This window comes from Fictibacillus solisalsi, assembly GCF_900103485.1.
GTDB lineage: Bacteria > Bacillota > Bacilli > Bacillales > Fictibacillaceae > Fictibacillus_C > Fictibacillus_C solisalsi.
In genome coordinates this window covers 1-57,338 of the sequence record NZ_FNHW01000005.1, presented here as the reverse complement: position 1 = coordinate 57,338, position 57,338 = coordinate 1, and the positions used below count along the sequence as shown (strand labels likewise).

At 35.9% G+C, this 57,338-nt stretch carries 65 protein-coding genes and 4 pseudogenes (1 of these 69 running past the window's edge); 24 read left to right on the top strand and 45 right to left on the bottom strand.

Annotated elements, in window-relative coordinates:
• The 4 genes and pseudogenes from BLT53_RS21670 to BLT53_RS25545 form a co-directional block, all read right to left on the bottom strand.
• Positions 1-755, bottom strand: the 5' portion of a protein-coding gene (locus tag BLT53_RS21670; protein WP_090238665.1) for a Fic family protein. Its footprint begins 19 nt before the window's first position; only the first 755 of its 774 coding nucleotides appear in the window; its start codon is at positions 753-755; its stop codon lies beyond the left edge, outside the window.
• Between the two features lie 19 nt (positions 756-774).
• Positions 775-1,119, bottom strand: a complete 345-nt coding sequence (locus BLT53_RS21665) for a hypothetical protein (protein ID WP_090238662.1) — start codon at positions 1,117-1,119, stop codon at positions 775-777.
• A 9-nt stretch (positions 1,120-1,128) separates the two neighbouring features.
• A complete protein-coding gene (locus BLT53_RS21660) occupies positions 1,129-2,346 on the bottom strand; it encodes an Alp7A family actin-like protein (protein WP_090238660.1) in 1,218 nt (405 codons plus the stop codon).
• A gap of 575 nt (positions 2,347-2,921) precedes the next feature.
• A pseudogene (locus BLT53_RS25545) lies at positions 2,922-3,175 on the bottom strand (IS1595 family transposase); the annotation flags it as partial.
• A gap of 1,735 nt (positions 3,176-4,910) precedes the next feature.
• Between BLT53_RS25545 and BLT53_RS21655 the strand changes: the two are divergent.
• From BLT53_RS21655 to BLT53_RS21635, 5 genes are all read left to right on the top strand, one after another.
• Positions 4,911-6,236: a replication initiation protein gene (locus BLT53_RS21655; protein WP_090238657.1), complete on the top strand. Its 1,326-nt coding sequence runs from the start codon at positions 4,911-4,913 to the stop codon at positions 6,234-6,236.
• Positions 6,237-7,166: 930 nt separating this feature from the next.
• Positions 7,167-7,964, top strand: a complete 798-nt coding sequence (locus tag BLT53_RS21650; protein WP_090238654.1) for a ParA family protein — start codon at positions 7,167-7,169, stop codon at positions 7,962-7,964.
• Complete coding sequence (locus BLT53_RS21645) at positions 7,930-8,316, top strand: hypothetical protein (protein WP_090238651.1); 387 nt, start codon at positions 7,930-7,932, stop codon at positions 8,314-8,316. Before BLT53_RS21650 ends, BLT53_RS21645 begins: the two co-directional genes overlap by 35 nt.
• A 2,081-nt stretch (positions 8,317-10,397) precedes the next feature.
• A complete protein-coding gene (locus BLT53_RS21640; protein WP_090238648.1) occupies positions 10,398-10,616 on the top strand; it encodes a hypothetical protein in 219 nt (72 codons plus the stop codon).
• Positions 10,617-10,898: 282 nt separating this feature from the next.
• A complete protein-coding gene (locus BLT53_RS21635; protein WP_090238645.1) occupies positions 10,899-11,063 on the top strand; it encodes an anti-repressor SinI family protein in 165 nt (54 codons plus the stop codon).
• Between the two features lie 253 nt (positions 11,064-11,316).
• Here the strand turns inward: BLT53_RS21635 and BLT53_RS21630 are convergent, their stop codons facing one another.
• Both BLT53_RS21630 and BLT53_RS25540 read right to left on the bottom strand, forming a co-directional pair.
• Positions 11,317-11,619: a hypothetical protein gene (locus BLT53_RS21630; protein WP_090238642.1), complete on the bottom strand. Its 303-nt coding sequence runs from the start codon at positions 11,617-11,619 to the stop codon at positions 11,317-11,319.
• 141 nt (positions 11,620-11,760) lie between these two features.
• On the bottom strand, positions 11,761-11,904 hold the full coding sequence (locus tag BLT53_RS25540) for a YolD-like family protein (RefSeq protein ID WP_244520542.1): 144 nt from the start codon (positions 11,902-11,904) through the stop codon (positions 11,761-11,763).
• A gap of 501 nt (positions 11,905-12,405) precedes the next feature.
• On the opposite strand from BLT53_RS25540, the gene BLT53_RS21615 reads away from it, so the two are divergent.
• The 3 genes from BLT53_RS21615 to BLT53_RS21605 all read left to right on the top strand — a co-directional run bounded on the left by BLT53_RS21615 (position 12,406) and on the right by BLT53_RS21605 (position 14,344).
• Positions 12,406-12,624, top strand: a complete 219-nt coding sequence (locus BLT53_RS21615; protein ID WP_170834465.1) for a LexA family protein — start codon at positions 12,406-12,408, stop codon at positions 12,622-12,624.
• A gap of 680 nt (positions 12,625-13,304) precedes the next feature.
• A complete protein-coding gene (locus tag BLT53_RS21610) occupies positions 13,305-13,679 on the top strand; it encodes a helix-turn-helix transcriptional regulator (protein ID WP_090238634.1) in 375 nt (124 codons plus the stop codon).
• Positions 13,680-13,810: 131 nt separating this feature from the next.
• On the top strand, positions 13,811-14,344 hold the full coding sequence (locus BLT53_RS21605) for a Rok-like winged helix domain-containing protein (protein ID WP_090238632.1): 534 nt from the start codon (positions 13,811-13,813) through the stop codon (positions 14,342-14,344).
• Between the two features lie 507 nt (positions 14,345-14,851).
• Here BLT53_RS21605 and BLT53_RS21600 read toward each other — a convergent pair.
• Positions 14,852-15,496, bottom strand: coding sequence for a GntR family transcriptional regulator (locus BLT53_RS21600; protein WP_090238630.1), 645 nt, complete (start codon positions 15,494-15,496; stop codon positions 14,852-14,854).
• 312 nt (positions 15,497-15,808) lie between these two features.
• Here BLT53_RS21600 and BLT53_RS21595 point away from each other — a divergent pair, with 312 nt between their 5' ends.
• From BLT53_RS21595 to BLT53_RS21565, 8 genes and pseudogenes are all read left to right on the top strand, one after another.
• The gene (locus tag BLT53_RS21595; protein WP_090238627.1) at positions 15,809-16,636 is read left to right on the top strand and encodes an SDR family NAD(P)-dependent oxidoreductase; all 828 of its coding nucleotides are present in this window, start codon (positions 15,809-15,811) and stop codon (positions 16,634-16,636) included.
• Complete coding sequence (locus BLT53_RS21590; RefSeq protein ID WP_061971325.1) at positions 16,620-17,099, top strand: 2,4'-dihydroxyacetophenone dioxygenase family protein; 480 nt, start codon at positions 16,620-16,622, stop codon at positions 17,097-17,099. The genes BLT53_RS21595 and BLT53_RS21590 overlap by 17 nt, the downstream gene beginning before the upstream one ends.
• A 92-nt stretch (positions 17,100-17,191) precedes the next feature.
• Entirely contained in the window at positions 17,192-18,526 is a 1,335-nt protein-coding gene (locus BLT53_RS21585; protein WP_090238624.1) for an MFS transporter, read from the top strand.
• A 62-nt stretch (positions 18,527-18,588) separates the two neighbouring features.
• Positions 18,589-19,695 (top strand): amidohydrolase family protein, encoded by a 1,107-nt coding sequence (locus BLT53_RS21580; RefSeq protein WP_090238621.1) that lies wholly within the window; start codon positions 18,589-18,591, stop codon positions 19,693-19,695.
• Positions 19,692-20,045 (top strand): Rieske (2Fe-2S) protein, encoded by a 354-nt coding sequence (locus tag BLT53_RS21575; RefSeq protein ID WP_090238618.1) that lies wholly within the window; start codon positions 19,692-19,694, stop codon positions 20,043-20,045. The genes BLT53_RS21580 and BLT53_RS21575 overlap by 4 nt, the downstream gene beginning before the upstream one ends.
• 84 nt (positions 20,046-20,129) lie before the next feature.
• On the top strand, positions 20,130-20,564 hold the full coding sequence (locus BLT53_RS25680) for an iron-containing alcohol dehydrogenase (RefSeq protein ID WP_211516931.1): 435 nt from the start codon (positions 20,130-20,132) through the stop codon (positions 20,562-20,564).
• Positions 20,565-20,701: 137 nt separating this feature from the next.
• On the top strand, positions 20,702-21,331 hold the full coding sequence (locus tag BLT53_RS21570; RefSeq protein ID WP_425284732.1) for an iron-containing alcohol dehydrogenase: 630 nt from the start codon (positions 20,702-20,704) through the stop codon (positions 21,329-21,331).
• A 108-nt stretch (positions 21,332-21,439) separates the two neighbouring features.
• A pseudogene (locus tag BLT53_RS21565) lies at positions 21,440-21,782 on the top strand (arsenate reductase/protein-tyrosine-phosphatase family protein); the annotation flags it as partial.
• Positions 21,783-21,824: 42 nt separating this feature from the next.
• Here BLT53_RS21565 and BLT53_RS25860 read toward each other — a convergent pair.
• From BLT53_RS25860 to BLT53_RS24820, 3 genes and pseudogenes are all read right to left on the bottom strand, one after another.
• The gene (locus BLT53_RS25860) at positions 21,825-21,968 is read right to left on the bottom strand and encodes a GIY-YIG nuclease family protein (RefSeq protein WP_139168452.1); all 144 of its coding nucleotides are present in this window, start codon (positions 21,966-21,968) and stop codon (positions 21,825-21,827) included.
• A gap of 59 nt (positions 21,969-22,027) precedes the next feature.
• Positions 22,028-22,603 (bottom strand): dihydrofolate reductase family protein, encoded by a 576-nt coding sequence (locus BLT53_RS21560; RefSeq protein ID WP_090238615.1) that lies wholly within the window; start codon positions 22,601-22,603, stop codon positions 22,028-22,030.
• A 110-nt stretch (positions 22,604-22,713) separates the two neighbouring features.
• Positions 22,714-23,002 (bottom strand): annotated as a pseudogene (locus BLT53_RS24820) (IS1595 family transposase); the annotation flags it as partial.
• Positions 23,003-23,514: 512 nt separating this feature from the next.
• Here BLT53_RS24820 and BLT53_RS21555 point away from each other — a divergent pair.
• The 3 genes from BLT53_RS21555 to BLT53_RS21550 all read left to right on the top strand — a co-directional run bounded on the left by BLT53_RS21555 (position 23,515) and on the right by BLT53_RS21550 (position 24,714).
• Positions 23,515-23,955, top strand: a complete 441-nt coding sequence (locus tag BLT53_RS21555) for a hypothetical protein (RefSeq protein ID WP_090238612.1) — start codon at positions 23,515-23,517, stop codon at positions 23,953-23,955.
• A 297-nt stretch (positions 23,956-24,252) separates the two neighbouring features.
• On the top strand, positions 24,253-24,378 hold the full coding sequence (locus BLT53_RS25675) for a hypothetical protein (RefSeq protein ID WP_280138831.1): 126 nt from the start codon (positions 24,253-24,255) through the stop codon (positions 24,376-24,378).
• An 81-nt stretch (positions 24,379-24,459) separates the two neighbouring features.
• Positions 24,460-24,714, top strand: coding sequence for a hypothetical protein (locus BLT53_RS21550; RefSeq protein WP_090238931.1), 255 nt, complete (start codon positions 24,460-24,462; stop codon positions 24,712-24,714).
• 515 nt (positions 24,715-25,229) lie between these two features.
• Here the strand turns inward: BLT53_RS21550 and xerS are convergent.
• From xerS to mntA, 4 genes are all read right to left on the bottom strand, one after another.
• Positions 25,230-26,342 carry a tyrosine recombinase XerS gene (gene xerS, locus BLT53_RS21545; RefSeq protein ID WP_090238608.1) on the bottom strand — a complete coding sequence of 371 codons (1,113 nt, stop codon included), beginning with the start codon at positions 26,340-26,342 and terminating at the stop codon, positions 25,230-25,232.
• 90 nt (positions 26,343-26,432) lie between these two features.
• Positions 26,433-26,600 carry a hypothetical protein gene (locus tag BLT53_RS25230; protein WP_170834464.1) on the bottom strand — a complete coding sequence of 56 codons (168 nt, stop codon included), beginning with the start codon at positions 26,598-26,600 and terminating at the stop codon, positions 26,433-26,435.
• Between the two features lie 19 nt (positions 26,601-26,619).
• On the bottom strand, positions 26,620-27,024 hold the full coding sequence (hepT, locus tag BLT53_RS21540) for a type VII toxin-antitoxin system HepT family RNase toxin (protein WP_090238605.1): 405 nt from the start codon (positions 27,022-27,024) through the stop codon (positions 26,620-26,622).
• Positions 27,014-27,418 (bottom strand): type VII toxin-antitoxin system MntA family adenylyltransferase antitoxin, encoded by a 405-nt coding sequence (gene mntA / locus BLT53_RS21535; RefSeq protein WP_090238602.1) that lies wholly within the window; start codon positions 27,416-27,418, stop codon positions 27,014-27,016. Before mntA ends, hepT begins: the two co-directional genes overlap by 11 nt.
• A 580-nt stretch (positions 27,419-27,998) precedes the next feature.
• On the opposite strand from mntA, the gene BLT53_RS21530 reads away from it, so the two are divergent.
• Positions 27,999-28,199, top strand: coding sequence for a hypothetical protein (locus BLT53_RS21530; RefSeq protein WP_090238599.1), 201 nt, complete (start codon positions 27,999-28,001; stop codon positions 28,197-28,199).
• A gap of 161 nt (positions 28,200-28,360) precedes the next feature.
• Here BLT53_RS21530 and BLT53_RS21525 read toward each other — a convergent pair whose 3' ends face one another.
• The gene (locus tag BLT53_RS21525) at positions 28,361-28,897 is read right to left on the bottom strand and encodes a DUF4309 domain-containing protein (protein ID WP_090238596.1); all 537 of its coding nucleotides are present in this window, start codon (positions 28,895-28,897) and stop codon (positions 28,361-28,363) included.
• 440 nt (positions 28,898-29,337) lie between these two features.
• Between BLT53_RS21525 and BLT53_RS21520 the strand changes: the two genes are divergently transcribed.
• Positions 29,338-29,676, top strand: coding sequence for an Hsp20/alpha crystallin family protein (locus BLT53_RS21520; protein ID WP_342027885.1), 339 nt, complete (start codon positions 29,338-29,340; stop codon positions 29,674-29,676).
• A gap of 221 nt (positions 29,677-29,897) precedes the next feature.
• Here the strand turns inward: BLT53_RS21520 and BLT53_RS21515 are convergent, their stop codons facing one another.
• The 18 genes and pseudogenes from BLT53_RS21515 to BLT53_RS25855 form a co-directional block, all read right to left on the bottom strand.
• Positions 29,898-30,359, bottom strand: coding sequence for a hypothetical protein (locus tag BLT53_RS21515; RefSeq protein ID WP_090238590.1), 462 nt, complete (start codon positions 30,357-30,359; stop codon positions 29,898-29,900).
• 193 nt (positions 30,360-30,552) lie between these two features.
• Positions 30,553-30,801, bottom strand: a complete 249-nt coding sequence (locus tag BLT53_RS21510; protein WP_244520534.1) for a hypothetical protein — start codon at positions 30,799-30,801, stop codon at positions 30,553-30,555.
• Positions 30,786-31,313: a hypothetical protein gene (locus BLT53_RS21505; RefSeq protein ID WP_090238587.1), complete on the bottom strand. Its 528-nt coding sequence runs from the start codon at positions 31,311-31,313 to the stop codon at positions 30,786-30,788. The genes BLT53_RS21510 and BLT53_RS21505 overlap by 16 nt, the downstream gene beginning before the upstream one ends.
• Before the next feature lie 982 nt (positions 31,314-32,295).
• Positions 32,296-33,351 (bottom strand): SIS domain-containing protein, encoded by a 1,056-nt coding sequence (locus BLT53_RS21500; protein ID WP_090238584.1) that lies wholly within the window; start codon positions 33,349-33,351, stop codon positions 32,296-32,298.
• Between the two features lie 24 nt (positions 33,352-33,375).
• Positions 33,376-34,182, bottom strand: coding sequence for a PTS system mannose/fructose/sorbose family transporter subunit IID (locus BLT53_RS21495; RefSeq protein WP_090238581.1), 807 nt, complete (start codon positions 34,180-34,182; stop codon positions 33,376-33,378).
• Positions 34,175-34,963 (bottom strand): PTS mannose/fructose/sorbose/N-acetylgalactosamine transporter subunit IIC, encoded by a 789-nt coding sequence (locus BLT53_RS21490; RefSeq protein WP_090238578.1) that lies wholly within the window; start codon positions 34,961-34,963, stop codon positions 34,175-34,177. The genes BLT53_RS21495 and BLT53_RS21490 overlap by 8 nt, the downstream gene beginning before the upstream one ends.
• A 17-nt stretch (positions 34,964-34,980) precedes the next feature.
• The gene (locus BLT53_RS21485; protein ID WP_090238575.1) at positions 34,981-35,466 is read right to left on the bottom strand and encodes a PTS sugar transporter subunit IIB; all 486 of its coding nucleotides are present in this window, start codon (positions 35,464-35,466) and stop codon (positions 34,981-34,983) included.
• The gene (locus BLT53_RS21480) at positions 35,444-35,884 is read right to left on the bottom strand and encodes a PTS sugar transporter subunit IIA (RefSeq protein ID WP_090238572.1); all 441 of its coding nucleotides are present in this window, start codon (positions 35,882-35,884) and stop codon (positions 35,444-35,446) included. The genes BLT53_RS21485 and BLT53_RS21480 overlap by 23 nt, the downstream gene beginning before the upstream one ends.
• Before the next feature lie 209 nt (positions 35,885-36,093).
• Positions 36,094-36,744, bottom strand: a complete 651-nt coding sequence (locus BLT53_RS21475; RefSeq protein ID WP_170834474.1) for an HAD family hydrolase — start codon at positions 36,742-36,744, stop codon at positions 36,094-36,096.
• Between the two features lies 1 nt (position 36,745).
• Positions 36,746-37,024: an HPr family phosphocarrier protein gene (locus BLT53_RS21470; RefSeq protein WP_090238566.1), complete on the bottom strand. Its 279-nt coding sequence runs from the start codon at positions 37,022-37,024 to the stop codon at positions 36,746-36,748.
• The gene (locus BLT53_RS21465) at positions 37,017-39,872 is read right to left on the bottom strand and encodes a sigma-54-dependent transcriptional regulator (protein WP_090238563.1); all 2,856 of its coding nucleotides are present in this window, start codon (positions 39,870-39,872) and stop codon (positions 37,017-37,019) included. Before BLT53_RS21465 ends, BLT53_RS21470 begins: the two co-directional genes overlap by 8 nt.
• Before the next feature lie 78 nt (positions 39,873-39,950).
• A complete protein-coding gene (locus tag BLT53_RS21460; protein ID WP_244520540.1) occupies positions 39,951-40,955 on the bottom strand; it encodes an SIS domain-containing protein in 1,005 nt (334 codons plus the stop codon).
• Positions 40,956-41,022: 67 nt separating this feature from the next.
• Complete coding sequence (locus tag BLT53_RS21455) at positions 41,023-41,841, bottom strand: PTS system mannose/fructose/sorbose family transporter subunit IID (RefSeq protein ID WP_090238557.1); 819 nt, start codon at positions 41,839-41,841, stop codon at positions 41,023-41,025.
• Positions 41,825-42,577, bottom strand: a complete 753-nt coding sequence (locus BLT53_RS21450) for a PTS mannose/fructose/sorbose/N-acetylgalactosamine transporter subunit IIC (protein WP_090238554.1) — start codon at positions 42,575-42,577, stop codon at positions 41,825-41,827. The genes BLT53_RS21455 and BLT53_RS21450 overlap by 17 nt, the downstream gene beginning before the upstream one ends.
• Positions 42,578-42,595: 18 nt before the next feature.
• Positions 42,596-43,063, bottom strand: coding sequence for a PTS sugar transporter subunit IIB (locus BLT53_RS21445; protein ID WP_090238551.1), 468 nt, complete (start codon positions 43,061-43,063; stop codon positions 42,596-42,598).
• On the bottom strand, positions 43,064-43,471 hold the full coding sequence (locus BLT53_RS21440) for a PTS sugar transporter subunit IIA (RefSeq protein WP_090238548.1): 408 nt from the start codon (positions 43,469-43,471) through the stop codon (positions 43,064-43,066).
• 390 nt (positions 43,472-43,861) lie between these two features.
• Positions 43,862-44,803: an HNH endonuclease gene (locus BLT53_RS21435; RefSeq protein ID WP_090238546.1), complete on the bottom strand. Its 942-nt coding sequence runs from the start codon at positions 44,801-44,803 to the stop codon at positions 43,862-43,864.
• A 141-nt stretch (positions 44,804-44,944) separates the two neighbouring features.
• A pseudogene (locus BLT53_RS25855) lies at positions 44,945-45,082 on the bottom strand (sunset domain-containing protein); the annotation flags it as partial.
• A 940-nt stretch (positions 45,083-46,022) separates the two neighbouring features.
• Between BLT53_RS25855 and BLT53_RS25850 the strand changes: the two are divergent.
• The gene (locus tag BLT53_RS25850; RefSeq protein ID WP_425284733.1) at positions 46,023-46,328 is read left to right on the top strand and encodes a DUF1963 domain-containing protein; all 306 of its coding nucleotides are present in this window, start codon (positions 46,023-46,025) and stop codon (positions 46,326-46,328) included.
• Positions 46,329-46,342: 14 nt separating this feature from the next.
• Here the strand turns inward: BLT53_RS25850 and BLT53_RS25845 are convergent, their stop codons facing one another.
• Both BLT53_RS25845 and BLT53_RS25225 read right to left on the bottom strand, forming a co-directional pair.
• Positions 46,343-46,504 carry a phage terminase small subunit-related protein gene (locus BLT53_RS25845; protein WP_090238540.1) on the bottom strand — a complete coding sequence of 54 codons (162 nt, stop codon included), beginning with the start codon at positions 46,502-46,504 and terminating at the stop codon, positions 46,343-46,345.
• 125 nt (positions 46,505-46,629) lie between these two features.
• Positions 46,630-46,806, bottom strand: a complete 177-nt coding sequence (locus BLT53_RS25225; RefSeq protein WP_170834463.1) for a hypothetical protein — start codon at positions 46,804-46,806, stop codon at positions 46,630-46,632.
• Between the two features lie 30 nt (positions 46,807-46,836).
• Here BLT53_RS25225 and BLT53_RS21415 point away from each other — a divergent pair, with 30 nt between their 5' ends.
• The gene (locus tag BLT53_RS21415) at positions 46,837-48,096 is read left to right on the top strand and encodes a hypothetical protein (protein ID WP_090238537.1); all 1,260 of its coding nucleotides are present in this window, start codon (positions 46,837-46,839) and stop codon (positions 48,094-48,096) included.
• 222 nt (positions 48,097-48,318) lie between these two features.
• Here the strand turns inward: BLT53_RS21415 and BLT53_RS25670 are convergent, their stop codons facing one another.
• From BLT53_RS25670 to BLT53_RS21395, 6 genes are all read right to left on the bottom strand, one after another.
• Positions 48,319-48,450, bottom strand: coding sequence for a hypothetical protein (locus BLT53_RS25670; protein ID WP_280138836.1), 132 nt, complete (start codon positions 48,448-48,450; stop codon positions 48,319-48,321).
• Positions 48,393-48,665 (bottom strand): Holliday junction resolvase RecU, encoded by a 273-nt coding sequence (locus tag BLT53_RS25530; RefSeq protein ID WP_244520539.1) that lies wholly within the window; start codon positions 48,663-48,665, stop codon positions 48,393-48,395. Before BLT53_RS25530 ends, BLT53_RS25670 begins: the two co-directional genes overlap by 58 nt.
• Positions 48,666-48,678: 13 nt before the next feature.
• Positions 48,679-48,834, bottom strand: a complete 156-nt coding sequence (locus tag BLT53_RS25525; protein ID WP_244520533.1) for a hypothetical protein — start codon at positions 48,832-48,834, stop codon at positions 48,679-48,681.
• A gap of 46 nt (positions 48,835-48,880) precedes the next feature.
• Positions 48,881-49,024 (bottom strand): hypothetical protein, encoded by a 144-nt coding sequence (locus tag BLT53_RS25220; RefSeq protein WP_170834462.1) that lies wholly within the window; start codon positions 49,022-49,024, stop codon positions 48,881-48,883.
• An 828-nt stretch (positions 49,025-49,852) separates the two neighbouring features.
• Positions 49,853-50,062, bottom strand: a complete 210-nt coding sequence (locus BLT53_RS21400) for a DUF3006 domain-containing protein (RefSeq protein WP_090238531.1) — start codon at positions 50,060-50,062, stop codon at positions 49,853-49,855.
• Positions 50,063-50,077: 15 nt separating this feature from the next.
• The gene (locus BLT53_RS21395; RefSeq protein WP_090238528.1) at positions 50,078-50,356 is read right to left on the bottom strand and encodes a hypothetical protein; all 279 of its coding nucleotides are present in this window, start codon (positions 50,354-50,356) and stop codon (positions 50,078-50,080) included.
• Positions 50,357-50,519: 163 nt separating this feature from the next.
• Between BLT53_RS21395 and BLT53_RS21390 the strand changes: the two genes are divergently transcribed.
• On the top strand, positions 50,520-51,008 hold the full coding sequence (locus BLT53_RS21390) for a hypothetical protein (protein WP_090238524.1): 489 nt from the start codon (positions 50,520-50,522) through the stop codon (positions 51,006-51,008).
• A 977-nt stretch (positions 51,009-51,985) separates the two neighbouring features.
• Here BLT53_RS21390 and BLT53_RS21385 read toward each other — a convergent pair.
• The 4 genes from BLT53_RS21385 to BLT53_RS21370 form a co-directional block, all read right to left on the bottom strand.
• The gene (locus tag BLT53_RS21385) at positions 51,986-53,458 is read right to left on the bottom strand and encodes a hypothetical protein (RefSeq protein ID WP_090238926.1); all 1,473 of its coding nucleotides are present in this window, start codon (positions 53,456-53,458) and stop codon (positions 51,986-51,988) included.
• A 191-nt stretch (positions 53,459-53,649) separates the two neighbouring features.
• Entirely contained in the window at positions 53,650-54,432 is a 783-nt protein-coding gene (locus BLT53_RS21380; protein ID WP_090238520.1) for a hypothetical protein, read from the bottom strand.
• A gap of 340 nt (positions 54,433-54,772) precedes the next feature.
• Positions 54,773-55,894, bottom strand: a complete 1,122-nt coding sequence (locus tag BLT53_RS21375) for a tyrosine-type recombinase/integrase (protein WP_090238517.1) — start codon at positions 55,892-55,894, stop codon at positions 54,773-54,775.
• A gap of 525 nt (positions 55,895-56,419) precedes the next feature.
• The gene (locus tag BLT53_RS21370) at positions 56,420-56,587 is read right to left on the bottom strand and encodes an aspartyl-phosphate phosphatase Spo0E family protein (protein ID WP_090238512.1); all 168 of its coding nucleotides are present in this window, start codon (positions 56,585-56,587) and stop codon (positions 56,420-56,422) included.
• Between the last annotated feature and the right edge of the window lie 751 nt (positions 56,588-57,338).

Sequence of the window (57,338 nt, the reverse complement as noted above, 5' to 3'; positions counted from 1 at the left end):
TTTCTTCTTTGCCGTTGTTTTGAATTCAAAGGAATTACATCATTTGTTTTGATGTGACTTAATTCTTTGTTCATAAATCGTTTAAAACGTTCCTCTTCTTGGTCTATGATCGGCAGCGCAAAGTCTCTAAATGCTTTAGGGTCCTGTTTAGCCAAAATATTAATGTACTCACTTTTGTTTTTTGCTTCAATGATCACTAATGGGAGAAGTCCCCTTTGTAACAAAGAATAATTGATGAGCAACCGACCAGTCCGTCCATTTCCATCAGTAAAAGGATGAATCCGTTCAAATTGAATATGTGAGTATCCTACAATTTCAAGGATTTTGTTACGGTCTTTAGTATTATCTAACTGCCAATTCAAGTCATTTACCCATTGTCTCATCAACCTGGGGGTTTCTCGGACCAAAGCTGATAAAAAATCGGCACCTTGAATCGCATTTTCACCCGTTTTAAACTTCCCTTTATGATGCAGGAGCTTATTCATCAATAACTCATGGAAATCAAGCATTTTATCAATGGTTAGAGCTTCATTATTGTCTACACTGTTCAAAACATAATGAAAGGCTTCTTTATGATTATCGATCTCATAGAGTTCTCTTAATTGCACACCACTAGGAACCGTATTATACAAAAGGATAGTGACTGTATCGGCTAAGCTAATTGTATTTCCTTCAATAGCTGTTGAATGATGAGCTAGTCGCACCAATACATCATTTAGATATTCTTTTGGTAAGTATTGATTGTGTCCTAGCACATTTAGTTCTCCTTTCTTCTTAAAAATCTACTTCTTCAATTTCCTCCTCAATACCTCCATCAATGTTTTCTGATACACCAATGCTACCTTGAACGACCTTTTCATCAGATTCTCTTTTAGGAGAAGAATTTGAGGAACCCTGTAATTGTTCCTTCATTTCATTGATGGTTTCCTCTAAGTCATCAATTTTATAAACAACCTTGGATAAATTCATAATGAGCGTATCCATCATTCGCTCTTTTTCCACCAGGCTTACCACATAGGGTGTAAGCCTTCTGGTATCTCCTTTTTCAGCAAGTATTCTATAGACGTCTTCTGGCATCTTGTTGGCCGTAAGGCTCAATCTCGGCTTTTTATCAGACATTTATAATCCCTACTTTGTTATGGATTTACGAGCATTCAAACTTAAGATTTCTAAGGCTGCCAAATTGATTGTTCTTGCAGTAGGTTTAAAAATTTCTGTATCATCACCCAACAATTCATTTAAAAAGAAGTGATTTCTTTCTAAGATATCCTCATTTGTTGCTTGTTTTATAGCTTCTTTAATATATGGAGCAAGGATAGGTGCCTCTCCTCCAAAATACACATATTTTTTTCTTTCTCCGTCTGTATTAAAAGCTTCACTAACCTTATACACCAACAATTTAGCGTATTCTTTTAACATTTCAGTAATGGGCAGTGTAATATCTTGTTTTTCTCCTGTATTTTCATTTTTTAATATATATTTTTGGTTACTATAATTTTCAACAATAAAGTTTTCTAGCCTTCTAAGATCCTTAAAATATCTGATCAATTTTTCCTTTAAAAGTTTATCCAGTCTACCTAAATATGGGTCAACATTTATCACTTTAAAGCTTTCTTTACTTGTAGGTGTGTTCAAGCCTTTAGCCAAAAGAACAGCATCTGTGGATCCGCCCCCAATATCCACAAAAACAGTTTCAGCATCTTCAAATGTTTTTGCTTCTTTCCTTTTATCGATACGAGTAGCATTATTTTCTTCATCATTTATTAACTTGTACTTAAGAGCCCAGCGCGCAACTTCGCTCTCTATGTAACATTTTGTTTGTTTTACTATAATGGTTAACTCTGTTTCCATGCCTTTTGTTAAAAGTACAACGTTATGTTCGCCTTCAAAACGCTGAGCCATTTTATTTTGGGCGACACTGAATTTGCTTTCTTCCATAAGAAGCCAAATCGGCAACATCATTAATTCGGAATCAATTACAATTTCTGCTTTATTTTCATCATTATCATTCTTTAATTTAAAATAGTAAGATACCGCTGCAAGAAAAACAGCGTATGGAATGGGACTAGTGATTTTATCATGCATCTTTCCGACATGACTATTTGCATAGGGGTTTAACTTTGCAAGCTTTCCTACCATATAATACTTTTCTTCATTGTTTACAACAGTGGAAATGATTAAACGGTCTAATAAGTCATCTACGTCTTCAACTGCATTTGTAAAATAACCTTCAGCTTCCTCTTTTGAGATTTCTGCCACACATGTAGGAATTTCAAAGTAATAACCGTCCACTAAAAAGTTGCTCGTACTATTTCCAAAATCAGCAAGGAATCGTTCTACGTTCATTTTCCATTCACTCCTAAGTCAAATGTACAACGTTGTGTATTTATTACCTCTATTATCACATATTTTTTTAAAAAGACAAGAGGGATAAGTAGTATAAAGTAACAACATTGTGCAGTCAATTATTCCGAAATGAATTAAGGACTCAACGTTGTTAACTTGTATGTTTTTTGATATCTAGAAAATACAGAATAATTATTAATTTTAATTATTTGTAATTTAACGTTTAACGTTATCCAGGAACCTTTTGAGAAAGAGCTCAGCTGTTTGATTAGACGAGAAGATTTCTGTGTTTATTCTCTGGAAGTAGTTTTGTAGTAAGTTTGAGATACAGAGCTGAATGGCAAAATTCATATTCTGTTATCGCATCAGTGACTAGAAGCAACAGATACTGTAAATAGATAGTTTTGTTTATAATTATACTTACGTTTACGCTTGCATATACAAACTTATTTTTGATTTAATTGGCGTTTATAAGTACAAGTACATTTCTATTTTTGATTTCACTTATGTTTATGATTGCAAATACATTTTTACTTTTAATTTAACTTACGTTTATAAGTGCATACACATATTTACTTTTGAAAGTTATTGATGTTTTGAAGGTGATAATGCCTTTTTTAACATATCCCTCTTTGCTCAGGTTGATAGTTTAGTGCTTGAATACATTTATTAAGACAAACCTTTTGCAGTTAGTAGCTGTATCCGTGCAGAACAAAGAAGACGGGTCAATGGAGCTTGTGATAACCGCATCCATTTCTTCCGCACGTATTCGTCAAGTTCTCGCTTTCTGTGCGATGACTTTCCCAGTTCGGTCCTTAGCCAAAACAACGTAGTTTTGTATTAAGTTGATACAGAGCTAGAGTTGAAAGTCGAAATCACATTCTTTTAACGCATCAATGACTAGAAGCAACAGCTACTGTAGAAAATAGTTATGTTTGTGTTTATACTTCCATTTACACTTACGAATTCATATCCACTTTTGTTTTAACATTTGTTTATAAATGCATATACATTTCTACTTTTAATTCTATTTGCGTTTATGAGTACGCCTTTAATTTCAATTATTTTTGAATACAAAATGTATAAGAACGTATCTGGGCTTATCGTCTCAAATACATTAGGGAGTTGTTTAATACTATATTTCATTCCTGTGTTTTCTTCTTTAAATATCATAGTAATAACTTTTTTATAAGTTAAAGGATATGAAGAGTAATTGATTGGGCTACCGGCCTTTTTAATGATTGAGCTTACTCACGAAGTTTCACAAGATACGGTATCTAAACAAAGGACGGCACTGTACAAGGCAGCGTCGCTAATTTATTTCAAGTAACATAAAAAAATCTTTCTTAAGTAATTGCCCTCATATAGGGCTCTGTAAAAAATACTTTGTTGTCATGGGTGTTGATTGGGTTGAGTGTTTTTCTTTGTTAAATTGATTTTAGAATAGAATAAAACAACAACAAGAGGTTTGTTGTTGTTTTTAATGTTTTTTCTTTGTTTTAACTGTTTTTAATGTTTTAGGACAGTAACTTTGCCGGTTGTAGAAGGCTTTTTAAGGGGTTACTATCACTAAATTAGAGTATAGTATCACTATATTAGCGAGAAGTATCACGTATTTAGCGTGCAAGTATCACTTGTTCAGCGTCAAGTATCACCTTTTAAGCGTTATATCACTTGTTCAGCGTATAACTTTAGTGTTTTACAAAAATCCTTATTGTAACGCTACTTTTCAAGTTATTATCACTAAATCAGCGTTGTTTGAGATAAAGTATCACGAATTTAGCGTCAGGTACGATCTTCTGTTAAATATCACTGAACAGAGTTTTTTAAGTATCACGAATTCGGCGATACATATGATGATTCATTATCTATCACTTTTTCAGCGCGAATTTCAAGGGTTTTAATTATCACCTTTTCAGCGAAAAGAAGGAGATACATTTCATATTAAAGTGACGAGCATACCTTTCACTCAAAAGAGTATTACTTGTGATGCTTCTATAAAATAATATGTATTTTGCTTTGAGAATAGTCGTTCTCTCCTAACTATCACCACTTCAGCGTTAGCTTTTTCTATTAATATCACCATTTCAGCGTTAGACTTTTCTTTTAATATCACCACTTCAGCGAGAAAAGCTTAAGCCTTTTCAGTACCGATGTGCTTTTTCTATTTCACTCTTTTAATAATTGAATGAAATTCAGGAACTATCATTCATTCAGCGCTGGATCCTTTTTTAATAAACCAAGATTGTTAAAACGTATTATCACTAAACTAGCGTCATTATTGTGTTTACTCAAACTAGTATCACTAAACCAGCGTCATTATCGTGTTTACCGAATTAGTATCACTAAATTAGCGTTGATGAGAATGAATAACAGCCTAGTTTTTGGCATGATCACTTTTCAAGTATCACTCTTTCAGCGTCTGCTATTGTTAATATCACCATTTCAGTGTTTAGGTTAAAAAATAAAAAGTCGATTTTTATACGTTCTTGGAAGATTTGTCTTTCAATGTTTTATCACTTGATTTATAGTAGTGATAATAGGATTGATTGGAGGTTATATTGGTGGAACAAAAGTATGAAGCCCCTCCCCTAAGTGATAGTTTGGCATATTACGGAATGCAGGCACCAGTCATTCGAGAAGCCGATCATCTCAGCGGTCATAACTGGGTAACTAAGTCGAACGCCTTGATTGAAAAAACCTATCAATTATCTGTGATGGAACAGAAATTGATTCTAACGCTTGCAAGCCTTGTACAGCCGTCTGATGAGGCATTTAGGCCATATCAGATCAAAGTATCAGATTTTGTCCAACTGCTGGGTTTAAAGTCGACTGGGAAGTACACAGAAATTAGAAAGATTGTACAAGCACTTCAGCAAAAGACTTTACCTATTCATACTGGTCAGTCTCTGTTAGATATTACCTGGCTTTCGAGCGCAGAATACTTCCATGGTAAAGGATATGTTGAGTTAGAATTCAGCCCTAAATTAAAACCATACCTATTGCAGCTTAAAGAGAAGTTTACTACATATCAGTTAAAAAACATTATACAATTGCGTTCTTCATACTCCATTCGGATTTATGAGTTGCTAAAACAATATGAGCCTATTAAACACAGGTCCTTTACTCTTGAAGAGCTACGGTCAGTACTTGGTATTGAACCAAATAAGTATAAACTGTTTGGTCATTTTAAGGATAAGGTGTTAAACGTAGGAAAGAAAGAGCTTGAGGAAAAAACGGACCTCCGTTTTGAATTTGAAGAAATAAAAAAGGGCCGTAAGGTTACCGGTATTAAATTTTATATTTATAAAAATAAAGCTAAGATTAAAAGCATTGCACTTTCTGGAGATGAAGATTATCAGCAAATGATCCAAGAAGCACTTGAAAATATGGGAGTGACAAAGTTAGTAGCTGAGAGTTTGATTAAAGAGCATGATCTTGAGCAAGTGGAGCGCAATATTGCTTACTCCAAACCAATCATTAAAAAAAGGAAGCTCGACAATCCAGTAGGATTCCTAATTAAATCAATTCAGGATGACTATGCATCAAGTAAAAAGTCTTCGGTAAGAGAACTTCCAGAATATTTACGTGAGCCAGATAAACCAACAGATGCACCAAAAAAGAGTTTGGAGCTCTATCAACAAACAGAAAAAGAAATCGAACAACACTTGTTAGAAACCAAAGAACTTTTACGTAGTATTATGGAAATCATGGATGAAGATGATGAAAAGTTAGACTCCCGATTTCATGATGAGGTGATTCGCTGTTTTAGTGATATTAAGAAGAAAAGAGATCAAATGAAGCTTCCCCCTTTTGAAGTAGAAAATTTTAAAAGCGAAGAAATTCGTTCAATTTATATTTCCTTGTTACCTGTTCATTTAGAAGTATAGAAGAAAAAGCCAATGCATATGCATTGGCTTTATTTATATTACAAATACACAAATGTTTATACTTGTGTATTTGTAATATAAAACTTAACCGCTGATGTTATAAAATATGAAAACAAAAGCATTTACGTAAGTGTATTTAAAATTATAATTATAAATGTAGATGTTTGAATTAAGATGCCCCCAGGAGTTGTGTCTTAAAATGCATGTCATGCCAGAGCCTCGTATTTATGTTTAAGTCTTTACTTTTGTCCTGCACAATTACCAACCATTTTTTTCTCTGGAAATCGTCAGTGAAAAATTGCATATCACAAGGATTAAATCAGCAAGTGTGCTTTTGTAAACATAAGTGTTTACAAAAGCAATAGTAAAAATATGATAGTTTAGTTATTGTGAGTGTATTGCTAGAAACATGTGCTTTTAGGAGTACTATTCATTTGATTGTTTATATCTGAATTTTTATCTAATAAAATGGCGTTGGGATAGTCTTAGGTATACGACGATCTATATTTAATTACAAAGACGATTATGTTTGTGTAAACGGGTGTGTGTGAATTTGTAAATATATCTTAAATGAAATGTTTTTATATAAGTATAACCATTTACACAAGTATAATTGCTTACGTAAGCGCATTTATTTATTTTTTGAAGCGATGCTAAATAACACCTAATAATCCCTGCATCGTTGCGTTACAAGATATTTTTCAAAAGTTATTGATTCCCTATTGGTATTTCCTGGTGAATATTTATTTGGTATTCAAAAGGAAGAAAGTATAAACGGTAGTAACAATCTTTCACAAGTAAAAAACGCTTCCGTAAACAATTTTGTTTTTGGGTGTGATATAATTTATATTGCAAATACACAATCGTTTACACTTGTGTAGAAGGAAATGTATAAGTATAATCGAATAGATATAGAAAGGAGGAATGGTCATGGCTATTACTATTAGTTTTGGCATTCAAAAAGGCGGCGTTGGCAAAACCACAACTGCAGCTATTACTAGTTATTTACTTAGTAAAGAAGCAAAAGTACTGGCAGTGGATTTTGACTCCCAAGGTAACTTAACAAGCTTCCTAACACAGCGAAATATTTATGATTTTACAGAAAAAACAATACTTCAAGCCTTGAAAGATAAAAATCCCATTCCTTACATATATGAAGTTTCCCCTAATTTACATGTACTCCCTGCAGAAGACTACCTTTCAACGCTTCCGCAGTACCTGTACAGGGAGTATGGGCCTACTGGTAAAAATGTTAATGAGCTTCTTAAAGATACTCTGGCTGTTGTAAAAGACGAATATGATTATATCTTTATTGATATGCCGCCTAACCTTGGGGATCATACAGTTAATGGCGTGACTGCGAGCGACTATGCAGTGGTTCTGCTGCAGTCGGAACCATTTTGTTATGATGCGCTAGAACGGTATCTTGAGTTTTTACAAGGGGTAAAAGAATATACTAACCAGGATTTAAAATTAGCAGGGATTTTAACCTGCATGTTAGATGCAAGAGCCACAATTGATTTATCTATTCTGGAGAAAACAAGGAATGATTATGAAGACCTGGTGTTTGATTCTGTAATTCGAAGAAGGAGTAAAATTAAAGAGTATACGATTGAAGGAATTAAAACACATACAAAAAAAGATAATGAAGCACTGAAACAATATACGGATTTTGTAAAGGAGTTGAAAGAGCGTGTCCAAAAAAGACCGATTCAACGCACTACTTAAAGATAAGGATCAAGAAACTAGTAAAGGTGAAGTTAGTAAGAATGCTCACCTTGCCCTTTTTGGAAACGAAAACATTTCCGAAAACGCAAGCGAATCCGAAAGTAGTAAAGAAAAAAATGTATCGACTTCAAGTGAATCAATAAATATCAGTGAACTTGCGGATAAATTAGCCGCAGCCAATAAACCTAAACGCGTAAAATTTGAAGATACACATACCAAATCCACATATTGGATTAGAGATGATATCTTAGAGGCATTTAATAAGATTGCTGGTGAAAGAGGAGAAAAAACTCGTATCATTAATCAGGCGCTTATTGATTACTTTCATAAATTAGAAAAAGAATTAAGTTAACAACTGTGCCACCTCCGGGTGGCTTTTTATATAGAGTTATTTTATATACTTACATAAACACTTACGTCTACAAAAGTGTTTATGCACTCGGTATTATTAACAACAGGTACACTAGAAATATAGAAACATTAATACTAAACATTTGTATTTGGAAGTGTAAACAATTCCGGAATTAAAATTGAATACTTCTTGTTATATTACGTGATTTTGACCTTGTTCGGTGGATTTATACGAATTATATGTAATAAATAGAAACCATATACAAAAACAAAAACACTTATGTAAACGCAAGTGTTCCAATAATTTAAACAGTAAAATAGTGTCGGAGAGCACATTGAACTAATCTTACAATTTAATCAATAAAATCGCTTTTATTTTTACATGCGTAAACGCAAGTGTAAATGGAAGTGAAAATCTACATATCCTTTATTCGTTTTATAAGGTTCTCTGTCATTTTCCTTTTTTTATTCTTTGTCGTAATTCTGTCCATCTGATCCAGGATTTATACATTCTATTTCTACTAATCTTTCAATTAGTAACAAAGGATCTTTTTAGGAACACTACTTAGCGATGAGGAACAAGAAACTAGGTAAGGGTCAAGTTAGTAAGAATGCTCATCTTGCTCTTTTTAGAAACATAAAAGCATGTCCGAAAACGCGAGCAAATCCCAGAGTAGCAAAGAAGATAATGTATCGGCTCCAAACAAAGCAATGAAATATCAGTGAATTTGCGGATAAATTAGCTACAACCAATAAACCTAAACGCGTAAAGTTTGAAGACACACATACTAAATCTACATATTGGATTAGAGATGATGTCTTAGAAGCTTTTAATAAGATTTCTTGTGAAAGAGGCGAAAAAATTCATATAATTAATCAGGCGCTTATTAATTACTTTCACAAATTAGAAAAAGAATATGCTAACGACTGTGCTAACTACGGGGAGCTTTTTTGTATATTGTTTACTTTCATAAACACACACACTTTACATAAGTGTCTATTCGCCTAGTGATATTGACAACGGGTACCATGGTAAAAATAGAATAAGCAATATTACACTTTTGTATCTGGAAGTGTAAACAATTCCGTAATTATAATCGAACATGTTTTATTTTAATATGTGAATTTTGAATCTGTTTGGTGGATTGAAACGAATTATATGTAATAAATAAAAACCATATACAAAAACAAAAACAAAAACACTTACGTAAATACAAGTGTTTCAATAAAAAATATTGTGGGAGAGCACATGGAACTAATCTTACGATTTAATCACTTATAAAATCGCTTTTATTCTTATATACGTAAACACAAGTGTATGTGGAAGTAAATTTTACATGATAGTAAAAACTTATTCGTTTTACAAGGTCTCTGTCATATTCTTTTTTGCTTGTTTATCCTTTATCCTTATTCTGTCCGTGTGAACCATGATTTATACATCCGGTTCTACTGATTTTTGAATTAGTAACAAGGGATCTTCTCAGGAACCAGAAGAGGGTAATAATCGTAATTTTCTTCCTACAAGATTTTGAATTTATTAGATAAGAAAGTCTAGCGACAAGTTGGATCGAACAGTTATAAAATAACTGAGAACCCAGCTGATGTAAAAAGAATGCCTACAATTATTACTTTTGTTTTTACTTATGTTTTTGCTTGTGTATACCTAAGTGTTTTTATAATTGAAACTATACTTGCTTGTTTCTTAGTATCCCATTTGTTTAAGGACTTATAATAACTTGCATCTCTCTAATAGAAAAATTGCTAAACGCTCTACTCATCATGCAACTTCATTAAGTTCTGATGGGTAATAGGCACTTGCGGCATGAACCAAATGGTTATACATAAAGCAGACCAATTGGCTTAAGGATTGGTTTATTTTTTATAAATACCTAGCGTTATCTATTAAGTAAAATTTAGCAACACTCAATCATTTTGTTTTGAGAATAGTGAGGAAGGCGGAGCATGTCCCATTCAATAAAAACACGTAGAAAGTCCCTTCAAAATAAAGGGTTTTTCTGTTTTAATGATACAAACTCCATATGAAAAAGCAGTCAATCAACTCAAGGAAGGAGCAAGGGCATAATGAGATTTGCACCCGGAACGAAAGTTGAAACAAATGACAGCTATTATGAGATGTTTAAAAGAAGAGTAAAAGGTGAGGTTATTAATTTTAATCCTTTACTGGATGCAGTGACCATGAAATGGGAACATCAAGAAGGAATAATCATTCCAGAGCAGCAGGACGAGCATGTATTGATGAAAACAGAGGATCTGCAAACGCAAAAACAATTAATGGTATAGAAAAAATGCCTCTTCATTTGAAGGGGCTTTTATATTTTCACTTTGTCAAAAAGATAGTGTTAAAGTAAGTCCATCCACTCACACAGATTGGACAGGGGAAAATCATTTATAAAAACCGGTTTAGAGAGTTCGGGTTGAATCTCTTATAAAATCTCCATTATTTAGTGAATTGTTTAGCTTTATGATTAGGGTGATATAAACTTCACAACCAATATGTTAAAATAAGAATCTAATAATTTTGATAACCAAATATTAAATCACTAAAGGAAGTGTGGGAGCAACTTGGTTAATAGTTCAGATTATATAATGAGAGATATGTTATCTGGTCCAAAATGGCGGAGAATAGTTAAAGAAGCGATGGATTCAGGGGTAAGCAAAGAACAGTTTCGTAGATTCTTAGATGAAAAACAAAAGAAATCAAATCACAAAGAGGATGCTGGAGCATAAAAGCAGAATCCTCTAGTTAAGGGATAATGTTGATATATAAAGAGGGTTTTATATCGGTGGGGGCCGAGGTAAAACCCTCTTTCTTTTTTGTTTTTTTTATAATAGTTCCTAATATGTATAACCAAGTATTTAAATAAGTCGTGTTAAAGGTTGGTTGCCAGACTGTTGAATTAATATTAATACTTGGAGTTTCGTCTTTATTTCCTTTGAATTTCTATTCATGATGAGTAATACAAAATCAATTCTTATACTGTTACTTAACTGGTGATATTAAAAAACACTGATTGTCGGTATCAACTAATAATTGATGTAATTTGGAATCCAATTTTAAATCCAGCATCTTAGGTATTGTTACTATGCCTTTTTTGCTGACTTTTGTAAATGTTAGGTTATCCGTTTCGATTACCAATTTAGAACTTATAATAATTTCCATTTCTTTCAAACAAACTAAAACTTTGTCAGATACTTCAATCTCAAATTCTTCTCGCCATGCAATGGGCAGTACAATGTTTCGTTGCTTGTGAGGAATGTAATATTTATCTGTCTCAATAATCAAGTTGTGGCCTCCTCAGCAGGTTATATTCAAATAATACCCTTATTAACCAATAAATTACTGGTTAAAAAGTTTGAATTTCTATCCTTTTATCCCTCTGAAGTACCACAACAATTTATCTAATTTTCACTTCCACTAAATCCATTAGTTTATTCGAAATACATCTCCATTGAAATCAACAATTCTTAGCTCCCTTTTATAAGAATCAATAAAGTGTATCTTTCCAATTAACAAACGAAAGTCACCTCGTTCAAAGTATGTTAAACATAACTCCAAGTTATTGGCCATGGCCTCATAGATCGTTTCCTCCATTAGTTGCAACTGCTATTCATCCAATTCCGGTTTCACTTTCTTCCCTTGGTCCCGGTCAAACACTCTAAGCGCTTTTACGTGTTCTGGCAGCATTATAGCCGTCCATTTTAATGCACCTCGGTCACGCAACATAATTTCCCCTCCACAGTCTCATTCTTTTTAACAGTATATACGAATATACGTTCTCTTATATGTGGATAACGGAACGTATGTTCGGTATAATGGATAAAAGGAAGGTGTATTTTATGGAAAATTTCTTTGTAAAGTGCCAAAAAACAGCTCAACCAGTTGAAATTGTGTATTTAGCAAACAACGGATCCATTACACAACGGACCATTTTAATTAATGAGATAGAAGAGTCTTTCATTAAAGCTTACTGCTATTCAAGAAAGGCTATACGGACATTTAAAAAGGAACATATTCTGGCAGTTAACTATAGAAGGAATAATAAAGTGTTACTTCAAAGGAGAGATACCATTGCATAAATTATCAGCAAGGCAACAAATTGTGCTTGAAGCGATCAAATTATTTATGGCTACGAATCACTACCCACCGACTGTAAGAGAAATTGCTGAAATGGTTGGAGTTACATCTACCAATACCGTTTTAGAATACTTAGAGAGATTAAGAAGAGAAGGGCTGGTTAGCTTGGAAGAGGGAAATCCGAGAATATTAAAGATAATTCATTCTGCATAGTTAGTTACATTCTTACTTTTAAATGCGGAAGCGGAATTAAATACACAAGTGGCTATACTTGTGTACTCGTTTGTGTTTTAAATTTATTGTTAACGTTTACTTGGTAACTAGATTATAAACAGTTTGAGGACATACCAATCTTCTTTGCCAAGTTTAGAAAAGTGCATAACATTTGCAAGGAATTAATTTATCAATTGAGCTACATAACAAACTGTCTTTGTCATTTCAACACTATTCCATGGTTGGGAGCGGGTACGGTTTCAAATATTTTAAATAACTAAAAGGGATAGAATAGGAAATGAAGCTTAGTGAAGCTTTACAGTCACCAGCACCAAAAAATCGGTACCACTTTTAAAATTAGGATTTCACCTTCTTTTGCTATAATTTCTAGGCCATGAAGATCCTGTTATATTTTATTACCCACGCCCTGTAGCACCTGGAATTGTTATACTGCTTTCCTAATTTACAGACTTACACTTACAAAAGCAAAATCACAAGTGAATAATTTTTGGATATGCTTGCGAAAATGGAAGTGAAAACATATATTAATATTGAACGTTATATACTATGTGCAAAATTCACAATAGATATTATAATAATAGCAATACAGCTTATCCGAGGAACCAAAACATATCAAGTAAAAAATACAAAGATATTTCTAGAAATGAAGGGAGAGAGAGATGGACGGGTACCAAAACAGAGGATTTCTACTTAAACAAAAGGCTTTTTTAAAACTTCATATTCTACATAAAGTTGAAAAGAAAAATGGATACGGATTACAGATTCTAGATGAGCTACGTAAAGAATTTAAACAATTTGGTTACTCACCCAATCATTCAGATATTTATAGGATATTGCAGGAGCTCACGAAAGAGGGGATTCTTCGGAGGGAAAAAAGGTTAATGGACGGTAATGCCGAATTCCAAGAAATTGTTGTATATCATCTCACGGAAAAAGCACCTGAAGCAATAGTTTTGTACAAAAAACAAATGAAAGTTGAATTGGATCGATGTATTTCATTATTAAACAAAACTGTTCATGATATTTATGGTTAACGAATAGAGATTATTATCATGATCTTATTAATGATAAAGAGGGATCAGCAATAATGAGTTTTATTAAATATAATCTTTTGGATATTGGTCTTTGTGCTAATATATATTGAATTACGTATAGGGAGGCATCTATGTCCTTTGAAAAAGAAGCTTTATTATATCGATTGCAAATGATGGAAGAAAAAGAAAGGTCATATTTAAAAGAATTGCAGCGTGAGAGACAGGATATTTATGACCGACTTCGTGAACTTGATCATAAGCTATCCCAAGAAGTAGAATTGTTAGCTTCTGAAGAGAATATTACAGATGCTGCAGTTGTACCACAAGTTCCTGAAGTAATTGATCAAGAAAAAGAAGCAGTAAGCGAGGTGGTGGATTCGTTACCCTCAGCAAGCGGGGGAGCTGCTGAAGCTGCTGCAAAATCTAAAATAAGCAATACTCAAGCTGTAAAAAACATCTTAAAAGAAAATGGCGCTAACATGTCCATTTCACAAATCAAAATTGAATTGATTGATAAGTATGGACTAAAGCCATCGAATTTATCTCAACTATTATATAAATTGAAAACAGATACTGATGAAATTATCAGTCCAGGAAGAGCTACTTATAGGTACAATGGTACTTCCCAGGTTTCTCAGCAAGAGGAAATGGAAGTGGGATTGTAAGCAGGAGTATTATTTTACTCTGCTTTTTTATGTGTGACCGGCATTGAACCACATCTCCTTCAATCAGTCCTATGTTGACACGACTGTAAGCAAGATGATAGTTGAAAGTTGCTTATCCTCAACGAACTTCCTAAACCACAGCTTCTACCTGGGATTAGCACCACCTGCTTGTTAATTTTCATAATAAAACTCCTCCCTTAACTTACAAAGCCAGATCCAAAATGGACCTGGCTTTGTAGTTAGGAAACTCAATCTAACCCACTACTTTCCTACTCAGGACGAACATGATCGGGTCCGAAGGGTTAAAAAACATCCGCTTTTTTCTGAGTCGGGACTTTAAGGCACCCCTAGTAGTTCTATACTTATTTTTCCTTCTAATCGTAGCGTTAAGAAAAAGAGCAAGTAAAGGAAAATGGTTCTTTATCGATATAGGTTCGTATGATGTATTTAGATATGGGCTATAAGATGACTAACGACTTTAATCATCACCATGGCTGTTAAAGATCATTATGAATAATCACTGAGAATAGATTGCTTAATCTCTTCTATGTGCTCTTCCATTAAAAGTTGCGCTTTATTTATTTTCGAATGAAGAAGCGCATGTAGTATCTTTTTATGCATATCGTTTGCTTGTAATGGTCTGTCCAAATTTCTGGTCATAATAATTCCAAACCATTTAATTTGCATCTCTAAATTATCCATGATTGAAATTAATCTTTGATTGTTAGAATGCCGAATTATCGTCCGGTGAAGATTTCTATCCGCTTGAAAAAATGAATTAGTTTCTCCACGTTTGATGGCAGACTCTACTTGATTTGCCTCTTCAAGCAATGAGGTTAATGTATCTTTAGAGATATTTAATGCAGCTAGCTCAACCGCCTGGCGCTCTAGTGCTTTTCTTAAGTCGTAGATATCAACAATATCTTTAACTTGAGGTGTACTAACATAGGATCCCGATCGAGGTTTAACTTCGACCAATCCATCTTGTTGAAGACGGTTTAATGCATCGCGTACAGGTGTTCTGCTGACCTTTAGTTCATCAGTAATTTGATGATAATCAATCCTTGAACCGGGCTTAAGTTGAGAATAAAGAATTTTATCACGAAGATATATATATACACGATCATATAAGTTACTGTTATCAAACTCCATAGTAGTTATCCTTTCAACATTATAGATCATTAAATTAGTGGTAATCTCTAATATATCAAGAAATGAGCAAAAAAAAAATTTTTATTTTGAAAATAATATAATTGACAGAATAATCTAAAATGATATAATAACTGATATATTAGATATTAGATTATTGTAAAGGATGTGATTATTAGGGACTAAGAAGTAGTAATGTAATCGTTTTTACAGTCTTCTAGTAAGTATTCATGTGGTCAATGAACGATAAGTTGAATGATAACTTAGTTGAAACCGCTTACATTAAATTTTTTATTTTGATTGTGAGGGAAAGAAATGAATGAGAGACCAGTGATTATGGTAACAGGAGGCTCTTCTGGTTTAGGAAAGGCCGTGACAGAGAGGTTTGCCCATAAGGGGCTTCCTGTGGCAGTAGTAGATATTTCAGCGCAAAATGGGAAGTGTTTGGAGGCCACTTTTTTAGAAGAGGGAAAAACAGTTCGTTTTTATGAGGCAGATGTTACTGATCAAGAGATAGCTAAGAAGGTTGCATCAGATGTTGCAAAAGATTTTGGACGCATTGATTATTTGGTTAACGCGGCGGGAATTATCCGTCGAAGTCCATCCATCCATGTAAGTGATGATGAAATAGGTTCGGTTTTAGATACCAATTTAATTGGAACCGTTTTCATGTGTCAAGCTGTTCAGCCATTTATGATTAAAGCAGGTGGCGGAGCTATTGTGAACTTCGGTTCCATGCTAGCCCATTATGGAAGTAAAAACTTATTGTCTTATGCTGCTTCCAAAGGAGGTGTGGTGCAAGTCACTAAATGCCTTGCAGTAGATTGGGCAGAATACAACATCAGAGTCAATACAGTTAGCCCAGGCTATATAGAGACACCATTATCCTCCGGGGCAACTATAGATAGTGTGTTTCGTGAACGGATATTATCACGAACACCTCAACGACGATTTGGCTCCCCTGATGAAGTGGCTTCAGTAATTGATTTCCTCTGTTCACAGGATGCAAGTTTTATTACAGGAGTCGATCTTCCGGTGGATGGTGGTTTGTTGGCTGGAGATCCAGTCTTGTTTCCGCCAACGAGTTCTTATGAAAAAGAAAAAATAACTGTAGGAGGAAAGACGGATGGAACAAACACTTGATCAATTTACCGAATTAATTCAATTAAATGATAGGGCGATCGATTTAAACGAAATTCCCTGGATTCCCCAGACAGAACGTGCGTGGTTTAAACCAGTTCGCTTTGATATTGCCACAGGCCGATGGATTAACCTACTTAAAGTTAAACCAGGAGGTCAAGTCAACCGTCACCGTCATACGGGTGGACAAGTACTGGCATATACCATTCAGGGAGAATGGCGGTATCTGGAAAGAGAATGGGTAGCCAAGCCGGGTACATTTGTTTATGAACCACCGGGTGATATCCATACTTTGGTTGTAGATGGCGTAGAAGAAATGATTACTCTCTTTATACTCGAGGGGACCGTACAATACTTAGATGATGAAGATAAGATTACCTATCAGGATGATGTGTTTAGGAAGCTTAAACTGTATCAGGATTATTGTAAAGAAAACAATATTGAAATGAAAGAGTTGATATACTGATTAGCCTAAAGAACACTTATAGGGATTCTGTATAGCGCTTATGATCTACCCTACACTTCAAAAAGGGTGTAGGGACTTAAGGGAGGATAGTGATGGGAATTAATAGGAACCTACCTATGCTATTTCCGACAAAAAGCAGATTTAGAGTGGCAATTGCAATCTCCTTTGCATTTTTTGTCGCGTATTTTGACCGTACGAACGTGGCTGTGCTTATTGCAAATCAAGATTTCAATCAAACTTTTGGCATTGACGGAAATAAAGCTGCGCAGGGATTATTATTGACCGCGTTTTTATTTCCGTATGGGCTTGCTAATTTTGCGGCAGGGCCATTGGGCGATAAAATAGGTGGTCGCAAAGCAGTTTCAATATCTATCGTAAGTTGGACGGTTTTAATGGTATTGATGGGTTCAACGAGTAATTATATCTTTTTAATTGTTCTTCGAATCCTTCTTGGTATTGGTGAATCTATTATGACACCTGCCTGCAATATGATTGTTGCCCAATGGTTTCCGGACAAAGAGCGAGCGCGAGCCAACTCTGCATGGTTGGCAGGGTTATATCTGGCTCCGGTCTTTTCTTATCCAGTGATAGCATGGATCATCTCTGCGTTCGGATGGAGAATGAGTTTCTATGTCTTGGGGGCGATTGGTTTATTTATTGCTCTTCCCCTTATGTGGTTCTGGACTAGAGACACTCCTGAACAGGATCCCTACATCACTCAAAATGAGCTTCTGTATATCCGCTCTGGACAGATTGTGGCAAAGCAATTTATCCAGGAGGACGGGTTTTGGAAGCAAGCCGGTGTAGTCTTCAAAAACTATAAGTATTGGCTTTGTGTGTTTGCATATTGTGGGTACACTGTAGGATTCTGGGGCATTGGTACTTTTATGCCATCCTATCTTAAAGAACAGCGACACCTAGGTTTTGAATTAGCAAGCTTAATAGCAGTCCTACCGTGGATAGCGGCGACCATCTTAACGATACTTGGTGGATTGATCGGTGACAGGAAAGTTCGGATTAGAGCCCTCCTTTGGTCAATCGGATATGTGCTTGCGGCAGCTCTCTCATATATGGGTATACTTACAAGCTACGTTGGCATGTCTGTCCTGTTAATTTCATTGGCTGTGGGATTATTGGCATTCACGTTAGGGCCTATGTATGCAGTTATTCAGGAAATGGTGCCGCATAATGTAGCGGGAATCTCTTTCGGAGTCTTTAATGGTTTAACTTACATCGTTGGAAGCTTTGGACCCGCATTATTTGGAATGATTGTGGATAAAACCAACTCATTTAACATTGGTTTTTATTTACTAGACATCTGGCTCATTTTAACGGCAATCGCAGTTATCCCATTGTGGAAAGGGCACCGAGGAGTAAAATTAACGGGATCAAAATTAGATTCAGGTAGTTCAAAAACTGTCGGATAATATTTAAAATTAGTTTTATAGGATTGAAATACATCACAAATTTAAATTAAAGGGTGGTTTGTATGGATTTAGCCCCTACAAAATCGAGATCATCAAGTATTATCGATTGCGACTTTCATCAAACATTAAAAAGCTTTGAAGATTTAAAACCTTATCTTCCCAGGGTATGGTGGCCTAGATTATGTGCCCCGGAAGCAACATTACCCATCACTATCTTTAAACCTATTCCATTATCACGAAGGGATGCATCACCGGGTAAGGGTCTACCACCAGGCTCAGATCCACAATACGCTATAGAAGATGCACTAAATCGTTATAATATTTCAAAGGCTGTTCTAACAGGTAGTCTCCTCACCGTTTCAGCACATAATAATCCGGATTATGCTGCGGCAATTGCCTCAGCTTTCAATGACTATACGCTTGATCATTGGATACCAACAGATGATCGATTTTTAGCTTCTATTCTAGTAGCGACGCAGGATCCTGTCTTGGCAGCGCGTGAGATTGATCGTCTTGGTTCCCATCCTAAAGTGGTTCAGGTACTTCTGCCTGTCGGATCTCGAGAACCTTTTGGACAACGAAGATTTTACCCGATTTATGAAGCGGCTGTACGTAATAATTTGGTTGTCGCTATTCATGGTGGCGGTGAAGGGGACGGCATTAATCCTCCAATTTCAGCAGTTGGCCAACCAACGACCAATTTTGAACGACACAATATTTTAGCGATCCACCACATGTCACAATTGAACAGTATCGTTTGTGAAGGCGTATTTGAAACATTTCCAACATTAAAAGTCATTTTTATAGAAGGAGGTTTAGCATGGGTCCCTCATTTGATGTGGAGAATGGATAAGAATTTTCGGGGTATGAGAAATGAAGTCCCATGGTTAAAGAAAAAACCGAGTGAATATATTATTGAACATTGTCGTTTCACTACACAGCCGATTGAAGAGCCTGATAATCATGAACTTATACAAATGCTCAGCATGATGAGAGCTGAAAAAACCGTCTTGTTCGCTACAGATTACCCACATTGGGACAATGATAGTCCGACATTTGTGCTCAATAAGCTACCAGGCGAATTACGTCGACGTATAGCCTATGAAAACGCAGCGGAACTGTACGAACTTAACCATAGTCATGTTGAAAAAGAGGGTGTCTCTAGATGAGAAAATACAATGCTGCTGAAGTTGGAGAAATAGAAGTTGGAGATTGCAAAATATTAAATATAGAAGGGCGAAGCATAGGTATTTACTACGATGGTGAGAATTATTTTGCTATTCGTAATGTATGTCCCCATGAACAAGCGGAGTTGTGTAAAGGTACATTTACAGGAACAACATTGGCGTCAAAACCACATGAATATATTTATGGAATGGATGGAGAAATCTTGGTGTGTCCTTGGCACGGATGGGAATTCAATGTTAAGACAGGTCAGTCACTTGTTGACCCCAAAAAATATAAAGTAAAGGTTTACGATGTAGAGGTTGAAAATAACAGAATTGTTGTAAACATATAAGATGGATAAAAGAGTCGGTTCTTCCTACGATATGGGAAAAATCGACTTTATTAAATTTCGAGAATAGAAAGGACGGTAAAAGTCATGTCTTTCTTTCCATATAAATACTTTTTGCCAACACGAGTGGAATGCGGAAATGGACTATCCAATAAAACCGGTGAAATGATTAAAGAATTAGGAGCTACCAGAGTATTGATCATCACGGATAAAGGAGTAAGAGCAGCTAATCTGCTTGAAGGAATTGAGAAATCCCTCCTTGCTGTCAACATAGATTATGAAATTTATGATGAGGTAGAACCTAATCCATCAGCTGAAACGATTCATAAGGGAACCGAGTATCTTAAGCACCATAAAAGTGATGCTGTATTAGCAATAGGTGGTGGAAGTAGTATTGACTCTGCGAAGGGAATAGCAGTGATGGCTACCAACCCAGGCGATACTTTGGATTATGAAGGGGTTGGCAATCTTACCATTCCCTCACTACCAATCCAACTACAGCAGGGACAGGGAGTGAAGTAACGGCTTCGACTATTGTAACTGATAAACATTCATTATTTAAAGCTGCAGTGATTAGCCCCTACCTATTTCCGACTTTAGCTATACTAGATCCAACCCTCACTCTGCATTTACCTCAAGACATTACAGCTTCGACGGGTATGGATGCATTAACTCTCGCCATTGAATCGTACACATCAAAAACTTCAAATCTCGTTAGCCAGGCTTTAGCCATTTATGCAGTTAAAATAATTGGAGAAAATTTAATGAAAGCTTACTTTGTAGGAACTGATATAGAAAGCAGGGAAAAAATGCTTGTGTCCTCTATGATCGCAGGGGCAGCATTTTCACAGTCCCGCTTAGGAAATGTACATGCTATTTCTCATACGTTTGGAGGTGTTTTTGATATTCCACATGGAATAGCAAACGCAGCACTTTTACCATTTGTTATGGAATTTAATCTCCCAGCATGTCCTGATAAATTTAAAGATATAGCCATCGCTTTAGGACAAGACGTGACTGGATTATCTACTTTAGAGGCAGCTAAAAAAGCGATTGGCACTGTTATTGAAATGAACCGAGCGATGAATATTCCCCTTAATATAAAAGAGTTGGGAGTCTCACTGAATTTATTGCACAAATTAGTAGAGGATTCAATGAGAAGTGGCAATGTACTTATTAACCCTAGAGTTACCAAAGCAAACGATATAAAATCCATTATTGAAAATGCGTATCATGGTAATTTTGAAGGAAATATAAACAAAGTAGTTGATTTTTCTTATAAAATTTGAGGTTGCATAGGAATGATGAAAAGAGTAACGATGCTAAAAAGAAGGCCGGGAAATTCAATCAATACTCATAATTTCGAGAAAATCAGGCTTAACCGGGCTCGGGTTTAGGGGGATCTATTTTCGGTTAATTCCCAGTGTGGAAATGGGATCGAAGCTCATGGTTTGACCCAAACGCCGTAAAAGCGATGAAGGAAGTAGATATCGACATCTCAAACCAAACGTCTGATATCATCGACCCTCAAATCTTGAACTACGCAGACTTCGTGGTTATGCTTTGCGGGGATGCGGCAGATAAATGCCCGATGACTCCACCTCACGTAAAACGTGATCACTGGGGATTTGATGATCCTGCGAAGGCTCAAGGAACAGAAGAAGAAAAGTGGAAGTTCTTCCAGCGTGTTCGTGATGAAATTGGAGATCGCATCCCACCTTTGCGAAATCTGGAAAATAAAAAAGACGGTCCAATGGGCGACTCTTACTATTAGGATTCTTCTTAGTGTATCAATGAGGCCATTATGGAAGAGGGATATCGCTGGCTTATAATCCACTGAACGTCCTCATTTGAAAGGTGAAACCATTCCCCGTGAACACGTTTTGGGCGAAAATACTGGTGAAAGAGTTTCTCGGCTTGCGTAATTTCACTTGATTAAAGTAATCCCGAAAACGTATCTTCTGAATTTCACTCTAGTGTCACGGTCAGACGATTACGCGGTAGTGAAGCTGAACAACTCCGCATCGGAAGCGGCGCTCACCGAGCAACTCGAGCCGCATGCGGAGGTTGTCCGGCAATGCTCGCTTACCTCCACCCAAGACGATCGGATTAAGAAGCAGATGACACTCGTCGATCAGTCCCGCGCTCATCGCCTGCCCAGCAAGCTCGGGGCCGCCAATCGTAATGTCGGCTCCTGAAGACTCCTTCAGCCTTCGGATCGCATCAGGATCGAATTCGCGCTCGATCCTAGTCCTGGCGCTTGAAACCGACTGAAGTGTCCGGGAATATACGATCTTCTCAGCAGCTCGCCAAATCTGCGCGAAGTTCCGCATTACCTCCAGTTGATCGCCGCTGGACGGGTTCATTTTGATGTTCGCCGTCTCCCAGTACACCATCGACTCGTACATTCGACGCCCGTACAGGTAGGTGCCAATTGGCTGCTGGAAGTCAGTCCAGAACGCAAACACCTCGTCATCCGAGATCAACCACTCGAGATTGCCGCGCTCGTCCTCAATGTAACCGTCCATAGATACATTAACAGGGTAGATCAGTTTAGCCATTTCGATAACGCACTCCAATCTCTGTTCATAAACTATATTTTAAGACATTTCAGTTCGGATTGTTTCTTTCAGATTGCTAATCAATCTGCCAGTTAGTTTAACCAGAGTAATCAGAAATCCGAAGTTTGGTGTTCGTGTCGGTCACAGAAAACAGGCAGATTTGACCAACATATTTTGCTTATTCGACGCGGTATTCTCATATTCCTTGCTGTCTAAGTAACGAAACCACGCCAAGTAATTCTACAAATACCTTCACGCCTTTCACACGTTGTTTTCCGTCGGACTTGAATCGGTAATGAGCCAGCCTTTTGAATTCGTATTCGCATAGGAGCTAAATGCCCTCCATGAATCAGTACATAGCACGTTTGAGTCAGATAGATGACCACCAATCGCTTCGTCTCATTTTGTAGTCCGAATACGTCCAATCTTAAAAAACAGAAGAAGTATGAAATAATAGATCTCGAAACCGGGATAGTCAAACATTATATTAATCTTGAAGTAGTTATAGAAGATTTGAAGATTTGAAATGAGGAGGAAAGGGGGACTGCGGTGGAATATTACAGTTTGAAAGAAAACGGATACGTTTTAAAACGAAGAAGGACTTAGCCCTTCTTTTTTTGTGTTAATAAAAGAATATACCTTTGTCTTATTGCATCAAAATTCATTTAACTAAAGTAAGCAGAAAAGAAATTTGCGATTAAATTGTGATTGTTATTGAGCGATAAGAAGAACCAAAAAAGAATGAATCAGGAGAAGTATGCAGTAGCATTGGTTCAATAAACATCTTCATTACCAAACTGCCATAATAAATTATTGGAACCAAAGAATATGTAATTATTTCATGATGGTAAAGTTTAACAATTGGTTGATGAAACATGATAAAATTAATGTAGCGATAGGAAGGAGCCTAAATGGAGAAAAAGGAATTTTTAAGTGAGTGGAAATCTTTTATAAAAGGGTGCATTGCTGCATATTGCGTGGTCATAATTTATCAGTTTGTGTATGGGGTACTGCTTAGTCCTTATCGAATGGAATCACTTGATAACTTTAAGATAGGTCTTTCTACCATGGAAATACCCGCCATTATTACTTTCGGATCGTTCTTTATTCTTCCTGGTTGTTTCATAGGTGAAGTACTTTATTGTAGGTTCGTACATAACAAGCATTTCTTATTAGGCTGTTTAATTTTTATAGTGATTGGTTTTGCCTACGGGAGTACATTTTACTTGCTTGCATATATAGATCCTTCCTCTGAAGGTGATTTTGTTTTTGATTGGTTCATATATGTCAATTCTACCGTTGGTTCACTTATGTTTTATATTTTCAGAAAAACAAAGGTAGGGCAAAAATGAGGGAGTTATATAAGCTTGTTATAGACAGATGGATATTGTACAATCATCGTATGGGCTGGGGAAGTAAATGTCCCCAAAAGTATATTGGGAAGAGAGCTGGAGGATCGGCTCTCTTTTTATTTTGGTCTTTTTTGTTGGTTAAATTTTGAAAATTTAGGCATTTAAGTCAGGAAGTATGATATAATCTTCTTAATTCCTCCTCTCTGGAGACAGTGCCCCTTTGGACGACAAGGACCTAGCATCCATTGTCGTCTTTTTATGCTTTAAACGGAAAATCGATAAGGAAGGAGGGATACATTGATTTGGCTCATTGTTTTTACTCCGGTATTATTGTTAATCATTGTGGGAGTAATTATTGAAAAAAGAGGAAAACGTAAAGGAACTCATATGAATATGGATCATAATCATGAGCATGTAATTTAACGTGTAATCAATGTTAATCAGGAAGACAAACCCTGTTATTTGAAATCCATATAAAATATGAAACAAGCGAGGAATCACACATTGAGAAAACATTTTGGTAAAATTTCATTTACTTTTTTAGTTTTAACTTTTGTCTTTTTTTTCATGGTTCCTACTAATAATAATTACTCATCAACAACCATCAACACATGGTTATTGATCGGATTAGCTCTGACATTAATTTTTGCCTTTTTAAGTCCTAAAAATATATGGAAAAAGATTGTACTAACCGTTATTGCAATAGCAATTGTAATCTTTTTATTTATTGCTATTGCATTTGGTATATCAGGTTTATAAAGGATGCAGCTGATCAAGAAATTGAGGAGGAAATCAGATTTCTGAAGAGGTAGAACCGCCTGTTTTTTCTGGGAAGACGAATGGGTCGACAGAATCGCAAAATAGCAAAGGCTATCTATACAGCATCATGTGTAAAGACCGATATCAAAACGATTAAATGGGTTCCGGCTACATGGAGTCCTATAAAGGACAAGGAGGGATTTATTAGATGCTAGTCATAACGACTGGCTTTTTATAATAAATCAAGGAAGCGATTAGGTTGTATCCATTAAATCTAAGAATGTAGCTACAGCTAGATGAGATCGATGAAGCCGCGACCGCTGGTTAAAAAGTAATGGTAAACTGCGGCCTTCTCTTTTATAGTAAGGATTCGTTCAAATGAACAGAACCCTGACATCGGTAAGGCTAATTTTCCCTTAAGTTTACCTTCACGCCAAGGCAGAGCCATTGCATTGTCACGTATGGCCGTATCATGAAGATCGAATACAAAGCAAAATAACGCATAATTAACGTCATTATTTATCTCGAAATCTTCTCTGACCCAGTAACTCTGCTGCCTTTTTTGCCTTTTCGTGTTCTGGATTACTGTAAAGAGCAGCCGTTGTTGTCGAGCTGTGTCCAAGTTGAGTCATGAGCAAATGGATATCTCCCTCTTGAGCCATTAGATGAGTACCATATGTATGCCTCAACTTATGTGGGGACATAGCTTTATTTGATGTAAATGCTTTTGTATATTTCTTAACAAGAGCCTCAATGGCACGATTTGAAATGGGAGTAGCTGTACCATGTACTTTAGTTAGAAAGACATAATCATATCCATCATTTTTACCATTATAACGGGCCTCTCGAACGGATAAATAATTTTGTAAATCCTTCATGGAAGCAGGTACAACGGCTACAATGTCTTTTTTTCCACCTTTTCTGAGAACGTGGATTTTGCTATCATCAAAATCCAAGTCACGTATTCTTAAATTAGATAACTCATTTACTCGGATACCACTACCGAGAAAAAGGGATAGAATCGCAAGATCCCGTTCTTTATCTCTCTGAAAATATGCCAACTGACGCGGACTTAGGTTTTTCTCATACAAATTTTTAACATACTCTAAAAAAATAGTATCGTCGTCATTATGGAATATTTGTGTTGAAATCCGTGCAGCGCGCGAACCCAGGGTTTCCTTAACTTTATTCACTTCAATTTTTAACATTACATTTCGATAAAAATAAGGTTCGCCTTCTTCATTTTCCGTTTGAGTAGTCAAATACTTAAAGAGGGAACGGAGAGCAGAGATTTTTCGATTAATGGAAACCTTTTCTGCTTTCTTGGTTTCGTTTTTATTTATTGAAATGTTTCTACGTTCAAGAAATTTTATGAAGGAACGAGCATTCTCCAACTTGAGATTTTCCAAATCTGATAGGGGTATTTCCTTAATTTCTGTACATTTAGAAATACCTTCAGCAATAAGCCACTCAAAAAACAATTTGTAATCGAGAACATAGTTTAAAAGGGTAGAGGGAGAACGGTTGCTAAGTTTATCATCCACATATTCTGCAACATAAAAGGGCATCCGTTTGACCAGCTGTTCTAATTTTTGTTCATGTACTTGATGTTGTCGAGTATTAGCCAATGTCTTCAAACCCTTCTTTTATAAAATGTGCAATAACTATGCGTATAATTCAATTTTTACGAATAATTGTTTACATAATTATATTATGTTTTACTTATTGTCGAAACAGGCACTTTGACATATTCGTATTGGGTAGGGTAGAGAGTTTCTAGATTTTCGCCTTGCCTGTTCAGCAGCTTCTTCACCTTTAAAGATTGTATCAATAGTAAAAGCCTCATCATTGGTATTTAAATGAAACACTCTAATCTTATAGTTCATATTAAAACCTCCTAAAACATTAGTATTGGAGAATTTGTCTTGTAAACTCTTTAAAATCACCAAGGTGTTTTTCTACTATTTGTTTTAAGATCTCATTGTTTATGGACTGATAATCATGGACTGCTATGTTTCTAAACCCAACCATTGCTTTTAATCGTTTCGCAATTTGTTCTTCAATAATCGCATGTTCTTGTAACATATCAAACGCATCTCTACTGGATTGCGGAAGTCCTAGGCGTTTATCTGCAATTATATGCATTGCCAAATCAATTGAGGCTTCACACGCACGTTGTATATTAAGAATGATGGAGTCTTGCTTGGTAAAGTCCTTAAGGTTTTTAGGATTATTCTCATAAACCTGGTGAATTCTACTTACACAACGTTCAATCACACTTATTTTGTTTAGAATAACGTCATTTTTCATAAATTGACCCACTTTCATCAATTTTCTTTAGTATATTCTTACGTTCTTCATTCAACTTTGCGTACATACTTAATGCAGTCATTTGTAAGTTCTTTAATACGTTTTCATCTGCACAATAAATTACCTGACCAGTTGAGTAAATCTGAGCCTTAAAAACAGTTGACGCTGCGTTAATATTGATTAAATCGACATCTACCTTAATCAAAGATGCCAGTTCTTGTGCAAGTTCAAATATTTCATATGTAGTAAAATTCTTTTGTGAATGGAAGGCAATATCAATATCGCTCTCTTTATGTACGGAGTCTTTCGCATAGGATCCAAAGATAATAATAAATGTCGGATTAATTTTTGTTATTAGGAATTCCTGTATAATTTGAAACATATCTGGTTTCATTTACAAACACTCCCTAATATTTATGGCTTTATTATACCAAACATTTATTCCTATGTCTTATTATTCGTAAAATCAGTATTTTACGCAAAGTTAAACTATAAAATGGCAATGATTATTTTTTATATCGTGAGTTCTTCCCTTACCTCTTTTTAACTAGGAGGTTCCATAATAAGCGACCAAGGGGATGACTTGGTCGCGTAAAAATCGAGGTGTCCCTTCTCTTATATACCCAGGAAGGTTAACATAATTATATCAGGTGACACTTAGTCTACTTTAGTATATCCAATTCCTAACAAATGAACATATTTGGAGCTGTATCGAATTATTTAAAAATTGAAACGAAAAAATCTATTTTTTATATTTTAATTGTAAAATTCATCCTTTCTCTTAGGAGGCGATAGATATGGAAGTTTGTATTTATTGCGGCCAGGAATTTTCCTGGCAAAGAGATAGTCCGTCTTGCCAGATATGCGGACAGGCTATTATAAAAAGGAGCCTGCATTGGTGAGTGGTACCAGGATTATGATGACGTTTTTCCAGAATATGAAGATTACAATGATAGTTAAAGGAGGCGTACAAAATGTCTAGTAAATCAGGCCGTAGGCGTAGAAAAGTTGGACGTTTCCTTCAAAAGGAATTGAAAAAGGTGGGACATCGAGTAAAAAAACAGCAGCCTGTTTTAATCGGGTCGAGTGGCCAAGAAAGACCACCTGAGATTAGGGATACACCATTAAATCCTTACTTTACCACTTGGAATCAATTTAAAAACAAAGGAGCATGATTTAATCTTGATTCTTATCAGGAGGCAATGATCTATGTCTTTAATTCCATATGAACCATTGCGTATGCTTGATAACATGAAAAGAGAATTAAATCGATTTTTGATATATAAAGAACCGCCCATCTAAGATAAGCGATTCCTTATGCCTGGTATTTTACTTATTATTCATCTGCCAGTTCAACCGTATACAAATACAATAATGGGTCAGTGTTAATCCAGGAGCTTTCAAACACGAAGACCACCTTATAATTCTCATAATCAGTGTAAGTGACATAGTGCATTCCTTCATTTTCCTGTTCACTTACTGGTTCTCCTATCAATGTCTTTAACTCTGATAAATGAATGGTTTGCAACTGGGGGTCAAAATCCTCAATGGCGGTAATCGTTTTTCTCCCGGTTGAATTGTCATAGAGGAATCGAACATTATGACTCCAATAATTGGCCGCAGCGGTACTTAAATCTTCAGGTGGACCCCAGGATTTTTTGACTTTCTTCAATGAATCACCAACAGAAAAAGGGACACTGTTTATCGACTGTTGAGATTCATAAGCTAAGCCCATGATTTCGCGAATCAAGATATCCGGTGTAGACTGCTGAGATGCTGTGGCGGCAGAAGTAAAAGCAGGTCCACTAAGCATGAAGAGTGAAAGTGTTAAAAAAACAATTAAACTTCGAATGAAACGACTTTTTTGTTTCAAAATAATACACTCCTTCTAGAGGTTTTTGGAAATGGTAAAATCATACAAGATGATTGTGCAATTGCCAAGCCCCATCCATCACTCCTGTCGTACAGTTAACCCCTTTCAAATTTTTAGTCGTAATAAGATTAAAAAAGGTCACAAAGAAATGCTAATTTACATAAAGCAATCAAACTACATTGTGATGGCAATTTGCGCTACAGATACTTGATTTTCATCTGCAATTTCAGGCAATGGTTCTACAAGGGCTTCGTTCTTTCAAGATTTCCGCTGGTTATCCTCCACAACTAACACTGTATCTTATGACCATGTACCACTCATCACCCTCTGGAAAGAACACCGTAAGCAGCTGTCAGCGAAATGCCTAAATTCCAGTAGAGAAGGCAAGGTATTTTAAAATGCGACTTTCTTATTTGCAACCAACTAATTGGATGTACAGCATGCGCTCTGAATGGGAATCCACTCCTACTACGGAAAGCAGATTGGAAGTCGATATTCCTGGATTGGAAAAGAAAGAAGACGTGACGATTAAGATTGGGAATGATAATGTACTTTCTATTAGTGGCACTATAAATATGGCGAACGAAGTTAAGGACGACCACATGTATACTCAGGAGCGCTTTACAGGCCGATTTGATCGTTCCATCCGTCTGCCAGCTCGTGTGGCTGCAGAAAAAGAAGCGAAAGCCACGTACAAGAATGGAGTTCTTGAGATTCGTATGCTGAAGTTAGATGATCAGGAAAAGGGGCTGAAACAAATTGATGTGGAGTTTCATTAAGAGTTCAGGGTAAGGGGTAGCCTTACCCCGGTTAATTTCGCTTCTCTTTTTATATGTTTGGCCAGGTTCCCCTCTTAATGTCTTTCTAGACTTGCCTTTTTAATATTACTTGGCTTTTATCAGATGATCCTCAAAGCTTCTGCAAAAACACAAACGTTTACACAAGTGTATTTGTTTTATTTCTTTTGTGTAGAATAAAAAAGCCGCCGGTATCGGCAGCTTTATATGAAATGATCCAATAATATAAATAGATTCAACAGAAGGACGGCCGCGTATAAGATTGAATTTCTTCTGTAGGATGTTTTAAGATATCGCATCATATTTGTGTTCACATTACGAATATCTTCGAGCATCACCTGCTTTAAGTCTTTATTTTCATGAGACTCTTGCTTGGCCAGTTCTTCTTGAATGAAATCGCATTTTTCCTTTTCTTCTCGTTTTCGTTTCCCGTAATATAGATACGAATAATACCACATATGAAGAATCAAAAACGAAGATGCGATGTTAACAAAGACGCTTATTGCCCCAATACCTGCATTCCAACCATATGATTCCCTAGTTATCGGGTTGACAAAGGTGAATATCATAATAATAAAGTAAGCAAAAAGGATCGGCAAAAAATGCCGGTTTGCAAAGGACAGTTTTTTACGATAGGTATTCCCCTTGCTGTTATCCTCAGTCATAATGATAGAATTGCTCCTTTTCCTTATCAGGTAGTTGGTCCGGTCTCTTACTATGCTTTCTGCAATACTGACAGACCTTATAGACCAAACTTCTTGGTTCCCATAAGTTCATGAGGAACGGCTTAAAACAGCATCAGGGAAGCCCTCTTCAAAACGCTACAGGGCTTCCCTTAATTTTTCTTCTTCATTTTTATCAGTGCTCATAAAATTGTTTTTTCTCTTCCTCAGATAATTCTTCTGGCTCCTTGCCATGTTTCATACAATACTCTGCCAGTGCACGAACTTTTAGTCGCGGTTTTTCAGTGTCTGTCGGAAGGGTATATACACCGTCTGGAAAGTTCTCTTCAAATTTCTCAATGTCTTGTCGAAGCATTTTATCACTCACCTTTTTAACAGTGTAACCTTTAGGCGTTGATACTATTACGTCTATTGATCTTGCCATACCTTGACACCTCCTGGAAAGTACTGTTTACATAAGCGCATAGAGTCCATTGGGTAAAAAATAAATTCTTGGCCATTTCTGTGACCGCCAAGTTCTGAATATAGGTCTAGTTTAGATGACTTGGACGTTAATTTCATAAAGCCATCCAGTCCTTTGTTAAAACTATACCAACAAGCAAAGGCAATTAAACATCTGCCTACACCTATATGTATTCGTTCTTTGTTCCCTTTTCCCTGTATGACCTTTTTGTTAGCGGGAGAAGACTCTACAATGTCAAGCTCAACAAATTCATAACCCTTTTCATAATGAGCTTTCACAGCAACCAAGCCTTGTGGTGTTTGACCATGCTTATCGACCGATAAAGCAAAAATTTCAAATCCGTTAAGAACTGGCCGCATCCAATCAAAATCCCATTTTCCTGAAGGACTATACTTTTCTTGCTTGATTTCTTCTTTCGACACACTACGGAAATAGCACTCAACTTTTTTTCCACTTTTGGCTTCAATGATCATATACACTATCTCTTTCTTTTATTATATATAGATTATAACATTTTTTAGGTTGGAAATCTGCCTGCCCTATTGCTTCCTTCCCTTAGTTTTAAGGTTCTAACGCCATCGATTTAAAGCATTACAGGTTGCTGTTTTTATTATATTTTATCTTCATTTTTATTATTTGTTCACGGTTCAATTTACGTTTAGACTTTCAACAAGTGTTTTTAAGTACGTATGTAAAAACACAAGTGAATTTTTCGCGATTAGGGTAATGTATGGCACCGGGAACACTGACACCCTTTTTCGATTATTTAGCCATGGGAATGTAATTAAAGATTAAGTGTGTAGTTTTTTGTTTTTTCTTTATTAATGCTGTTTTTATATGTCTACTCTAGAATATCAGCAGTACTCACTTTTTCTAGATCTTCCTTCCGTATAATAACAAAGGTATCGGAATCATTCATAACAATGACTTCATCATCCTCTAAGTCATTCTTTGCTGTTTCTAAAGAATCCTATAAAAAACCGTTTATTTTTTTACCTTTGACTCTTATCATGTTATAAACTCCATATTCCTTCACATTTTTAATTCTCTAAAAATGTATTCTACAAATGATATGTAAGGCACCACTTAATATTTAATAGGAATTCGGCTAAACGAACTTTTTACACATTAGCTAATGAATATAAAAAAGAGGCCGCGGAAGGCCCCTCTTTTAGGTGTGTGTTCTGGTAAATTAGTTATATAATTGTACCACAATTTTAAGTAATGGTCTTTTTTTAATTAGACTGTAGGATTCAACTTGCTCAAGAGAAGCAATCTATCTCCTCTAAAATTGAATTTCATACTATCTCAATGACCCCATGCAACAATTTTATAAATTGCTTCCAAGGTATTTAATATATGCCATTGGCATCTTTTATTAACTTGATCATCAATTAGTCATTTCTTCAGCCGATAGAAGGACACATTGGCAAAGCGCTTTTCGGTGTATAAAATCTAAGCCATTATTTTTTTACTACCTAATTTTTTATGAAATTGTGGATCCTTAGGTATTCCAGGATCAACGCCTCTAAGAGGTGGGATCTTTGCACAAATAAGCTGGATTGGAATTAGATACTCATATGTTTTATAGAACGAATGGTTAATGAATGGTACTACCATATTTTTAGAATCGGAACTCGCGTTTTTTCCAATTATGAATATATTGTTTGTCCATTTTGAAAGGACTTCAATCATTTTTTCCATTCTTTTTTCTTGATCTGTATCAATGATAATAATTGCCGATTCCTCATTAATGGCATTGTAAATTCCATGAATGAACTCTTCAAATTCATAACCAGTTACTGGTATGCGCATCGTTTCAAGTAATTTTAATGCTGCCTCTAGCGTGTCTCCGTAAATCTCACTTGTTCCAATGATACGAATATCCTTTACTTCTGATAACTTTTCTTTGTTTTTTTCAATCCACTGAATCGCAGCATCATACGTTTCATGGAAGTGGTCTGCTGTTTCCTCAATTGCTTCTATTTCTGATTTATATTGATCATCAGACAATTTCCCGGTCTCTCTTGCCAATTGAAGGGCGAGAAGTGTGAGATTTAGTTTGGTGCAGTAAAACCCTTTTGTCTTTGCGCCTGCCTTTTCTTCACCGCATTTTACAGTCAAAACAAAATCTGAGACTTCATCAATTAATGCTTCTTCATCCCCGGCCATTGACGCGACCATGCATCCTGCTTTTCTTGCTATTTTCATTGCATTGTATGTGGAGAAACTGCTGCCCCCTTGGGATATTCCCACAAGTAATGTTTTTGAGTTATCTCCAATAAATGTTTTCTCGTCAATCGCAAATGGGTAGTAACAGTCTACACGCACTCGGGTAAAATGCTGCATCAACTTATAGGTTTGCAACCCAGAGTGAAAACTAGTTCCTGAACCTGTAATAATGATTCTTTTGATTTCCTGGCGTCTCACCTCTGCAAACAACTGGTCAGCTCCATCGATAATTTCTTTCATTTTTGAGGGAGTCTCTAACATGTAATCTTCAATTTTCATATCATATCTCTCCTAGTCTAATTTTTATAAGATACCAATCCAGTGAATAATAATACCTGCCGCAAGAATTCCGAGGGTTAGCTTAGTAATACTCACTTTCTTTTTCAAAAGGAAGTAAACGATAAAAGTTACGATTAAAGGGAGCATATTAGGCATTATTTGATTCAGAATTTCCTGGAGATTAACTTTTGCCCCCTTTAAATTAAACTTTAAAGGAGTTTCTATCTTTAACATGGTTGCTACCATTCCACCAACAACAACCAACCCCACCGTTGTGGTCATTGCCATAATCTTATCCATCAATCCTTCTCTTTGAATCCGTTCAAGCGAATTTACACCAACCCGGTAACCCAATTTCAATCCAGCAATCCTTACAAAAATGTTAGGAATGTTGTATAGGATTAGGAATAATAAAGGGCCGAATATATTTCCTTGAGTCGCCAAGGAAATTCCAATTCCCGCTGCAATCACTCGGAAAGTCCCCCAAAACAGAGAATCTCCAATTCCAGCTAGGGGACCCATAAGGGAAGCTTTAACGGCACTAATTGAGCTTGCATCAAAATCTGGATTGTTGGCGTTTTGTTCCTCCATCGCTGCTGAAATTCCCATTATTGTTGGGGCAACAGCTGGTGTAGTATTAAATATTTCCATATGTCTATTGAGCGCTTTTACTTGATCATCATGTTCTTTATATAACTTCTTAATTACGGGAATCATCGTGTATACATATCCAAGGTTCTGCATCCGTTCATAATTGAACGCACCCTGAAGGGCAAATGAGCGCCAAAATATTTGGTTCAGTTCTTTTTTAGTTACTTTTTTTTCAGTCAAAATTGATTTCTCCTTCCGTAAGGTTGTTATATGGCTGACTCACCTGTTCCTCATTTTTATTATTGATTACAATATGAATAACCACCGCAATACAAGAACCTAATAAAGCTATGGCCGTAATATTGAGTTCCAGGTAGGAGGCTGCCAAAAAACCGAGGAAGAAAAAAACACCCATTTTTTTTGTGAATAACATATCGAGCAGTAAAGCAAATCCAATGGCAGGTAATAGATTCCCTGCTACCCCAAGACCATCAATAATGGTTTTAGGAACAGCGTCTATTAAACCTTTTACTTGGTCCGCACCTAGCATAATCGCTAGGAATGTTGGAATGAATACGCTTAGGAAAAACAATATTGGAGGAATCCACATCATGAAGGTTACTCCACGGAAATTTGCCTCTGAGGCATATCGATCAGCCTTGTGTAGAAAGTAACCATTGATAATTCTCACCAATACTCCTAAAGACTGTGCCAGGACCGCAATGGGCACAGCCAATACTAAAGCCACTTCGGCACCTTGTCCTGAAATAATGGCAAAAGCCGTTCCGAGGATACCGCCTGTTACAACGTCTGGAGGAGTAGATGCCCCGATACCTGCAATACCCATCCAGATTAACTCGAGTTGTGCTCCAATAATCACCCCGGTCGTCACATCTCCTAAAACCAGTCCAACCAACATACCGGTAACTAAAGGACGTTCTAACATCAGCATTCCAAAAATACGGCTATCTAATATACCAATCCCTGCAACAATTCCTAACATAATTGATTGAGCTAACATGCTAAACTCTCCAATTTCTATATATTTTTTATCATTTCTTTAAGCCCTCTCTTTTTATCTCTGGGAAGCATTCGAAATTCCAAGTCTACTCCAAGCTGATTCATTTCTGTTAAATTTGCTAGATCTTGATCATCAACCGCAACTAGATCTGTGAGTTTGCGTTTTCCTTCGGAATAACGCAGTCCACCGACATTCACTTCACTAATTGCACCATTTGAATTTTTCACTAATGATAGTGCATCTTCCGTATTTCTTACTAAAATCAATACATTACTTTTTTGGGCTGCAGCAAATTTTTGTACAATCTCACCGGACTCCTTCACGTCTCGTATGTATAGTTTTACGTTTCCGGGTTTGGCAAGATTTAACGCCATGGCCTTCATCTCATCTTTCTTAGCCTCATCATTCACAACGAGAATGACATTCACACCAAGTGCGGACACCCATCCAAATGCGACTTGTCCATGTATTAGACGGTCATCAATCCGTAATAACGAAATCAACGTCTACACTCCTTTTCTGTGATGCTAACATCTCATTCAAATGGATAATTCCAGCTTTAGCACTTTGAACCCCTTCAGAAATGGTATCTTCTATGCTTTGGTCTTCATCTGAAAGAATCATTGTCAACATCATTGGTAAGTTCACCCCTGTGACCACATTGAAGTTTTTCAACTCAGACAACAACTCAACACAGATATTGCTTACACTTCCACCAAACAGATCCGTGAGCACAATAAACTTTTCACTTTCTTGCTTCTGAGTTAGAATCCGCCTCAACTCTTCTTTTGCCATGTCACCCGACTTTAACTTTGTCATTTCAAAGTACGTGACATTCGGCGCATCACCGGCTATTAATTGCGCGGTTTCGATAAAGCTCTTAGATAGCTCACCGTGTGTTGCAATCAAATATTTCTTCATTCTACAGCCTCCTATTATTTTTTTGTGACTCACCTTTCTTTTAATGCAAAAAGCATGCCAACTAGTGGCATGCTTTTTGAAAATCTTAAATTTAATTCTTAAAAAACCCTTAATTTTCAAGGTTTTTTGATGCAGTAATCTTTTTATTATGTTTTTTAATTCTGGACTAGTTGCACACTAATTTCTGGTTTTTGCACACTGACCAATCTTTATTTTGAAATACAGCTAATAACTTCTCTTAGTGGTTTTTCTTTCATAGAAGACAATTTTAAATGGTAATTCTCAAATATCAGCGTCTCTGTTGCAGGATTGGGAATAATTGTGCACTTAATCCCTGCCGCTATAGCCGCCTTTAAGCCATTGACTGAATCCTCAAATGCCACGGCTTCTTCCGGAAGAATACCCATTAATTGAACCACATTTAAATAAAGCGCAGGGTGTGGTTTAACCTTTTCAACATCGTCCCGAGTCTGAATTACTTCAAAATAATCCCTTATCTTATGCTTCTCTAGGAAAGGTAGTAACCATTCTTTGGTTGAACTAGTCGCTAGTCCAATTTTTAACCCTAATTTTTTGGCCTCTTTAAGATATTCCAATACACCTTCTCGAATAACGATCTCTTCCATTTTTTTTCGGTGAATGGTCAAAGCTAAATCTCTAATTTCTTCTTGGCTTTTCTCTCCCTTAGTTTGTTTTTCTAAGAATTGATTAAATTCCTGAGAATAGGTACCGATATACCCTGCAAACTCCGCTAATGATAAAGTAACCTCATAAGGTGCTAACACCTCACAATATGCATCATACCAAGCTGTTTCTGTATCTAATATCGTACCGTCAAAATCAAAGATGACTGCTTTTATTTCACTTCTCATATAAGTTTGCCAATCCTTCAGATTGAAGTACAGTTTTAACCTCTTCCATTAATTCGTTCTCATCCGTTCCTTCGGCGATAATTTTCACATGATCCCCTTGCTTTACACCTAGTGACATGAGTTGGATGATTGATCGGAGATTAACGGTCTTCTCATTAAATGCTAACTTAGTATCTGATTGAAATTGGTTAGCCACCTTTACTAATGAGCCTGCTGGTCGTGCATGAATTCCTAATTTATCTGTAATAGTAAATAATTGTTCAACCATGTATGATCTCTCCATTCTCTACTTTCTCTTCTGAATACCGTATTTTGATAATGTCATAGATATAGCCAATTTCTGAAATGGGTATCTCTATTCCATAAGTTTCTTCTATACCCCTAAATATTTCTTTAACCGTTTGAATGAAGTCTTTTTGTTTATCCATAAAGTCTTCAATATCGCCATAATCATCAATGGGACTTTTCTTTACCAACCGTTCAATCAAACAGCTTAAATGGATATAAAGACTTATTCTTGTTTGATTGGAAAATTTCATAGTAAATTGATTTTGTAGATCACTGACCACTTCACTTACATGTTCAATGATCATATCTGGATTAAGGATGGTAAGGTGATTAATTACATTTTGTAATGAAAACAGCTTCACAATATTATTTGTAATCGTTTCAATACCTTCAGATGGAAGTACCTGTCCTAATATACTACAAAATGCTTCATTATCTTTGCCTGATATGATGTCTTCAATCCCAACAAATGTAGTATCTAGAACACCTGGATCCGCTGTCCCAATAATTCCAAGCACATTGTACTCCTTAAAAACGGCATCATTAAGCCCATTTACTTTTAAGCTTAAAAAATCGTAAGGAAGGACTTGTACGATTTCATCATCAATATTCGAATTGATACCTTTATCTAACAAACCTTTAATTTTAACAGCGGTACCAATTCCGGTAATGCAGGTCGTGATGATCGCGTTCTTTTTGTATTGTTGTACAGGTTCAACCAGTTGATACGATGGTTTGTAGGTTTCGGCAACTTCTCGTAGAATATCTTTTACGGACAAACCTTTAATAATCTTTTCCCCAGTATCAATCGCGATTTGAGTGGTGATATTGTTTAGAATCCCAATGGTAGCTGGACTAATATCATTTAATCGGTCTTTAATCTCAACCAAGGAACCCATATCTACAAGAATGATTACACCTTTTGAGGTATTAATTGACTTTAGATACTGTGTTAGCCTGATTAAAATTTCAGATGTAGAAACCTCAAAGGGCATATCAAAGGCCTCAAAAACGTCTTCCCTTAACAACCGATTGGAAAGGTTTGCTATACTGCTCGCTGTTGAATAGCCATGGGCAATAATAACCGCTTTAATGCGCTTAGAATCGAGACTGCTGCTCAAACCCTTCACATAAATAGCTAGCGTAAACAAATCCATTGGATCCATCGAGATTCCAAAGGTATTCTCAGTCTCATCAATAATCATTTCAGCAAAATCAATTTCTTTTTGCAAATGACGTTTTAAAACATGCTGAAACTCTTTATAAGATTGTAAATCATTCTCTGTCAATCCGTTATTGTTTCCAGAGTGTAATATAAAATGAGTTAAGGCAATTACACTGTTTCCAGAAAGTTTGGGTTTTAGGATAAAGTCAGTAGATTCGATGATACTTTCCATAAAATGTTTTACAGTTATAAACTCAAGATTGTCCTTATACGATTGTTTATTAAAAATCAGCTTATCCAGATATTGATTGATAGGAACGGTGGCTTTTTTAATAAATATGCCGATATTAAATTTCTCTTGTTCCCGTTGGCACTCGTGAAAAAGGTGTAATAATCTCTTATATAAATCAAGTAAGTTGCTATTTGTTCCCCGTTGATTGAAATCTGAATCCATTTCCTTGAGCGGATCCACAATGAGAGTTCTTTGGTAAAAAGGATTTATGTTCCTTGAAGACTTATGATTAATAATGTAATCTTTAACGATTTCTCCCGGCAGGTCTTTTAAACTTATCTCAATTTTCTCATCCGATTTAGTATGAATAACTTCTGTGTAAGCTTTGGCACAGGAATACGTAATAATGTTTTTTAGCTCGCCGACATTCCCACGTATATTGGCGTTCATAAGTGCTTCAATAACTCCCTTTTTCAATTCAAACGTAACATTGACATTCTTGCTTTCAGTTTTATAGAAGTTACATATCAAGCTATACTTTTCATTTTCTGTTCTTTCCTTTAAGGACGGGATCGTTAAAGTAATTGGTATTCGTCTAAGAAAGGTTTGAAGAAACGTTTCCTCTGGATCCTCCGTTGTGGCAAAGACCATTCTTACCGTTGCTTTTTTCCAATTGTCACTACCACCAAGCGGGTGGTATATCCCTTTGTCCATAAAAAGAAAGAGCTTTTCCTGGCCTTCTGCATTCAGCCGGTGAACTTCATCTAAAAAAAGGACACCACCATCTGCCTCCTGAATAATTCCGGTTGTATCTTTATGGGCGCCTGTAAAGGCGCCCTTGGTTGATCCGAATAAATTGGCAGTAAGCAATTCAGGATTATTGGCGAACTCCGCACAATTCAAGGTAATAAATGGTGCTTTTTTTGGGATTACACCTTTATTCTTGGCGTACTCATAGATCAATTTTGCCATATAGCTTTTTCCAACTCCCGTTTCACCGACGATCAAAAAGGGCAATCCTTTAGGAGGATAGCTAATGGCAACTTTACACTGCTCAATTGGTTTTTTTAAACTCCCAGCATGTCCAATTAAATGAACAAATGGATCATCTAAGGTGGTGTCCAATGGACGTATGTGATTGAGCATCTCTTCAAACGTGTTATATACTAATTGATCTATGGATACTTGGTACTGTTGTTCAACCATTTTCTTTGAGAAAAAGTAGACCGGCCGGCTATTTACTTTGATTAAAATGCCTGATCGATTCATTTCGTTTAGATATCTGCTGGCTACACTTCTACTTAAATTTAGTTCCTCAGCAAGAGAACGTGCCTCTATGCCATCTTCGAGCTGCGAGGCTGTTGTACGCTCTTCAGATATCTGTTGAATTTTTTCAATAAAGGTTTTAGTGATCAGCTTAATCAGCCCCATTCAGCTTGCTAGTCTCATCAATTTAAACCCAACTCGTACAACACATTGGGTAGAAAACGTTTACTCGCCCCTTTTTGCTTAATAGCTCACCACACGATAATACTTTCTTGTAGTGTAGCCGAGACCTGTTTTCTCCATCATATGGTTTCTCAATCGATCTCCTAAGAGAATGGAAATCACGGCGGGGCTAAAATACTTTCTAAAATCATCACTGATTCGATCAAGCGGAAATTCTTGAATATCAATGACGAGATAATTCTGAGCATACTTATTCAAAAATCTCTCAACTCTCTCATCAATTGCTCTGGATTCATCTTCCCCTTTAATTAATACGATTGGAGTTTTTTCATCTACAATTTCAAAGCACCCATGGAAAAACTCTGCCGAGTGCATAGCTTGTGTTTTAATTCTAAAAAGCTCCTCTGCTACACAAGCCGAATATCTAGATATTTCACCAATACTTGATCCACTTCCAATCCATAGTTGGAAATCGTCTGTGTAATGCTTTTCCGCATACTCCTTTGCCATAGGGTCAAACTGCTTGGCTACCTCTAAAAGTGCACTAGGCAGGTATTTAAGCTCATTTGCAAACCGATCATAATCTTTAAAGAAACCTAAATTGTGAAGCAATCTAAACGCTAAGAAGTAAACTTGAACATACCGATAGGCAGAAATGTCTTCATCAATATAAACCGTATGATCTGCCAGGTTATATATTGATGAACCTTTCACGCCTACAAATCCCACAGTAGTAATGCCTCTGTCCTTACAGAACTTTATAGCCTGTACCGCTTCTTCAGCATCCCCTGTTTTAGATACTAAAATTACTAGGGACTTCTCTGTTAATTGTTTATAATCAGCGACTGCAAACTCGGCAGATGTCTCAGTAAAAACCGGTATATTGGATAATTTTTTAAAGAAGTCGGCAAAGGCACACAGCATGGCGATTGATCCGCCAGAACCAACGAAGAAGATGTTTTCAATCCCTTTTTCTGTAATACTGTCAGCTATTTCTTCAATACCGCCGCGTAACTGGTAATTCTTTTCTCCACGTTCTAAATAAAATGCATCTTGTATTTCCACCAAATTAATCTCTCCTTTATTCTAGTTTCAAACGCTAATTTAGCGATTAGTGTAATTAACTTACCGATTACATCAGACCAATCGTCTTTGCCACTACTCCGAATGCCAGGGTTCCTACAATTAGATAAATGACCTTCACTTGTCTTTTAAGTAGAAAATAAATTAGGAACGTAAAAAGCAGTGGTAACATGGCTGGGAAAATTTGATCTAACACTTCCTGTACTTTTACGACTCCCTTTCCAGACCCAAACTGAAGAGGAGTACTAAATTTGACCATACTTGCGGTCATCGCCCCGATAGACATTAGCCCAATGATAGAGGCGCCATGGGTAACCTTCTGCATAATTCCACTTTCCATGGCTTTGTTTAACAGTTTTGTCCCTAGTTTGTAACCTTGGAAGAGGCCGAAGTACCGGCAAAAATAATGAGGGATATTAAAAAGGAAAGCATAAAGAAAAATTCCTAATGGATTACCTTTAATGGTCATTGAGGCACCTATTCCCGCCGCAATCAGTCTAATCGTTCCCCAAAAGAGGGAATCCCCAATAGCTGCCACTGGACCCATAAGTCCTACTTTGACAGCGGTGATTGACTTCACATCAAAGTCCTTATTTTTCGAGTTTTCTTCTTCCATAGCTACTGTTATTCCAAAGATAAAAGTGGAAAGCCATGGCGCTGTATTAAAGAACTCCAAATGCCTTTTTAAGGCTAAAGATCTCTCTTCCTTTGTTTTATACAGTTTTCTAATAATGGGAATCATCGTAAAGGCATAACCTAATCCCTGCATCCGCTCAAAATTAAATGATCCCAACAGACGGAGAGATCTCCAAAACACTTTCATCAAGTCTTTTCTCGTAATGACACTCTCATTAGAAGGATTGCTCATGCTGAATCCCCCTATCGTTCTTTATTTGATTCATAATGACAACCAATAGGACGCCTAAAATAGTAACTCCTGTTATTGTTAGATTAAAATAGGTTGATAAAATGAACCCGCCAATAAAATAAGGGACAAGACTTTTCTTGAGTATCATTTGTAAAATCATAGCGAAGCCGATCGCTGTTAAAAGCCCTCCGCCTGCGGCTAACCCCTCTGTTAACCAAGTTGGAATGACATTGATGACTGATTTACTAATACTTGCTCCAAAATAAGCAACAAGAAAGTTTGGTATGAAAGCTGCCAAAAATAAAACGACATATCCTCCCCTATGAACCCACTCTATTCCGGACAGATTACCTTCCTCGGCAAATTTATCTGCTTTATTGATCCATATTGAATTGATTACTTTTGCTAGATTTTTGAGTTGTACAGCAAAGAGTGAAATTGGAACGGCAAGGGTAGCCGCAACCTCCGGCCCTTTTCCTAAAACAATGGCAAAAACGGTCCCTGCTACTGCACCCGTTATGACATCTGCGGGAATGGTAGCTCCTACTCCGACGATCCCTATAAAAATAATCTCTAATGTGCCCCCTACCACTAGCCCAGTAGTAAAGTCTCCCAAAACCCATCCAACAAGTGGAGCAACAACAATGGGCCTTCCAAGCATGTTGTCACCAAATATCCGAGAATCCAACCAAGCAAACCCAGCGATTAGACCTATAAGCAAGGCACTTATCAGCATTTCAGCCCCCCCAATACACTATTGATTTTGTAATCGTTTCTTTTTCTCAGATGGAACTTGTCTAATTTCTACCTCTACACCCAGAGATTCAATTTCTCTAAAATTTGTGATGTCTCCTTGATCAACTGCAACAGCAGGAGTAACCATCTTTTTTCCCTGCTGCATTCTCATGCCACCGACATTTATTGCTTTGAGTCCCTTTATTCCCTTAGCTAGACGCAATGCATCTAAGGAATTATCGACTAAAACGAAAATCTTTGCTTTGGCGGAGTCCCCACTATTTAGGAAATCAATAGAGTCATCAATACTTTTACACAGCAGCTTTACACCTGAAGGAGTTGCTAAACTTAGTGTCATCTTTTTAAATTCATCGTTTACAACTACATCACTGGAGACCAAAATAACATTGGCACCAAGAGCTCCCGTCCAGGCATAGGCCACTTGTCCATGTACCAACCTGTCGTCAATTCTAAGTAACGTTATCATTCATACCCTTCCTTTCACGTATATCTCATTTACATGAATCAAGCTCTCTCTGGCCTTGGATAAGCAATAATGAACCATCTCGGTGCCCTTTAGAGAATCAGGTGCGTTTACAAACTCCAACACCATTGGCAGATTAACGCCTGCAATCAAATGTACATTTCCATCAGAAATAAACTCTGTACAAATGTTAGTTATGCTCCCGCCAAAGACATCGGTCAGAATAAAAAAATGATCACCGACACTCCCACTCTTCAAAAATTCTTTTAGTTGTTCTCGTATTTCGTGATCTCTTGTGCCAGGGTTCATACTGATGAATGGTATATCTCTTTCTAGGCCCATGATCATATGAACAGCATTAACGATTTCTTTTGCCAAGTTTCCGTGGGATGCTATCAGCAATCTATTCATGCCAATAAACCTCCTTTCTATTTTCTTAAGTAATTATTCTTGCAAGAACCATGCCAACTAGTGATATTATAATCCTAATTTCAAAATACACTAAATTTTCACCATTTTTTACTTTAATCTTATATAAGGCCGCTAAGGTGTGTCACAGTATTTCTTATCTCCTGCACACTGATCACAATAAAAATGCGTTGGAAGCATGATGATTACCAGTCATACTTCCAACGCATTTTTCCATTCAAAATCAATTTTAATCTTTTCGAAGGGCAATGATTATTAAAAAAAAATAAATTCAAACCCTTTTTCAGATACTTCTTGTTCGCGGCTTTACTTCTTTATAAAGCGGTCAAGACTCCTACCTCAATCGCTGCTTTCAGCCGATCCCTAAATCTCTTATAGAGTCTTTAGACTAAATGTAAAAAACTTTTCTCTATGCCACTCCATATAATATTGTTGTTGGTATGTTAGCTGTATTTGTATGAAATCATGAATATTCATAAAAACCTTTGTAGCTTCATCTAAACTTGGAGAGATCAGTATTTCACCATTCTCATTAAAACTAATTAATCCCCTATCAAAAAGGGAGTCGTGATTTGGACAAAGCAATAAACCATTATTTACGTCCAGACGTTCTTGATTATCAGACTTACTCCAAGGTTTAATATGGCTAGCCACAAGAAAACGACTATCCGATACACCACAAATTTTGCACTTCATTTCTTTATTAAGTAACGCATTTTTAAATCTTGAATGACCAACTCGAGCCTTAATTATTAAATCTTTTTCTGTATTATCTAAAACAGCTGTGCTGTCTAATCCTTCTTCGACTTCTGTTATAACTTGCTTATCTGTTATTGGGTGAATAAAAAATTGTTCCTTAGTATGACCGTTCTTTCTTTCAATAATTTCGAATAAGAAATTTGCTAATTCTGCGGTGACCCTAAAAAGATAACCAGTATTCCCACGTCCAGCCCTGTTAAAAGGTGCATATTTCTCTCCTTGTAATTGCAAAATGCTATCCATGTGATCTTTATAATTAATTGGACTAACAAGGTTGATGTATTCAGCTTCTACCATGTATCCATCTTTTTCCCATAAGTCTAGCTCATCTAATCCAACTGGTCTTTCATGCTCTTTACAATCATCTTTAGCAATAAGTACTGAAACCATTTGGCCGTTATAACTATTAAAAATAACGTCCCCTTGGCTAACATTTCTCATGTCATTCCAATGATGAAACGTCTGACCAAATTTATTTTGCTTTGGTGCCCAAAGATACCCACCACTGAACTCTTCTCTAAAGCTTTTATTTTGAAATACAAGAAAGAAATTCACTTTGAAATCTCCCATTCCTTTATTTTCAACTTAATAGGTCACTTAATTATCTAATGCTTATCAACAATAAACTATTTGGCTGCTTTGTTTTTCACCACTTCCATTTTTGATCCCTTTTTTAAGCCCTTTAACTAAAAAAATTTACCTTTTAGGAGCTCTATACCCTGCTTCCTCGGCCTCCTCTACAGAACAAAACCACTGTACAACATGTGTTGTTCGATCATAATATGTACTTCCCGGAACATGATAAATACCGTTTTCGCTCCCTTTAATTCCGCATGAATCATCAAAATCAGTACCTATAACTTCATCGTCTGAAACAGACTCGTTGTCTTCTAAAGCGGAGTCTGTTGTTTCATCTTGATAGTCTGTCGATTCTTTAGCCATGTAATTTAGTTCATTTTCAATCTTCGCCTTAGCAATTTTTAATGAGTCATTCTCTTTTGTAAGTGTTTGATTCTTCCCTGAAAGGATTTTGTTCTCTTTTTCTAGAGATTCAACTTTCGCAGCTAACTTTTCATTCTGGCTTTGGAATTCCTTTTCCTCATCATCGAGAGAATTTATCTTTTCGGAAAGGGTATCATTTTCTGTCTCTGCCTTATTAAGTTTATCGAGGAGTTTTTGATTAGTACTTATTTGTTTATCCAGTTGTTTATTTAAAATCGCTGTTTTGTCTGCAGAGCAACCCGTTCCTAAGAATACACTTATCAAACAAATCATTAAAGCAGATCTTTTTATCCCAAATGAATTTTTACCGAATGACAAATTTACTATAAGAAGTAGCAATAAACCAACTATAAGACCTATCATCTGTTCACCCCCTATATTAAAAATTTACCAATTTATCTCAAAAAAGTACATAATATTTCCATGTAAATAAATTGATGGTGATGAATATTAATTGGCTGCCTGTCTTAATCGAGCGCTTTGATAGGTGGAATTGCGCAATGTTTTTTTCTTCCGGATTTTATCGTGTAATTAAGACAAAAACATTAAGGAGTGCTTTGTCATCTTACATCTGCCACCTTATCTTGAAAGTTACCGGAAACCAATTGTAAAAACGATAGTCCCTCATATCTCAATAACTGTACATGAAAATAAGCCTTATATTTATCAAGGTAAGTTTGGCGGAGTGCCTTATCTTCCAACTAAATGTGGAACACCCCAAAGATCCAAATAGAACTAAGATGCATTTGCTCGCACAGATCAATTTAGTGAAATTCCTTTGTTTTCCCCGTTCCCCCTCAAAGGAATGATTCAATTTTATCTTTCACCAAAAGATGATTTGATGGGTCTCAATTTTGATGACCAAACCAATCAAGCCATATTTCGTGTCCTGTATCATCCTGAAGTCATTGAAATCGATAACCAGCGAGTGACAGATTTGATATGCCTTCAAATGAGTGATGTGACTCCAGATACCTCTACAACCATGTTAGCCTTCGTTGCCTGTTCTTGCTTTACTCTATACATCGCTCCCTGTCCTACAGGTAAAGGGTGGGATATTCTACGGATTTCCCATTAATACTTTTGGGGAAATCATCCACCTGAATCGCTTGACCAGTGTTTCCATTTGATTCCCAACCTCGTTTTTTCCGGTACTCCCAACTGCTCAGCAAATGCTCGGTTTGAAATTTTACAGTTATACATTTTCCATATTTCAAACGCTTTGTCTCTGTTTGGATCTCTTGCTCTTGGCACTACATCTCACCCGCCTCCAGCTTTATTTGTTTGGACAAAAGAAAAAGCACCTAGAAGGTGCAGAAGGTTTTTACTGTAATATTGTAGAAATGTAAATATAAGGTGTTCCAATTTATTGGAGGTGATTAATGTACTTCTAGAACGATAGTACCGTCATTTCTAACACATATATTTCCTACACAATAATTTTTATTATTTAAATTTAGAATTGAACCATTAGCAATAAGATCTTTATTTTCAAAGAAATCTGAGATTTGGAAGTCACCAATATAAGTTGAATTATTAAACACTTCAAAAATCAATATATCCGCCACCTTTTGAAAGGAGATTTTATGTCCACCGTAAAAGAAAATTCACTTAAAAACCTTATGTTTTTTTATCCTTATCTCGGAAAATCAGTTGTAATTTCTAAACTAAATGATTATATTAAGAAATTCCCAAATTTCAATCAAATATACACCGAGATAAGAAAAGAAAATAAAGATGAGGATGTTCCTACAGTAGTTGCTAAAACACTAATCTTTGGAGTAGAGGAAAACATAATAAATGACACTGATTTAGATGAGCTGCTTTTTCTTTTACTAGAAGATTCTTTATTAAATTCATTTTTATACAAGCTTGATAAGTCACTTTACGTGCAAAACGATTCGTCCTTTAGTCAACATTTATTAAAAGCATGGGGTGTGCCCTCTGAAAACAAAATTTTAAGTAATGTTAACACTACAGGTACCAGCGATTTTATCATCTGTGGATTTAGAGAGTCAAAGACCAATGATACTCTTGAATCTTTGCGAATTCTTTTAATTGATAGAAAAGCTGTTGACGTATATTTTAAAAACGATGAAAATAAACAAATTGTATTCCCAACTATTATTGAATTTGATTTAAGAAGATCTCTCCTCCATATACGATTAAAAGACGTAGATAACATTGTTGATAATCAAGAAAAGTTTAGTACTATGTCTGGTAGAATTAACAACACTTTGAATTTTATAGATTCTTTATATCCGGAGATTCATTATTCAAATATTAAAAACTTCAGATCTTCTTTGTACCTTTTAGAAGAGAATTTGTTACAAGAAAAACGAGATCAAGCATACAGGAAGTTGAAAGACTTCGAAAAGGAAATTTCAAATTTCACTAATTTAGTAACAGATAAATTTAATCCTCCAACAAATCTGGACATTACTCCAAAAGAATATATTTCAAATGGAGTTTTATCTGTTATCTCAACTACATTAAATAATAGTGAACTAGGAGATGTTGTGGGAATTAAGTTTAGAAATAGTAAAGAAGATAATGATCAGAAATACGCAGAAATCACAATTTCGGACAAAGGTTTCAACTGTATATCTACCAATAACCTCTACTGGCTGAATTTACCCGTATTACAAAGTCGTCAGGCCGTTGAGTTTTTGAAAATTGTTAAGTCACTCCCATCTGGTTTAGTAATAGTAAATTTAGACTTTTCCTTAGATACTGCAAATGTTAGACTTATGCAGAGAAGTAAGCATGAGGATGTAGAGAATAAAAAACCAAATCAAGAAAAGTATGATGATACAATAGACTTTTTAAATTTTTTTATTAAGTAGACTTTTATAGAGGATGTTATCCGCATCCTCTATATATTTTTCTTCCCTTGGTCCTCAAATCCTTTATAATAGCTTGTAAAACCTATTGACAAAAAACCACTTATTTTGGCAATCACCACAAAATATCACAATTCCAAAAGAACCCTAACATAAAAAAATAATATCCATATTTTTAAACTTCTTTACAATCTAGCAACCTTTTAAATCGGTCAATTCAGGGATTCATACCGCCACCTCATCCACGAGCAGCTTATCTACCCATACTAGATAATCCAATGGCACGCGTCTCGTCTGTTTCACCTCATACGCATAAACATCAAGATCTTCTTTTGGAATTCTCTTCCGACCGCCCATAGAAGCGTGATACACGTAATGCCGAATTGTAGGAAACGTACCTGTTTCGATGATCTAAACTCAATTAATACGAAGCTGATCCCTCCCAACGCATCCACCTTTTGAAGATAGTCAATTTGATGCGAATGGATATTCTTTAAGTCAAAACGATCTATACTCACGGACTTGGCTTCAAAAGCAATAGCATACCCTTCATAAACTCCGTTATAATCCACCGTGCTGGGAGCTTCATAATAGCCTTGTATCACCTTTGTGCCTTTGCTTTTCAGTACCTAACTGGAGTAAGGTCGTTTGTTGATTAGCGCTACTTTTTTCGTAGCATAAAAGCTGGTTGACCAGGTTGAGCAGCATTTCAAAGGCCATACCTCCATTTGCATGGCTCATTAACATCCCCCTCTTTTTTCGTTTTCTTTGCAACATTCGATTCCCCTCAGATTTGCTTTATTAGAAGGATGAGGCGGCTAAAGCTCAACTGCTCGGCCGCTCTTTTTGCAGTAAAAGCAACGGCAACAAAATAGCCAGCTGTAATCAAACACGGCACTATCCAGGATAAAATCCAAGTATTTTTTATCATGGACTTTCCCTCCTGAATTAAATATCTTTTAACAGGTTTTCAAGCCAGATCTGTTGTCTTTTTCCTCGTTGGTAAGCTCAGCCGGCTTCTTCTTAGGTTCATTTTCTTTAAGATACTCCGGTAAAGCTGTAACCCTTTGATTTGGCCGGAATGGCCGGACATTATGATTTTGCCGTTTTCTTTGATGTTCCTCACTGGCCTTTTTAGTAGCATCCTCCGTCAAGATCTTTTGAGAAACCAAACGGTTTAGCCAGCTCTTGGCATAGGCGATCTCTTTACTGCGCTCTCCCGTCTCTTTCGTTTTACAAGGTCTCTTCTTCCCATCCCATTCTGATCAATGTATGATCCTAGAAGCTCCATTTGCGAAGGACTGGGTTCGTAATTGAAGTGTTGTCTCGAAAAACTTGGTAGAGCGATTTGGGAGGAGGCGCTCCTTCATCCAACTATGGTCACAAGATTTTTCTTACAGCGGAAAAGACCTCGATTCCGACACAGGCAATGAGGCATTTGAAAAATGGCTACTCCAAAAAGCAATAATCTAATTTAAACCGGTATGAACACCAAGAGGCGATACGACCACAATATTTGAACTGTCGGACACCAATTTAACCGCAAGGTATAAATTTTAAGAGTAAGACAAGAATTCCAGTGAGTTTTGAGAATTTCTTCTAAAATGTGATATTTGATTCACATGGTCACACACTTTAAATTGACAACAAACCTTTGAGATTGGTGCTTTTACATCCTACTGATTTGAGCACCTCCCTATAATAAAATGTTACGAAAATAGCCAAAAAAAAGACTTTCAAGAAGAAAGTCTTTTAAGCATTATTCGAATAGTTCATTCATTAAATCTTCTACTTCTTTTCTTCGCTTTGCTGTTTCGTCTTTGAGGATGGTAATTTTATCTCCCTCTATGGTTACCACATCTCCAGGTGAGGCATCAGCAGGAAAAAGCCTCTTATCGAAATCTTGCGTATTATTCCCGATTTCAACGACTACAAGATCTTCTTCAAAGCGATCAATAATCCCTTTCATTTCTGGATCACATCCTTACTTTGGAGTAAATGAAGTCTTCGCTGTATACTTTTTCCCTTTATAGGTGGAAGATACATCGATAACCACTTTATACCCTTTGGCTGCACGACCAATCTTTACTGCTTTTGATTTGCCGATTGTGCCGGTATAAACGGTGTCTTTACTCTTGTAATGGAACACTGACTTATAGGAGCCGCTAGGAAGCCCTTTAACCATTAAATGAATGGTCGCGTTTTGCTTAGGCTTTGTATTATCCACGGTAGCGGTCAGCTTATAGGACTTAGGTGCAGGCACGCCTCGTTAATAACCGCTTCTTTCTGCGCTTCCATTATCATAGGTTCGCGTCAGCATATCGACGTACATTTGGCGTGCGGTTAATCTTTGTGTTACGATCGCGAAATTTATATAGCGGTGAATTGGAGGCACCTGGTATTATTACTAATAAGGAGTTGAATAGATGGAACCTGCTGAAAAGAAAAGTACTATTAATGGACTTTCTATTGTCGTAGCTTTCCTAGTTGTAGGTATTATGCTTTATTTTAATAACTCATATTTCGGAAACCAAATCGTAACTATAGTGATTAGTGTAGTATGCTTACTTTTCGCTCTTATGGGCTTTACAGTAGAGATTTCAAGAATATTACCTAAGGATAGTCAATTTACTTCTAATATAATAGTCGGAATTATTTTGATATCTATTTGGGCGGTGCAGTATCACTTCGCACCTTTTTGGTGGTTAAATATCATTGGATTAGCAGCATTATTGTTAGGTTTAGCTGGATTTTTCACAGGCTTAGCGGATATGGTTTCTTATATAAGTATTAAACGTAAAGGAAGCTCGGTAATGGGTTATTTTATTGTATTTGGTGAATTAGTGGCAGCAGTATCCGCCATTGCTGCTTTTCTAAAAAGTATAGGAGTAGACCTTCCCTTCGATTTTGGATAAGCCTTTCTTCTAAGACACCTAATGTTCGGTGTCTTTTTTTATTGCTAATTCCACATGTAATCTTCGTTGAGACGGCCACGCCTTACCGAAGTGTTTGAGATTTGAATAATTATTACGATGCTGGTATATCGCTCGATATACACCCAGTGTCGCGCAAGTAACTTTTTAATTTTTTGAGGTGTTTAGAGACTTTCGGAATATGGTCGAGTATTGTATAAGCCACATACGGACCGGTTTTCAGGATCGCGCAGTTTCCGTTACACTTTTTTCAACGCATAAGGTAAGAAAGTCGCGTAGGTTTAGCGCAAAATAAAAAACGCCCATCCTACTATGTAAGAGTGAGCGTTTTCCGCTTGTCCCCGGAATCCCAGGCACCTCAGGGTGGGCTTCGCCATGTTAGCTCAATCAATTAAATTAGGTTATATTGGATACGGCATGTTTTTTGCATTATTGTATTCACAAAGGCTAAAGCTCTCTCTTCTTTTGGTTTGCTGAGATAAATTTAATTAAAAAGGTAGTCTGTGCGGAAAAGAGTGGGTTCATGGAGGAGGGTATGTGTTTTTATTTTTGGCGGCTTTCATACTAAACTTCCTAGTCGCTTATTTTGGAGTTAGTAAATCAGTCATCAATGTCATACCAAGTGCGAAGAGCAAAAATCAGTATATAGCAAGTTGAGACAAGTAGCTATATATTGTCATGCTTACTCTATGAAGAGAATAAATAAGATGAGTACAACAGGTCGTACATAAAAGGTTAAGTTCTCTTCTTAGTGCCCTCATCCACGCTACCAGACACTTTTTAAACAAAAGGTAATAAATACCCTAAGAGAAAATATACCCAATCCATAGCACGATAAAAAGGGGACCCAAGAAGGCCCCTTTTTAGGTATTGTTCTGACGATTAGTAATAAATTTTATGACAATTTTGAGTGTTGTTTTTCAGGATAGAGCTGTTGCTCTAAATCTGTGTCACTCTATTCAGCCTAGTTTTATCTGTCTTAATCTATCGTGTAAGAAACCCTCAATAGCTTGATAGTTATTATTTTTCTTTTGATTTAGCATATATATCAAATCATCATCAACAAGTGGAATAATTATACCACGGTCATCCATAGCTGTATCTCGGCATCTTTGTAAAAATAGTTCCATGTTTTCAATTTTCCTACACAGTAGTATACCAAATTTCCCCTTATTCCACGAAAACCTTCCTGATAATTGATCTAATTCAGGATTCATAGGGTCACTTGAATAATTCTTACATTCCATGAAAATATATGCACATGGTGTTTTATGTCTTGTTTCTAGTAACGAGAAAAATCCTTCATTTGATGAATTATCAAAAGTTATATCAATACGTTTCCTACCCTCATGAATTTCCTGTTCAACCTGGGGGGATGTTAATGTAGGATAAAATAATAAACTTATTACTCCTACAGTAAGTCTATGATAATCAGTTGCGTTATTTCTTCCTGTTGGTATTCTTTTAAATTTATCTATTAAATAATCAATTACACTTTCGACATCATCACTTTCATTTTGAATCTGCTGGAAGTCTGTGTGTGAAAGAGGTTTTAAATTCTTTATGTTTTTTACTTGCTGTTTAAAGTCTTTAAATACCTCAGGATGTTCTTCAGTAAATTCCCTTAATTTTTCTTTACTAGCTGTGTGACCTTCTTCTATTAAACTTTGCTTAGTAACAAAAGGAATTTCTTCTCCTGTCTTTTTATTTGTTTTATATTGAACAAGAGAACTTTTCATACTTAAGTGCTGGGATTGTAGGAAGTTAAGTACAAAGTGTTGATTAAACTTCTGAGGAGTATATTCCTTACTATAAGAAACTATGGCTTTTGGAGTTAGTAATATCTTCTCCCCTTCAATTACCAGCATATCTGTGTATTCGGTGATCCATTTCTTTTCTTTTTTATCCCAAAAAAAACCGCTAGGTACGTTCGATGTTAGTGATATTCCCCATAACTCACATTGTTGTTTTGTATAATCTATCAAGTGTTTTTTAATAATATTAGTACTCATGTCCGATAGTTTGTCTTTTCCAAAACCATCAACAAAAATTAAACAATCCTCCAAATCTTCTACCAAGCCTGTCTCAACAGCTTTACTGTCAACTAAGTTTTCAAAAATTAGTTTTGTATCTTCCTTCCCTACTCCTTTACCTTGAGCAGAACCTTCAGATACTCCTAGTCTAGTCTCATTTGGTTCTGTAAGATAGTCAAACAATTGTTTCGCTTCTTCTAGTCTATCATTTTTTATTAACTGTATAACATATTGAAAAAAACTTCGAATAGTTCTTATAGCATCAGTTGACCATCTGTCATTCCTAATTGATAAAAATGCTGGATCTATAAATAACGGTATATCTGAATGAATATCTATATCTACAAAATCTAATTCTTGCTGGTTTTTTTCCAAATTAAATATTTCACTTATTTTCACTTGCTTTCCCCCGTTTAAATTTACATCTATTTTTTTGTCGAATCTAGCATAAAGATATATAAATTTTACCATTAATGTCCATATTTTTCAAATTGTTAATATGAATTCCGCTTAAAAAAAGTATTTTGACTTTCAAGTATACACAGCGTACAAGCGGATATTAAAAATAAAAAGCACCCAAATGGATGCAGTTACATAAATAACTTTTTGTTTAGTGTTATTTCAATATCACCAGTCGGTGTCAAAGACTCTTTTATAAGATTATCTTTTAATAATTTTAGATAGAGGTGGTTAAGATTCGAACGACTTTCTCTAAAAAAAACCAAACTAAGGTATCTCATAAATTCATCATGCATAAAAGCATGGTTTTCACGAAAGTTAGACCTAAGGTGCTTCTTAGCTTTATCATAAAGTCCTTGTGGAAGCATTTTATGTACTTTCATCTCTGGTATTATATTTGCCATATTAGGAAGTTCAATTTCATCAGTTTTGGCATTTTCAATTATTCTTTTTACATCATCATATTTTTCGTTTTCGACTAGACTTTTTATATTTTCTAGCAGTTTCTTTTGACGATCATTTCCTTCTTTAACTTCGTTCATTGTTTCAGTTACTATCCCTACGACTGAATTCACCATCTGTTCTCGCGTATCTTGTAAATCAGCAATTTGTGTGATTAAATCTTTAATTAAGTTACCCGCACTAACGTTTGACTCTTCTAGTTTTTCAGCAGTTTCTTTTAAATCCATAATAGACTGTCTTTGCCCTGCTACATCTATTAAGGTCATTACAATTGCAATGACTGACAAGATCAGTGATGAAACAGTAGATGCTGTTCCAATCGTTGTATTCGCATTTTCACTGCCTCCAAATGCATATACTAAAAAGAAAGCAAGGACAATCACTGCAATTATGATTATATATACTAAATGCCCAACTCTAATGTAACCTCTTACTTTATTCTCCGTTTCCATCAATCCATCCCCTTTTTCCCACTTAATTCGATAAAAGGGGCTATTTTCCTTCTTTAGCAATGTAAAAAAGCACCTATTTAGGACGCTTTAACATACTTGATTTTTTATTCCTCGTCTTTAAATTTGCTATATGAAAGTTCTGTAAAATATGACCTTTTATAACAGTATAATTTTTCAATTATCTTACTATTTACATAATAATTATCGTATTAATTAATATAATTATAATTGTAGATTCTTTACCAATTTCAAATATCCCAATAATTTGACGTTACATTTTGTGTCGAACCGACACTCCCGAAGGAACATGAGTTTGAGTCGCGTTTCTCTCTGTTAAAGATTAATTATTAAACATATTTAATTTCTCTAAATGTACATCCATGTTGTCTTGGTTAATCCGTTCTAAATATAAATTTGTCGTGGAGATATCAGAATGACCCGCCCAGTCTTTGACCACCGCAAGTGGCACATCATTCTCTAACATAACTGTTACAAAAGTGTGACGAAACCAGTGGGGACTAATTGCTGTATTCTGCGTCGCGAGTTTGACAGCTGATTTCACAATTTTATATAAAGATGGATAGGTCAACCGCCTCTTCATGAAACGAGTTTTTTCCTTATTATATAGGGAATAAAACAAAGGACTTGTATCCTGAATATTCAATTCGGTTGATTCATCTAAGAGTTCTCGGTAGTTAAACAACAGATCCTTGGTTTCTTGCCTTATCGGAATGGTTCGAGGTTTATTCCCTTTTCCGATCACATCCACGAGTAAATTACCTCTGCGATTCTTCCGGAAACTACCCCAATTTAAGTTTAGAAGTTCACTTGCCCGAAGACCCGTTGTGTATAGCAGATATCCAATGAGCAGATTTCGCGTTTGCAACTGTTTTCGATAGGTATCAGTCTTCACGATTTTCGGAAAATAGGAGATTAAAAACTCTGCATCCTCCTGGGACAATTCCCGTAATTGAAAGCGTGTTTGTGATTGATTTTGACGAGTTTCTTCTATTATATAGTGCCCCTTTTGAGCAGCTGGTTTGACAATCCATCTAGAGAGCAATGCTTTATAAAAATGCGTTTCATAGCCAAACTCTAATAAGCGGCGAAAGAAGTCAAGTTTCCGTATGGCTGTTTTGTTTGCATAGTTATTTTTTATATACTCGTTGTAAGACTTTACTTCAGGAAAGCCAATATCCCGGAAAGACAAGTTATGCTGCAGCATATAATTCAATAAAGTTTTGGCATCCGCTTTGTACGCCTTTATTGTATGAGGTGAAAAGGTCCGTCCATCCTTATAAATCTTCAGAGCAAAAAACCATTCCAAGAAATCCTCTTCTCTGCTTTGGCCAAGATTCAAGTTCCGATTCTCATCGAGCAGGTTTTTCTCGTGTAATGATTCCTTAAGATCAGTTAAATATCTTTCATTAGTAACATTCGTTATAGAGGCGACTAAATCCATTGAACTCCCTCTTTTCCGTTCTTTGTCTCTTTAAGTATATCATTTGTTAATAAATGTATCGATAGTAAAGATAATATCTAATTATCTTTACTGAAAACTCTTTTGAAAGGGGAAGGCGTATTTTGCAATAATTAAGGTTACTATCCATTTAACTTTTCCTAATTGCAACACAGAGCGTTTCTCCAACATCCAAATATTTACTATATGAAGGTATTGTCTTTGGAAAAACAGATTATAATGAATTCACGGGACAGAAAAGGTAAGAGCTAATATTGGCTCTTACCTTACAGAATTATTTTTATATTCGTTTTCACTTTTGTTTATGTAAGCGTAAATGAGTTTGTTCTTGTTTTCACAAACTACTTTATTTAATATGAATAGATATTGTATTCTTATTCTTATTGTCGTTCCGTGATTGATCTTACAGTCGATTTTAATAGTTCCATTATGTGATTCAATTATTTTATAACCATAAAAGGTACGTATTTTTATTATTTAGTGATGGGTAATTGAGGAAAATTCTTTTCATAAAGGTTTTTCATATTTAAGTGTTTGGTATAAAATTATTAATTTATCTAGTTCTTGGCTTTTTCTAACTATCTCACTTCCAGAATAATGATTTCTCTTTTTTGCTATTGAGTATAATGCTTCACGCAGCATTTTAATTTCCTCTGTTAACTCTTTAATATTCACCCTTTTTCAAGCTCCCCCTTTAAATGTTTTTATAAAAGTTTCACTCCAATAATAATGTTAAAATTTTCATGAATCAACTCTTTTTTCCATTATATGTGGTTTTTTTTATGATTTTAATAAGAAAGTCGATATGTGAAACTTTTTTTATTAAACTAAATGGCATATAGCTTGAATGTATATGAAACTAAGAGCGAAACAAAATGAGTTTGGTTCTATCACTTTGTGTGGTTGATTACATAAGTATAATCACAATTGTTTTTGCTTGTGTAAACATTTTTAAAAGTTTAAATAAAATTTCCGAGTTGTCTTAAAGGTGTGCAGACTCATCGAGTATCATTTAACTTCAGTTTCTTCAGCTATGCCAGTCGATTAGCACCACCTTGCTGAGATCACTGCTATTAATGCTATCACTCTTGAAACTTTCACCTAAAGCCTGTACCAACTCAATATCAAAGAGGTTCTGATTTTTATTCAATTTGTCGGCAGAATATTCTGTCATTTTCCTTTACCTGTCATCTTTTACTATGTTATATTGGTTTAGACGAACCACTATATGCCCAGGAATCAGCAACTGGGCATATTTATTATGAACTTATATTAGGATGGTGAGAGATCATTGAAGTAGAAATCGGTAACCATATTGAAACAACAGATGCGATAAAGGGACAAGTTATAGCCCTACTAACGAACACGGTAGTTATTGATGTATCTACATCTAAAGACAACATTATTAACTTTGATCATCCGAAAC

What these genes read in the sequence shown, in the direction of transcription:
- BLT53_RS21530 (WP_090238599.1), top strand. Translation starts at nt 27,999, where the DNA reads ATGTCTAGTAAATCAGGCCGTAGGCGTAGAAAAGTTGGACGTTTCCTT.
- BLT53_RS21580 (WP_090238621.1), top strand. Translation starts at nt 18,589, where the DNA reads ATGGATTTAGCCCCTACAAAATCGAGATCATCAAGTATTATCGATTGC.
- BLT53_RS21600 (WP_090238630.1), bottom strand. Translation starts at nt 15,496, where the DNA reads ATGGAGTTTGATAACAGTAACTTATATGATCGTGTATATATATATCTT.
- BLT53_RS21520 (WP_342027885.1), top strand. Translation starts at nt 29,338, where the DNA reads ATGCGCTCTGAATGGGAATCCACTCCTACTACGGAAAGCAGATTGGAA.
- BLT53_RS21505 (WP_090238587.1), bottom strand. Translation starts at nt 31,313, where the DNA reads ATGATCATTGAAGCCAAAAGTGGAAAAAAAGTTGAGTGCTATTTCCGT.
- BLT53_RS21560 (WP_090238615.1), bottom strand. Translation starts at nt 22,603, where the DNA reads ATGGCTAAACTGATCTACCCTGTTAATGTATCTATGGACGGTTACATT.
- BLT53_RS21480 (WP_090238572.1), bottom strand. Translation starts at nt 35,884, where the DNA reads ATGAAGAAATATTTGATTGCAACACACGGTGAGCTATCTAAGAGCTTT.
- BLT53_RS25680 (WP_211516931.1), top strand. Translation starts at nt 20,130, where the DNA reads ATGTCTTTCTTTCCATATAAATACTTTTTGCCAACACGAGTGGAATGC.
- BLT53_RS21455 (WP_090238557.1), bottom strand. Translation starts at nt 41,841, where the DNA reads ATGAGCAATCCTTCTAATGAGAGTGTCATTACGAGAAAAGACTTGATG.
- hepT (WP_090238605.1), bottom strand. Translation starts at nt 27,024, where the DNA reads ATGAAAAATGACGTTATTCTAAACAAAATAAGTGTGATTGAACGTTGT.
- BLT53_RS21575 (WP_090238618.1), top strand. Translation starts at nt 19,692, where the DNA reads ATGAGAAAATACAATGCTGCTGAAGTTGGAGAAATAGAAGTTGGAGAT.
- BLT53_RS21450 (WP_090238554.1), bottom strand. Translation starts at nt 42,577, where the DNA reads ATGCTGATAAGTGCCTTGCTTATAGGTCTAATCGCTGGGTTTGCTTGG.
- BLT53_RS21650 (WP_090238654.1), top strand. Translation starts at nt 7,167, where the DNA reads ATGGCTATTACTATTAGTTTTGGCATTCAAAAAGGCGGCGTTGGCAAA.
- BLT53_RS21390 (WP_090238524.1), top strand. Translation starts at nt 50,520, where the DNA reads ATGGAACCTGCTGAAAAGAAAAGTACTATTAATGGACTTTCTATTGTC.
- BLT53_RS25540 (WP_244520542.1), bottom strand. Translation starts at nt 11,904, where the DNA reads ATGGCCAATAACTTGGAGTTATGTTTAACATACTTTGAACGAGGTGAC.
- BLT53_RS21595 (WP_090238627.1), top strand. Translation starts at nt 15,809, where the DNA reads ATGAATGAGAGACCAGTGATTATGGTAACAGGAGGCTCTTCTGGTTTA.
- BLT53_RS21640 (WP_090238648.1), top strand. Translation starts at nt 10,398, where the DNA reads ATGAGATTTGCACCCGGAACGAAAGTTGAAACAAATGACAGCTATTAT.
- BLT53_RS21590 (WP_061971325.1), top strand. Translation starts at nt 16,620, where the DNA reads ATGGAACAAACACTTGATCAATTTACCGAATTAATTCAATTAAATGAT.
- BLT53_RS21500 (WP_090238584.1), bottom strand. Translation starts at nt 33,351, where the DNA reads ATGAAAATTGAAGATTACATGTTAGAGACTCCCTCAAAAATGAAAGAA.
- BLT53_RS21375 (WP_090238517.1), bottom strand. Translation starts at nt 55,894, where the DNA reads ATGGATTTAGTCGCCTCTATAACGAATGTTACTAATGAAAGATATTTA.
- BLT53_RS21400 (WP_090238531.1), bottom strand. Translation starts at nt 50,062, where the DNA reads ATGAAAGGGATTATTGATCGCTTTGAAGAAGATCTTGTAGTCGTTGAA.
- BLT53_RS21570 (WP_425284732.1), top strand. Translation starts at nt 20,702, where the DNA reads ATGGATGCATTAACTCTCGCCATTGAATCGTACACATCAAAAACTTCA.
- BLT53_RS25230 (WP_170834464.1), bottom strand. Translation starts at nt 26,600, where the DNA reads ATGAACTATAAGATTAGAGTGTTTCATTTAAATACCAATGATGAGGCT.
- BLT53_RS21440 (WP_090238548.1), bottom strand. Translation starts at nt 43,471, where the DNA reads ATGAATAGATTGCTGATAGCATCCCACGGAAACTTGGCAAAAGAAATC.
- BLT53_RS21515 (WP_090238590.1), bottom strand. Translation starts at nt 30,359, where the DNA reads ATGACTGAGGATAACAGCAAGGGGAATACCTATCGTAAAAAACTGTCC.
- BLT53_RS21470 (WP_090238566.1), bottom strand. Translation starts at nt 37,024, where the DNA reads ATGGTTGAACAATTATTTACTATTACAGATAAATTAGGAATTCATGCA.
- BLT53_RS21510 (WP_244520534.1), bottom strand. Translation starts at nt 30,801, where the DNA reads ATGGCAAGATCAATAGACGTAATAGTATCAACGCCTAAAGGTTACACT.
- BLT53_RS21445 (WP_090238551.1), bottom strand. Translation starts at nt 43,063, where the DNA reads ATGATAACGTTACTTAGAATTGACGACAGGTTGGTACATGGACAAGTG.
- BLT53_RS21465 (WP_090238563.1), bottom strand. Translation starts at nt 39,872, where the DNA reads ATGGGGCTGATTAAGCTGATCACTAAAACCTTTATTGAAAAAATTCAA.
- BLT53_RS21380 (WP_090238520.1), bottom strand. Translation starts at nt 54,432, where the DNA reads ATGGAAACGGAGAATAAAGTAAGAGGTTACATTAGAGTTGGGCATTTA.
- BLT53_RS21665 (WP_090238662.1), bottom strand. Translation starts at nt 1,119, where the DNA reads ATGTCTGATAAAAAGCCGAGATTGAGCCTTACGGCCAACAAGATGCCA.
- BLT53_RS21585 (WP_090238624.1), top strand. Translation starts at nt 17,192, where the DNA reads ATGGGAATTAATAGGAACCTACCTATGCTATTTCCGACAAAAAGCAGA.
- BLT53_RS25670 (WP_280138836.1), bottom strand. Translation starts at nt 48,450, where the DNA reads ATGGGCGGTCGGAAGAGAATTCCAAAAGAAGATCTTGATGTTTATGCG.
- BLT53_RS25220 (WP_170834462.1), bottom strand. Translation starts at nt 49,024, where the DNA reads ATGATAAAAAATACTTGGATTTTATCCTGGATAGTGCCGTGTTTGATT.
- BLT53_RS21610 (WP_090238634.1), top strand. Translation starts at nt 13,305, where the DNA reads ATGGACGGGTACCAAAACAGAGGATTTCTACTTAAACAAAAGGCTTTT.
- BLT53_RS21555 (WP_090238612.1), top strand. Translation starts at nt 23,515, where the DNA reads ATGGAGAAAAAGGAATTTTTAAGTGAGTGGAAATCTTTTATAAAAGGG.
- BLT53_RS21490 (WP_090238578.1), bottom strand. Translation starts at nt 34,963, where the DNA reads ATGTTAGCTCAATCAATTATGTTAGGAATTGTTGCAGGGATTGGTATA.
- BLT53_RS21660 (WP_090238660.1), bottom strand. Translation starts at nt 2,346, where the DNA reads ATGAACGTAGAACGATTCCTTGCTGATTTTGGAAATAGTACGAGCAAC.
- mntA (WP_090238602.1), bottom strand. Translation starts at nt 27,418, where the DNA reads ATGAAACCAGATATGTTTCAAATTATACAGGAATTCCTAATAACAAAA.
- BLT53_RS21605 (WP_090238632.1), top strand. Translation starts at nt 13,811, where the DNA reads ATGTCCTTTGAAAAAGAAGCTTTATTATATCGATTGCAAATGATGGAA.
- BLT53_RS21415 (WP_090238537.1), top strand. Translation starts at nt 46,837, where the DNA reads ATGTCCACCGTAAAAGAAAATTCACTTAAAAACCTTATGTTTTTTTAT.
- BLT53_RS25525 (WP_244520533.1), bottom strand. Translation starts at nt 48,834, where the DNA reads ATGAGCCATGCAAATGGAGGTATGGCCTTTGAAATGCTGCTCAACCTG.